The organism is Streptococcus saliviloxodontae (assembly GCF_016908655.1).
Lineage (GTDB): Bacteria > Bacillota > Bacilli > Lactobacillales > Streptococcaceae > Streptococcus > Streptococcus saliviloxodontae.
Map to the genome: position 1 here is coordinate 1 of NZ_JAFBEI010000019.1, position 45,229 is coordinate 45,229.

Annotated in this window: 49 protein-coding genes, 1 tRNA gene, 1 pseudogene and 1 CRISPR repeat array; of the genes and pseudogenes, 7 read left to right on the plus strand and 44 right to left on the minus strand. The window is 39.0% G+C overall.

The features are described from left to right. Positions 1-170 precede the first annotated feature (170 nt). From JOC31_RS05210 to JOC31_RS05265, 14 genes and pseudogenes are all read right to left on the minus strand, one after another. On the minus strand, positions 171-563 hold the full coding sequence (locus JOC31_RS05210) for a type II toxin-antitoxin system PemK/MazF family toxin (protein ID WP_205017109.1): 393 nt from the start codon (positions 561-563) through the stop codon (positions 171-173). Further along, entirely contained in the window at positions 553-1,068 is a 516-nt protein-coding gene (locus tag JOC31_RS05215) for a Panacea domain-containing protein (protein WP_205017110.1), read from the minus strand. Before JOC31_RS05215 ends, JOC31_RS05210 begins: the two co-directional genes overlap by 11 nt. A 461-nt stretch (positions 1,069-1,529) precedes the next feature. Then, a complete protein-coding gene (locus tag JOC31_RS05220; protein WP_205017111.1) occupies positions 1,530-1,877 on the minus strand; it encodes a hypothetical protein in 348 nt (115 codons plus the stop codon). 210 nt (positions 1,878-2,087) lie between these two features. After that, a complete protein-coding gene (locus JOC31_RS09885; RefSeq protein WP_239551661.1) occupies positions 2,088-2,270 on the minus strand; it encodes a hypothetical protein in 183 nt (60 codons plus the stop codon). Beyond that, on the minus strand, positions 2,245-2,628 hold the full coding sequence (locus JOC31_RS05230) for a replication protein (RefSeq protein ID WP_205017112.1): 384 nt from the start codon (positions 2,626-2,628) through the stop codon (positions 2,245-2,247). The genes JOC31_RS09885 and JOC31_RS05230 overlap by 26 nt, the downstream gene beginning before the upstream one ends. Before the next feature lie 39 nt (positions 2,629-2,667). Further along, positions 2,668-2,961, minus strand: coding sequence for a hypothetical protein (locus JOC31_RS09890; RefSeq protein WP_239551663.1), 294 nt, complete (start codon positions 2,959-2,961; stop codon positions 2,668-2,670). A gap of 60 nt (positions 2,962-3,021) precedes the next feature. Next, positions 3,022-3,273 carry a hypothetical protein gene (locus tag JOC31_RS09895; protein ID WP_239551665.1) on the minus strand — a complete coding sequence of 84 codons (252 nt, stop codon included), beginning with the start codon at positions 3,271-3,273 and terminating at the stop codon, positions 3,022-3,024. Between the two features lie 88 nt (positions 3,274-3,361). Then, entirely contained in the window at positions 3,362-3,535 is a 174-nt protein-coding gene (locus JOC31_RS05240; protein WP_205017113.1) for a hypothetical protein, read from the minus strand. Between the two features lie 257 nt (positions 3,536-3,792). Beyond that, positions 3,793-4,428: pseudogene (locus JOC31_RS05245) on the minus strand (ATP-binding protein); the annotation flags it as partial. A 31-nt stretch (positions 4,429-4,459) separates the two neighbouring features. After that, positions 4,460-4,591 carry a hypothetical protein gene (locus tag JOC31_RS09935; protein WP_275586107.1) on the minus strand — a complete coding sequence of 44 codons (132 nt, stop codon included), beginning with the start codon at positions 4,589-4,591 and terminating at the stop codon, positions 4,460-4,462. Between the two features lie 11 nt (positions 4,592-4,602). Next, positions 4,603-5,391, minus strand: coding sequence for a DnaD domain-containing protein (locus JOC31_RS05250; protein ID WP_205017114.1), 789 nt, complete (start codon positions 5,389-5,391; stop codon positions 4,603-4,605). 13 nt (positions 5,392-5,404) lie between these two features. Further along, complete coding sequence (locus tag JOC31_RS05255) at positions 5,405-5,575, minus strand: BOW99_gp33 family protein (protein WP_205017115.1); 171 nt, start codon at positions 5,573-5,575, stop codon at positions 5,405-5,407. A gap of 657 nt (positions 5,576-6,232) precedes the next feature. Then, on the minus strand, positions 6,233-6,481 hold the full coding sequence (locus tag JOC31_RS05260) for a hypothetical protein (RefSeq protein WP_205017116.1): 249 nt from the start codon (positions 6,479-6,481) through the stop codon (positions 6,233-6,235). 184 nt (positions 6,482-6,665) lie between these two features. After that, positions 6,666-6,854: a helix-turn-helix domain-containing protein gene (locus JOC31_RS05265; RefSeq protein ID WP_205017117.1), complete on the minus strand. Its 189-nt coding sequence runs from the start codon at positions 6,852-6,854 to the stop codon at positions 6,666-6,668. Positions 6,855-7,038: 184 nt separating this feature from the next. On the opposite strand from JOC31_RS05265, the gene JOC31_RS05270 reads away from it, so the two are divergent. Next, a complete protein-coding gene (locus JOC31_RS05270; protein WP_205017118.1) occupies positions 7,039-7,536 on the plus strand; it encodes a helix-turn-helix domain-containing protein in 498 nt (165 codons plus the stop codon). Positions 7,537-7,608: 72 nt separating this feature from the next. After that, on the plus strand, positions 7,609-8,772 hold the full coding sequence (locus JOC31_RS05275) for a tyrosine-type recombinase/integrase (RefSeq protein ID WP_205017119.1): 1,164 nt from the start codon (positions 7,609-7,611) through the stop codon (positions 8,770-8,772). A gap of 157 nt (positions 8,773-8,929) precedes the next feature. Here the strand turns inward: JOC31_RS05275 and eno are convergent, their stop codons facing one another. Next, a complete protein-coding gene (eno, locus tag JOC31_RS05280) occupies positions 8,930-10,237 on the minus strand; it encodes a surface-displayed alpha-enolase (protein ID WP_205017120.1) in 1,308 nt (435 codons plus the stop codon). 143 nt (positions 10,238-10,380) lie between these two features. On the opposite strand from eno, the gene JOC31_RS05285 reads away from it, so the two are divergent. After that, positions 10,381-10,836, plus strand: a complete 456-nt coding sequence (locus JOC31_RS05285; protein WP_205017121.1) for a DUF1694 domain-containing protein — start codon at positions 10,381-10,383, stop codon at positions 10,834-10,836. Positions 10,837-10,985: 149 nt separating this feature from the next. On the opposite strand, the gene JOC31_RS05290 is transcribed toward JOC31_RS05285, so the two are convergent. The 17 genes from JOC31_RS05290 to hisC all read right to left on the minus strand — a co-directional run bounded on the left by JOC31_RS05290 (position 10,986) and on the right by hisC (position 28,540). Continuing rightward, entirely contained in the window at positions 10,986-12,095 is a 1,110-nt protein-coding gene (locus JOC31_RS05290) for a glycerate kinase family protein (protein WP_205017150.1), read from the minus strand. A 64-nt stretch (positions 12,096-12,159) separates the two neighbouring features. After that, entirely contained in the window at positions 12,160-12,354 is a 195-nt protein-coding gene (locus JOC31_RS05295; RefSeq protein ID WP_205017122.1) for a hypothetical protein, read from the minus strand. A 66-nt stretch (positions 12,355-12,420) separates the two neighbouring features. Then, positions 12,421-14,040: direct repeats of the CRISPR family, unit length 36 nt; unit sequence GTTTTGGAACCATTCGAAACAGCACAGCTCTAAAAC. Positions 14,041-14,138: 98 nt separating this feature from the next. Further along, positions 14,139-14,807, minus strand: coding sequence for a type II-A CRISPR-associated protein Csn2 (csn2, locus tag JOC31_RS05300; RefSeq protein ID WP_205017123.1), 669 nt, complete (start codon positions 14,805-14,807; stop codon positions 14,139-14,141). Further along, entirely contained in the window at positions 14,794-15,135 is a 342-nt protein-coding gene (cas2, locus tag JOC31_RS05305; RefSeq protein WP_205017124.1) for a CRISPR-associated endonuclease Cas2, read from the minus strand. Before cas2 ends, csn2 begins: the two co-directional genes overlap by 14 nt. Then, complete coding sequence (gene cas1 / locus JOC31_RS05310) at positions 15,132-16,001, minus strand: type II CRISPR-associated endonuclease Cas1 (RefSeq protein ID WP_205017125.1); 870 nt, start codon at positions 15,999-16,001, stop codon at positions 15,132-15,134. The genes cas2 and cas1 overlap by 4 nt, the downstream gene beginning before the upstream one ends. Before the next feature lies 1 nt (position 16,002). Continuing rightward, the gene (cas9, locus tag JOC31_RS05315; RefSeq protein ID WP_205017126.1) at positions 16,003-20,112 is read right to left on the minus strand and encodes a type II CRISPR RNA-guided endonuclease Cas9; all 4,110 of its coding nucleotides are present in this window, start codon (positions 20,110-20,112) and stop codon (positions 16,003-16,005) included. A 356-nt stretch (positions 20,113-20,468) separates the two neighbouring features. Continuing rightward, positions 20,469-20,783, minus strand: a complete 315-nt coding sequence (hisE, locus tag JOC31_RS05320) for a phosphoribosyl-ATP diphosphatase (protein WP_205017127.1) — start codon at positions 20,781-20,783, stop codon at positions 20,469-20,471. A 40-nt stretch (positions 20,784-20,823) separates the two neighbouring features. Next, the gene (hisI, locus tag JOC31_RS05325; protein ID WP_205017128.1) at positions 20,824-21,144 is read right to left on the minus strand and encodes a phosphoribosyl-AMP cyclohydrolase; all 321 of its coding nucleotides are present in this window, start codon (positions 21,142-21,144) and stop codon (positions 20,824-20,826) included. Continuing rightward, positions 21,141-21,899, minus strand: coding sequence for an imidazole glycerol phosphate synthase subunit HisF (gene hisF, locus JOC31_RS05330; RefSeq protein ID WP_205017129.1), 759 nt, complete (start codon positions 21,897-21,899; stop codon positions 21,141-21,143). Before hisF ends, hisI begins: the two co-directional genes overlap by 4 nt. A gap of 3 nt (positions 21,900-21,902) precedes the next feature. After that, positions 21,903-22,622, minus strand: a complete 720-nt coding sequence (gene hisA / locus JOC31_RS05335; protein ID WP_205017130.1) for a 1-(5-phosphoribosyl)-5-[(5-phosphoribosylamino)methylideneamino]imidazole-4-carboxamide isomerase — start codon at positions 22,620-22,622, stop codon at positions 21,903-21,905. 136 nt (positions 22,623-22,758) lie between these two features. After that, positions 22,759-23,364 (minus strand): imidazole glycerol phosphate synthase subunit HisH, encoded by a 606-nt coding sequence (hisH, locus tag JOC31_RS05340; RefSeq protein ID WP_205017131.1) that lies wholly within the window; start codon positions 23,362-23,364, stop codon positions 22,759-22,761. Between the two features lie 11 nt (positions 23,365-23,375). Further along, positions 23,376-23,960 (minus strand): imidazoleglycerol-phosphate dehydratase HisB, encoded by a 585-nt coding sequence (hisB, locus tag JOC31_RS05345; protein ID WP_205017132.1) that lies wholly within the window; start codon positions 23,958-23,960, stop codon positions 23,376-23,378. Continuing rightward, complete coding sequence (gene serB, locus JOC31_RS05350) at positions 23,957-24,604, minus strand: phosphoserine phosphatase SerB (RefSeq protein ID WP_205017133.1); 648 nt, start codon at positions 24,602-24,604, stop codon at positions 23,957-23,959. Before serB ends, hisB begins: the two co-directional genes overlap by 4 nt. After that, complete coding sequence (gene hisD, locus JOC31_RS05355; protein ID WP_205017134.1) at positions 24,591-25,874, minus strand: histidinol dehydrogenase; 1,284 nt, start codon at positions 25,872-25,874, stop codon at positions 24,591-24,593. The genes serB and hisD overlap by 14 nt, the downstream gene beginning before the upstream one ends. Further along, positions 25,871-26,521, minus strand: a complete 651-nt coding sequence (gene hisG / locus JOC31_RS05360) for an ATP phosphoribosyltransferase (protein WP_205017135.1) — start codon at positions 26,519-26,521, stop codon at positions 25,871-25,873. Before hisG ends, hisD begins: the two co-directional genes overlap by 4 nt. After that, positions 26,511-27,494, minus strand: coding sequence for an ATP phosphoribosyltransferase regulatory subunit (locus JOC31_RS05365; RefSeq protein ID WP_205017136.1), 984 nt, complete (start codon positions 27,492-27,494; stop codon positions 26,511-26,513). Before JOC31_RS05365 ends, hisG begins: the two co-directional genes overlap by 11 nt. Then, entirely contained in the window at positions 27,491-28,540 is a 1,050-nt protein-coding gene (gene hisC / locus JOC31_RS05370) for a histidinol-phosphate transaminase (protein WP_205017137.1), read from the minus strand. The genes JOC31_RS05365 and hisC overlap by 4 nt, the downstream gene beginning before the upstream one ends. 439 nt (positions 28,541-28,979) lie before the next feature. Between hisC and JOC31_RS05375 the strand changes: the two genes are divergently transcribed. Together JOC31_RS05375 and JOC31_RS05380 are read left to right on the plus strand one after the other, a co-directional pair. Then, entirely contained in the window at positions 28,980-29,891 is a 912-nt protein-coding gene (locus JOC31_RS05375; RefSeq protein WP_205017138.1) for a phosphodiester glycosidase family protein, read from the plus strand. 106 nt (positions 29,892-29,997) lie between these two features. Beyond that, a complete protein-coding gene (locus tag JOC31_RS05380; RefSeq protein ID WP_239551667.1) occupies positions 29,998-30,252 on the plus strand; it encodes a CrcB family protein in 255 nt (84 codons plus the stop codon). Positions 30,253-30,571: 319 nt separating this feature from the next. Here JOC31_RS05380 and JOC31_RS05385 read toward each other — a convergent pair whose 3' ends face one another. Together JOC31_RS05385 and JOC31_RS05390 are read right to left on the minus strand one after the other, a co-directional pair. Then, complete coding sequence (locus JOC31_RS05385; RefSeq protein ID WP_205017139.1) at positions 30,572-31,258, minus strand: DUF4956 domain-containing protein; 687 nt, start codon at positions 31,256-31,258, stop codon at positions 30,572-30,574. A 5-nt stretch (positions 31,259-31,263) separates the two neighbouring features. Continuing rightward, on the minus strand, positions 31,264-32,007 hold the full coding sequence (locus JOC31_RS05390) for a polyphosphate polymerase domain-containing protein (protein ID WP_205017140.1): 744 nt from the start codon (positions 32,005-32,007) through the stop codon (positions 31,264-31,266). Positions 32,008-32,207: 200 nt separating this feature from the next. Between JOC31_RS05390 and JOC31_RS05395 the strand changes: the two genes are divergently transcribed. After that, entirely contained in the window at positions 32,208-33,683 is a 1,476-nt protein-coding gene (locus JOC31_RS05395; protein WP_205017141.1) for a carbohydrate-binding domain-containing protein, read from the plus strand. Between the two features lie 37 nt (positions 33,684-33,720). Continuing rightward, positions 33,721-34,731, plus strand: a complete 1,011-nt coding sequence (locus JOC31_RS05400; protein ID WP_205017142.1) for a glycosyltransferase — start codon at positions 33,721-33,723, stop codon at positions 34,729-34,731. A gap of 357 nt (positions 34,732-35,088) precedes the next feature. Here the strand turns inward: JOC31_RS05400 and JOC31_RS05405 are convergent, their stop codons facing one another. The 10 genes from JOC31_RS05405 to JOC31_RS05450 form a co-directional block, all read right to left on the minus strand. Next, positions 35,089-35,898: a DUF2785 domain-containing protein gene (locus JOC31_RS05405; protein WP_205017143.1), complete on the minus strand. Its 810-nt coding sequence runs from the start codon at positions 35,896-35,898 to the stop codon at positions 35,089-35,091. Positions 35,899-35,975: 77 nt separating this feature from the next. Continuing rightward, on the minus strand, positions 35,976-37,700 hold the full coding sequence (gene ezrA / locus JOC31_RS05410; protein ID WP_205017144.1) for a septation ring formation regulator EzrA: 1,725 nt from the start codon (positions 37,698-37,700) through the stop codon (positions 35,976-35,978). Between the two features lie 110 nt (positions 37,701-37,810). Then, positions 37,811-39,763 carry a DNA topoisomerase (ATP-hydrolyzing) subunit B gene (gyrB, locus tag JOC31_RS05415; protein WP_205017145.1) on the minus strand — a complete coding sequence of 651 codons (1,953 nt, stop codon included), beginning with the start codon at positions 39,761-39,763 and terminating at the stop codon, positions 37,811-37,813. Next, positions 39,756-40,322: an HAD-IA family hydrolase gene (locus JOC31_RS05420; protein WP_239551669.1), complete on the minus strand. Its 567-nt coding sequence runs from the start codon at positions 40,320-40,322 to the stop codon at positions 39,756-39,758. The genes gyrB and JOC31_RS05420 overlap by 8 nt, the downstream gene beginning before the upstream one ends. A gap of 80 nt (positions 40,323-40,402) precedes the next feature. Further along, positions 40,403-41,620, minus strand: a complete 1,218-nt coding sequence (locus JOC31_RS05425; protein ID WP_205017146.1) for an FtsW/RodA/SpoVE family cell cycle protein — start codon at positions 41,618-41,620, stop codon at positions 40,403-40,405. A 62-nt stretch (positions 41,621-41,682) separates the two neighbouring features. After that, entirely contained in the window at positions 41,683-42,660 is a 978-nt protein-coding gene (locus JOC31_RS05430; protein WP_205017147.1) for a YeiH family protein, read from the minus strand. Between the two features lie 303 nt (positions 42,661-42,963). After that, positions 42,964-43,035: transfer RNA gene (locus JOC31_RS05435), tRNA-Arg, on the minus strand. A gap of 50 nt (positions 43,036-43,085) precedes the next feature. Next, a complete protein-coding gene (rplS, locus tag JOC31_RS05440) occupies positions 43,086-43,433 on the minus strand; it encodes a 50S ribosomal protein L19 (RefSeq protein WP_205009035.1) in 348 nt (115 codons plus the stop codon). A gap of 132 nt (positions 43,434-43,565) precedes the next feature. After that, on the minus strand, positions 43,566-44,783 hold the full coding sequence (locus JOC31_RS05445) for a chloride channel protein (RefSeq protein WP_205017148.1): 1,218 nt from the start codon (positions 44,781-44,783) through the stop codon (positions 43,566-43,568). 15 nt (positions 44,784-44,798) lie between these two features. Next, a complete protein-coding gene (locus JOC31_RS05450) occupies positions 44,799-45,068 on the minus strand; it encodes a chorismate mutase (RefSeq protein WP_205017149.1) in 270 nt (89 codons plus the stop codon). Between the last annotated feature and the right edge of the window lie 161 nt (positions 45,069-45,229).

Below are 45,229 nucleotides of genomic sequence, written 5' to 3' on the forward strand. Positions count from 1 at the left end.
ACCTGTTTTTCTAAGCTCGTATATTGTTAATTTATCTTCATACGTTAATTTCATCAAAAAACACCCCATTCGTTAGATTTTGTGTCTAACTTTTGAGGTGCAGTTCAAACAAGGTGCTTTTTTAAACAAGATATTTCTATAACAAAACTGTTAACTACGAAAATTAATTTTTATTCCACATCAGAAATATACTCTTTAGCGAGACTAATAATGTGTTTCCATAAATCAGGATAGCTGTCTTTCAAATTGGAAATTACCGAGACTGCTAAATCCTTTTGATTAATGGTCATAAACTTACCACAACGAATATAGCATACATCTTTAGTCAAATTCAAAAGTGGATACATCGCTTTTGTAACTTCAACATCAAACTTTTGATTGATATTATTTTTAAAGCTAACTGACGAAATTGGTAAAACGGTAAAATCACTGAATCCTGATTCATTTTCAGCTTTTAAAATAAGGACTGGCCGAGATTTAAACTTTATCGAACTAGTCTTATTATCATAATAGGGCATCCGCGAAGCCTTTATAGTACCAACAAGAGAAGAATTATCCCGCAAGATAAACCTCCTCGTTAAAGTCATCGAATTCATCTAAATACATATCATATTGATGGTCATAAACTCGGACTTTTTCCGCATCTTTTTTGATATCTTCTTTAGAAATGATTTTATTTCCGACTTCGCTATCATTTAAACCATTACGGCTGTTTTTCCATGATAATTCTTCGTGCGATAAATTTCTAAGATACCATGCATCATATTGACCATATTTATTAATAACACTCTCGATAATGTATTTATCTGTTTCACTCAGTGCTGAACTATCGCCATTGTAAGGAATATAGTCTTGTTCAAAAAAATAGCGCAACTCTACAAGAACTGGTCCATGTACCCAGCCCTCGAAATCGCTAGGAAAAAGAGATTTACCAGTTAAAGCAAAACTCTCACGTTGTGCGAAATACATCAACTTCTGTAATTTTAATTCTTGCGTTTCAAATCTTGAGTTAGAAATTTGTTCATAAGCATAAATCAAATATTTTGCGACATCAATTGTCTTGCTCATATCTTCTACCTCCCTAATCATACACATAAAAACACAAGTAGCTCATCTGTCACCTGTGCTCACTGCAATTTTACAATTCTGTATAACAATTATGTTATACAGACAACTTAAATATAGCTTATTTGATAACTTTTGTCAATATTTTAGCAAAAACTTTTATATTATATCTGTAAAATGTTCTTATGTCAATAGAAAAAAATCAACCTCTAAAATCGCCTTCAGTCAACTTATCTGCAATTAAAATATCGACTAGAAACAAATATATCTCTTTAATTTCACATAAAAATTTATTTCATACTAAATAAAAAGCACCTAGTTTCCTAGATGCTAGCACAATAGCCCGGATTCGAACCGGAATTTCCTCCATCAAGGCGTAATCCCTATATACTACTCCTTGTGCTTGAAAATATTATAACACACAATCCAGCTAGATACCTACTATATTATGATATCCCGCCATGTTAGGCATAGGTTTCAAACCACTTATTCAACTTGTAATAAGCTGTTGATTGACTAACAAACATTATTTGCTGACAAGCTCCAATGACATTCATGTAATTATATACATAAACCACTTTTACTGCCTCTAAAATGTCATTCTCACTTGTTTGTACTCTAATATCTGTTATCTGCTTAATAGTAGCGTACTTTTGATAGGATAGCATGTCTTGATTTTTAGCAGCATCAAACATTTTACGCTCAAGTACACTATACTTGGGATTTTCCTTGTCTCGCATGAAATACCACTTGAGCCATAAAATCTTTTCTCGGTGTAGCACGCTGATACGCTCAATTTTCTTCTTGGTCATCTGTACCTCCTATCACTAATTTAACAACTCAATCCATTCAGCTTTTGAGATCGTATTATATGGCTGCTCTTTACTATGGTATAGAGGTTCTACTCCCTTATTTACTCGAATGTAGTCTATGTTATCCTCGTGAGTTGGAAAATAGATTATATCTGAAAAATCCTCACTGATACTACGATTAACATCATCATCAATAATAATCGGTATATCCTAATCACTCCACTTTTTGAGATTTTCCAAAAGCTCTGCATCATTGAAAAGTTCTCCATCAACTTGGAAAAATTCGCCAAGCTCATTATTGCCCTCAATGATGATAAACTCCGATATTTCTTGTTCAAGAAGTCGTTGTTTGAGTTCCCGTAGTTCCTTAATTTCTTTCAGATATTTCTTCAATTTCAAGCCTCATTTCTTCTATCTGTCTAACCACCCCAAAAAGCTCATGGGTCTTGTAAGACTGTTCAAGGATCGCCTTTGCTGCTTGAGTTCTTACAAATGGGTTTACTTTGCCATCCATCATAATATCATTGACATTGGATGATGCTAGGTAAAGCATTTGAGTTGTTTTATCCATTATCTCATCTTGCTTTATCCGTAATGTCTTTTTAACTGCTGCTATTTTCAGATACTTATGACCAGTTGCTCTCGATATCCTTGCTCTTTCGCACGCCTTTTCTATCGTTGGCTCGACAAGCATGGCATCTATGAATTTAATTTGTCTGGCTGTAAGGCTAGTATTTTCAATTTCTGCCATCTGTTACCTCCAAATGAAATAAAAAGGGTGCCATCCCCTCTATTTGTTCAAATACGCATCTAAACGACGATCAATCTCTGGGGCATCAGAATTTACTACCATTTCAGTAGTGACAGCTTGGATTTTATCACCGTTGATAAGTAAGCTGTAATGATAATAAGATAGCTGTTGCTTAAAGAATTGCACTAGACTTTCTAGCTCACGTTCTGCATTGAATAAATCAAGATCAATAGCAATCTCTGGATATTGGTCAGCAATAGTCCAAAGTTTCTTAATGGCAAGCGGTTTGTTTTTGTATTTTTCAAAATAAGTCAATAACTCATCTTTTGTCATCTTCATACTAGCTAACAAGGTCAATTCTGCTACGTCATCAGCAGTTACACTTTGCTCTTTTTATTTCAACGCCTCAAGCTCCACCTCTTGCTGCTTTTCAATATCAGTATGGATTCTGTTATAAGTTGTACTAGAGTAAGTGTCACCCTCTTGTTTATAGGCTACCAGTTGGTCTTTAGCGTATTTCTCACCAATCATACCAGCCTGTAACTGCTTATTTAGTTCATCTTGTTTGGTAATATAACCAGTCATATACTCATGCTTTTTCTTTCCAAAAGCCTTGATGTCATTCTTGATTGTTGTAAGTGTCATGTTATCCTCCTTATGACAATAAAAAGAGGTATGACAAAAGAGTGTTAAACTCGATTATCATACCTCTGGTTTTTCCAGTCAGTATATTTTAGTGATTTTTACTTGTTGATACTTTTTCATTGACTACCTGCCCATTTTGGATATTTAGTACAATCTTTCCATACTCTGGCATATCAACATAGGTTATTATACCATTTTTTGCAAATAAAACAAAGTCTTTGCTAGGCGGTGTGACAACAATATCATTATTCTTTTCAGTCATGGTTTTCTCCTTTATTTGATTTTATTATAATCTGAATATACCTAGTCTGTTTATTTTACTAGGTATATTTGGGATCATATACTAAAATACTACCCTTTTTATGTACCCTACGGCTGTTTTTCAAATTGGTAAGATTGCCACGCTTGATTTATTTGGTCGTGGAAAGCATGGCAACTACTTCTAAATTGGGGCGATTTCTCACCCCATGAAAAGTGTCTATTTTTGTTTAAGTTTGTAAGTTTGCTCGTTATATTGAACTATTGTACTTTACTTTTTAGCTGATTGATTGAGTATCGCTTATCTTTGATACTAAATACCTTGAAATAGTTACCGTCTAGCCCTGTACGAACACGACTTGCAACACGTTCACTATAAAGGTTTGCTATATCACTATTACTTAAATTGGTGGTAATGATAGTATTGTTTCGATGACTAAGCACATCAAAAATGAACTCCTCCTCCCACGCCGACTTAGATTGACCCGATGAATTGCCCAATTTGACCCCTAAATCATCTAAAATCAAATAATCTACCTCTTTTAGCATCCGCGAATAATACCCCTCTTTGCTAGCAAACTTAAAACTCTCTCGGATCTCTCTTAGTATCTCGGTAAGGTTAATAAATAATACACTCTTAGGCTCTCCCTTGGCTCTATACGCCTCATTTAACTCTTTAGCAAGAGAGACAGCTAGATGAGTTTTTCCAACGCCTGTAGCGCCTGTTAACAAAGTATTCCCCTTCATACCATCAAGATATTTTTGAGCTTGCATTTTTACAAATTTCAACATTTGCTTTTCCTCTGTTGTCTCCACGATGAAATTATCAAAGGATGCGGCTTTTAAATCTTCTGGAATTGTACTATCCCGCATGAGTACATTATAAGTTTTTGTGTAAACTGTTGATTTTGCACTCTGTTCTATCAACTCATTTTCCTTTTGTTTTATATTCGGTTGTCCCACTTAATGGGTGTGTTATCAACCAAAGATTGATTTTATGTTTTTCACATATCTTATCGCTGATTTTTCTGTTGCCAAATTGTTCAAATTTGTTATCCATTAACTTACCTCCTAAAATAGATTTTCTTCCGACCAATTCTCCTCCCACTCCTCACGAGTAAGGGAAGATTGTGTTGAATTTTGTTTCTTAGCATCACGCGCTATCTTGCTATTTCTAACAAGTTCAACTGTCACTAAATTATCTGATTTCCATCTGTTAAGAATTGCTCTAATATACGCAAAATTAGCCTTACCTTGGCTAACTGCCTCTTTTAATGCCTCAAATATAAGTTCTGGACTAAAATCCTCCAGCATATACTGCAATTCTTGTATTTGTAATGGTGATAAGGCTTTACCAATTTCAGCCTCAAAAGATTTATAGAGATTTACAAAGTCTTGATTGAGGGGAGGGGGAGTAGGTGATTGATTTTGTTCTTTATCTACTTCTACTGCTCTCCCCTCACCTATACTATCCTTACCTCTCCTATCCTCTCCTATGCACCCATTTGGTATATCAATGGGTGCCGACTGGTTGTCGTTTGGTTGTACATCTGACAACCATTGATATTTACCACCTTCTACTAGTGCTATTTGCTGCATTTCTTTGGTAAATCTAGTATCTTTTTTTCTGTCTTTCCTAATCGAATTATGTTCTGCCCAATCTGTTATGACCACTACACCTGTATTAAAAAGTAATACATATTTTCCTTCAATTAAAAGTTTCATGTCCTCTTTAGTTGCACCAGTTAATCTCATAACAGTTTTAGGATTTCCCACAAAACCATCATCATCCGCCTCTAAAATTAGAAAAAAATATAAAACTTTGGTCGTGGGAGGTAAGTCAATAAAGTCATCAGTCATAACAACCTCCTTGCTAATCATTCTCCTTGTTGCCATTTTCTCGCATCTCCTCCATTCTACGCTCATTCACTTTTCTAAAAAGTTGATATACTGGGTTATCATCTGGTATAACATAACCTTCAATGCTATCTCTTTTTGTACCGTCTGCCATTGTATGAGTTACGGTGTAATGTTCTTTAACCATCTATTTTTACCTCCAAATTGTCCTGTTACTTGATGTTATCACGCACTTTATCAATTCATCATGCGCGTGCTTATCAACTTTATCGCTGATGAATACAACATCTAAGCTAGGGGAATAATAAACTTTACCTCTCCACGCATCTCCATCAATAATAAATACTTTCAAAATAGACCTCCTAGCGTATTGTAAGAAAGTTGATCACATCAGAAACCTTAAAATACAGTTTCTTGCTACTTTCAAAAGGGGATTGATACGAAACTAAGCCAATATCCATCCAGTTTTTCAAAGTTGTTCCGGAAATATCCAGCTCATCCTTAAGTTCCTTAGCTGTAATTAGACCGGTTTTCTTTTGTAACTTCTTCTCTAGTTCTAACTTTTGCTACGCCAGCCTATCAACCCTATCTAATAAGCCCTGTTCAAATTCAACAGAAAATGTCGCCATACTTACCTCCTAGTTAAATCTCTTACCCGAAAGCCATAGGTACGCCCCATAGCGCACTTTTACGTGATCTATGGTATTTTCCTCAATCTTGTCAGTTTTTGGGGTAATATCAAGCTCTATATAGCTCTCATAACGCCATAGTAGGACTAGAATAACCAAACATACGAGAATAAAGATAATACTTTGTGTTGGTGTTAGATTTAATTCATTCATTATTAAACCTCCTCATATAACTTGTCATGTATTTCTTGTAAATTGTTTGATAAGCATCGATCAAGATCATATGCCGCATTTAATGCTTTTAAAGCTGATAAATTCCGAATAGCACTATCCTCAATACTAATAATCGCATCAAATGCAATACATTGTAAATCTAACACTCTCTTTACAACATCTGCCATATCCGCTAAATCAGCAAACTTCTTTTTATTTTCTAGTCCTTGTTTTGATTGCACTCTTTCCATTTTTGATTTTCTCCTTTGTTTTTGGTACAATTAGAGTAATAATATTTGATAAGGGGAGGATTGTTTTTCTCGCCCTTGCTAAATACCTAACAAAACCACGCGCCTTGCCTTTGCTGGAGTTTTGTTATTCTTCCTTAGCCGTGTACTTTGGTTTGGTCGCCTGTACATGGCTTTTTGTTTTGAGCTAAATATCTTCTACTAGCCAAGTCATCACGCTTTCATAGATACGTTTAGGTGCATCATAGTTACCATTCTCAACTTTGGTTAATGTTTGTGGTTGAATACCTAACTGCTCCGATACAACTTTTTTAGTCAGCTGTAGTCTAGCACGTTTAATACGTACCTTTTCAGCAAGAGATACTGTAATAAGCATTTTTTCACCTCCTTTTATAACAGTAAAAAGCAATATTTCGAAATATTTTTACGGCTTTCTACGGCTTTTATAATTACACATTAACGGTTTTTAACGGCTTTGTCAAGCAATAAAAAACATTTTTTGCTTTTCTTGTGGCATAAAAAGCCGTTATCATGTTATAATACTACCTAGGAGGGCTTTCATGAGTGAACTTACAGTAAAAAATGAAACACGAATTAAACAGTTAAGAATTGAACAAAATCATTCTCAAGCAGAGGTTGCAAAAGCCATCGGGGTAAACCTCCGAACATACCAAAGATGGGAAAGTGGAGATGCGAATATAAGACAAAGAAACGCAAACGAGCTAGCTAAATATTTCAAAGTACCACTAGGATACCTACTAGGCTATGATGTAGATTTTTTGAAAAATGATAAAATAGCCGACTTAGATTGGGTATATGATTTTTTTAGTGATTCCCTTTCTGAAAAGCAAATCGAAAAATTAAGATCAAAAATTTCAGATACAGAGTTTTTGAAACATAATGACTATATTCACTCTCTCAATCCAGAAAACGACTTTTTAAGCTTTCTAAACTCCGCCAGAGGTGATTACTTCAATCTAAATCTAAAATTTACACTTTTAGATGATGATGAAAAGGATATTTTTCTTACACTACTTGAAAAGTTAACCAATCAATAATTACCATTTCATGTATAAATACCTAACAAAACCACGCGCCTTGCCTGCTGATGGAAAGAAAGGTACAAATACATGGATATCAAAGATAAAATCAAAAAGAACGGTCAAAAAGTTTACTATGCTAGTGTCTATCTAGGCGTTGACCAACTAACGGGCAAAAAAGCCCGTACAACTGTTACAGCCACCACTAAAAAGGGGGTTAAAGCAAAAGCGCGTGATGCTATCAATGCTTTTGCAGCTAATGGATACACAGTTAAAGACAAGCCGACAATTACAACATACAAAGAGCTTGCAAAAGTTTGGTGGGATAGTTATAAGAATACAGTTAAACCTAATACTCGCCAATCAATGGAGGGATTAGTTAGAGTGCATTTATTACCTGTATTTGGCGATTACAAACTATCTAAACTCACTACGCCTATTATCCAACAACAAGTAAACAAATGGGCTGATAAGGCTAATACAGGACAGAAAGGAGCGTTTGCTAACTACTCCTTACTGCATAACATGAATAAACGTATTTTGAAATACGGTGTTTCTCTACAAGTGATAACATATAACCCAGCTAATGATGTTATTGTGCCACGTAAGCAGCAAAAAGAAAAAGCTAGTGTCAAATACCTAGACAACAAAGAGTTAAAACAGTTTCTAGATTATCTCGATACTCTAGATCAATCAAATTATGAAAATCTGTTCGATATTGTCCTATATAAGACTTTGCTAGCTACTGGTTGCCGTATTGGTGAGGCTCTAGCTCTTGAATGGTCTGATGTTGACCTAGACAATGGTATTATCAGCATCAATAAGACCCTTAATCGATACCAAGAAATAAACTCACCTAAATCAAGCGCTGGTTATCGTGATATACCAATAGACAACGCTACGTTACTTATGATCAAGCAATACAAAAACCGTCAACAAGTGCAATCATGGCAACTAGGCAGGTCTGAAACAGTTGTATTTTCTGTATTTACAGAAAAGTATGCTTATGCTTGTAACTTGAGAAAACGCCTAAATAAGCATTTTAAGACCGCTAGAGTAACTAATGTATCATTTCATGGTTTCCGCCATACACATACAACAATGATGCTTTACGCTCAAGCTAGCCCTAAAGATGTACAATACAGACTAGGTCACTCTAATTTGATGATGACTGAAAATGTTTATTGGCACACTAACCAAGAAAATGCAAAAAAAGCTGTCTCAAATTATGAAACAGCCATCAATAGTTTATAAGGGTTGCCCCATATTAGGGCACCCTCTTACTATACCAAAACACCTTAATTTCAATCTTGGGGTAGTTAAAGGGGTAGTAAAATCAAAAAGCACCCTAGGACGACACCCTAGAATGCTTATAAATCAGGGCTTTACAGCCCCTAACCTCGTAAAGAGATTATTTTTTAAGGTTGTAGAATGATTTGATTCCTTTGTATTGAGCAACTTCACCAAGTTGATCTTCGATACGAAGCAATTGGTTGTATTTAGCAATACGGTCTGTACGTGACAATGAACCAGTTTTGATTTGACCAGCGTTAGTTGCAACTGCGATGTCAGCGATTGTTGAATCTTCAGTTTCACCTGAACGGTGTGATACAACTGCAGTGTAACCAGCTTCTTTAGCCATTTCGATAGCTTCAAAAGTTTCAGTCAAAGTACCGATTTGGTTAACTTTGATAAGGATTGAGTTTGCAGCATTTTCTTGGATACCGCGTGCAAGGTAGTCAGTGTTTGTAACGAAGAAGTCGTCACCAACCAATTGAACACGTCCACCAAGACGTTCAGTAAGAGCTTTCCAACCGTCCCAGTCGTTTTCATCCATACCATCTTCGATAGTGATGATTGGGTATTTGTTAACCAATTCTTCAAGGTAGTCGATTTGTTCTGCAGATGTACGAACAGCAGCGCCTTCACCTTCAAATTTAGTGTAGTCGTAAACTTTACGTTCTTTGTCGTAGAATTCTGATGAAGCACAGTCGAAACCGATCATGATTCCGTTTTCGCCAGCTTCGTAACCAGCAGCTTCGATAGCTTTAAGGATAGTTTCTACACCATCTTCAGTTCCTTCAAATTTAGGAGCGAATCCACCTTCGTCACCAACGGCAGTTTCAAGACCACGTTCTTTAAGGATTTTCTTAAGAGCGTGGAATACTTCAGCACCCCAACGAAGTGCTTCTTTGAATGTTGGTGCACCAACTGGCATGATCATGAACTCTTGGAATGCGATTGGAGCATCTGAGTGAGATCCACCGTTGATGATGTTCATCATAGGAGTTGGAAGAACTTTAGTGTTGAATCCACCAAGGTATGAGTAAAGTGGTACTTCAAGGTAGTCAGCAGCCGCACGTGCAACAGCGATAGAAACACCAAGAATTGCGTTAGCACCAAGTTTACCTTTGTTTGGAGTACCGTCAAGAGCGATCATAGCACGGTCGATAGCTTGTTGGTCACGAACATCGAAACCGATGATTGCTTCAGCAATGATGTTGTTAACGTTATCAACAGCTTTTTGAGTACCAAGACCGCCGTAACGAGATTTGTCACCGTCACGAAGTTCTACTGCTTCGTGTTCACCAGTAGAAGCTCCTGAAGGAACCATACCACGTCCGAATGCACCTGATTCAGTGTAAACTTCTACTTCAAGTGTTGGGTTACCGCGTGAGTCAAGGACTTCGCGAGCGTAAACATCAGTAATAATTGACATTATAAATACTCTCCTTATGAGTTTTAATTTTTTACATGTTAATAATACCACAAAGTCATATTTGACGCAAATTAAAACCGTATTTTTTTCAAAAAAGCGAAAATAGGATATAATATTTATCATCAATACACTGGAGGTGTCTCATGTTAGACCTGAATCAACGTTTGATGGAAAGCGCTAATGGAGGTCGCAAAATCAATCCTGATGAACTACGCTCGTTTCTCGGAACTTACGCAGAGCGTGTTCTCTTAACCATATCTGCCCAGGATGCTCGTTTAGATAGCGTCAAAGGGCATTTTCAAGATATTTTAAACGACTTAACCGAAAACTACTCCCCTGTAAAGGTTAAACTTTCTCCAGCTCTCTCAGATAATCTACAGATGACTTATCTCAAATTGACTAAAGAGATTGGCTTAACTTGTACTATCGTTGACGAAATGGCAGCTCATCCCAGCTTTGGTATTATGATTTTTACCGACCATGCTGTCAATATCCAAGATACTGATATTCGTGAGCATTATTCCGATATATTTCAACCCCAAAACCAAGAAAGCAAAACTGAGAAAAAAGGATTTTGGGCACAATTATTTGGAAGATAAATAGAGGCTAGGACTTTGTCCTAGCCTCTTAATTTTTTCAGTTAGATACACAAGATAGAGCGATTAGAACAGACTGTTTCAAGTCAGAAACGAAACATTAGGATTGGCTAAAAATATCTTCCAGATATTTTTACTAATCTGCTCTCGTTTTATTCTTTCAAACAAAGAAGATTGGCTATATTTTCTGCGGTACGTCTCAGATTGACTGCTGCATCTGCTAGAGTCTCCTCCAATGGTTGAACCTTTGATATGATAGGAAATGCTGCACTGATACCAGCAGTCGGAAAAGAAGGTAAATCTTCTGATAAACTGCCACAGATCGCTATGACAGGTACTTGTTCTGGGGTTCTTCGAGCAACTCCTACAGGGGCTTTGCCTGAGAGCGACTGCGCATCTAGACGCCCTTCGCCTACAATGACTAAATCTGCCTTTTTCACCCTGTCGTCAAACTGTATGGTATCGAGAACAAAATCAATTCCTGACACGATCTGACCAGATGCAAAAGTCACTAACCCTGCAGCCATTCCTCCTCCAGCTCCGGCTCCAGATAAGTGAAGAGCCGAAGGGTTGACCTGACTATAAAAGTGACTCATCGCCCTATCAACACGGTCAAAGTCTGCTTCAGCCAACCCTTTTTGGCGACCAAAAGTTACTGTCGCCCCTTTTGGTCCACATAAGGGATTGGTCACATCCGTCACGACCGTTACCTTTAAGCCTGATAAGGATTTTACATCTTGACTTGAAAATGTGGCAACCTTCCCTAGATTCTCCCCGATGGCCTCTAACTCATGACCTGACTGGTCAAAAAAGCGATAGCCTAAAGCCTTTGCCATACCTATCCCACCGTCATTAGTTGATGAGCCTCCGACACCAATAATCAGGTCTCTAATACCTTTATCATAGAGAATTGTCATCATCTCTCCAATCCCTTGTGTCGAAAGGGTCAAAGGATTTCGTTTATTAAGAGGTACTTTTTCTAGACCGCATACCTCGGCCATCTCAAAAACAGCTTGCTGCCCTTTACTCGCGTAACGAGCTCTGCCATTTTCCGAAAAAGCATGGGGCAAGACAACCTCAGCGTCAGTTAAATCAAGGTTATGCGCCAAGGCTTCTAGCGTCCCTTCGCCACCATCTCCGATAGGAGCCAAATCAAAGGTAGCTCCTGGAAGCTTGGCCTGAAAACCCTCTTTCAGGGCTAGAGCCACTTCTTGTGCAGATAGGCTTTCTTTAAAAGAATCTGGAGCTATGAGAATGTGCATCATATCACCTCTTTCATTTGACTAAAGCATATGGAAATAGGCTGGAAACTCGTCCAACCTAAGCTTATTTTGATTTTTCTTGCAACCAACGATGATAGCTTTCCAATAGATTGACTGCCATTTGACTAGCCAGCTCTAACGTAAAGGCATCTGTCCCCTCAACAGTCGTTTGGGAAATCTCTAGCTTACTCTCATCGTAGATCGCTTTTAAACTTTCTTTTGATAGTGTTTTTTTGAAGGCATCAAATTCTCTAGACATAAGCTTACCTCGTTTCATTCCTTTTCACTATTATTATAGCAAATTTTATTTGAAAACGGTTTAAAAAAGGTGGAACCATTCGAAACAGCACAGCTCTAAAACGAAAAGCCTACGAACTTAAAAAAAGCGGATGTTTTGGAACCATTCGAAACAGCACAGCTCTAAAACTGAGTAATCACGTCCACGAAACCACCATTGGTTTTGGAACCATTCGAAACAGCACAGCTCTAAAACTTTCTGACTTGATTTCTTCTCTCAAACGTTGTTTTGGAACCATTCGAAACAGCACAGCTCTAAAACATGATTTCGGAAACGGAGCGCTATCGAGTCGTTTTGGAACCATTCGAAACAGCACAGCTCTAAAACTAGACCTTAGCATCACCATAGACCTCAGCAGTTTTGGAACCATTCGAAACAGCACAGCTCTAAAACAATTTAAAGTCAAATTATTAATATTAGTTGGTTTTGGAACCATTCGAAACAGCACAGCTCTAAAACAAAAGTCCGCAACAACTCTCCCAATATTTTGTTTTGGAACCATTCGAAACAGCACAGCTCTAAAACATGTTTTTCAAAACCGCCCCAGAAGTTAGAGTTTTGGAACCATTCGAAACAGCACAGCTCTAAAACAAGCTTTGACGCTTAAAGTTGTCGAGTATCGTTTTGGAACCATTCGAAACAGCACAGCTCTAAAACTTGACGGTATTAACTGGCAGATTAATCACAGTTTTGGAACCATTCGAAACAGCACAGCTCTAAAACTACGTTGGCGTTCTTGATGAGTTTGCAGCAGTTTTGGAACCATTCGAAACAGCACAGCTCTAAAACTCACTCACACGGTCGGTGACATTCAGAAAGGTTTTGGAACCATTCGAAACAGCACAGCTCTAAAACAGAAGGTGCGGTTTATTCCGATGGGGAAATGTTTTGGAACCATTCGAAACAGCACAGCTCTAAAACTGAGTAATCACGTCCACGAAACCACCATTGGTTTTGGAACCATTCGAAACAGCACAGCTCTAAAACTTTCTGACTTGATTTCTTCTCTCAAACGTTGTTTTGGAACCATTCGAAACAGCACAGCTCTAAAACGAAGGGTTCGTAAGCATCGAGAGGTGGTAAGTTTTGGAACCATTCGAAACAGCACAGCTCTAAAACAGCCGTTTTCAACCTAACGCAACAAACGCTGTTTTGGAACCATTCGAAACAGCACAGCTCTAAAACTGGTATGACGATAGAAAAGATTTTAACACCGTTTTGGAACCATTCGAAACAGCACAGCTCTAAAACCTCAAATGTAAGTTGTAAAACAGGACACAGGTTTTGGAACCATTCGAAACAGCACAGCTCTAAAACACACCAACCCCAAAAGACCAGTTGCACGTTGTTTTGGAACCATTCGAAACAGCACAGCTCTAAAACGTCAAAGCATAGCATTGTCCATCTCCGTACGTTTTGGAACCATTCGAAACAGCACAGCTCTAAAACCCGTTTCCGTCAGTAGCATAATTTTGGTTGGTTTTGGAACCATTCGAAACAGCACAGCTCTAAAACTCAATTAGCGAAGCAAAATACACTCACTCAGTTTTGGAACCATTCGAAACAGCACAGCTCTAAAACTAAACTTCTTTTAATTTATCATTAGTTATTGTTTTGGAACCATTCGAAACAGCACAGCTCTAAAACCTCGTCAAGAATTTTTCTTTTGAGATTTCGTAATCGCGCTATTTGTCTCAGCAGGACTTCAGTTTCTATGATTCCTTATTATTACTGTACTTTTACCACTATTTTACCATATTTTCACTCATCAAGAAATAGTCTTTGTCTAAAATATATTGAGGTAAGTCATACAATCTTCTTGGTTCAAGAAAAAGTACTTTTTTCTGAATGAGATTGATGTATTCACAAAGTTTTTCGACTTCATCTCTGGTTAAATAAGCTCCGCTATTTACAAAAACCAAAAGATTTTTCTTAGTTAAATAATGATAAACTTGTAATATTTCAAAGCATTTTTCAAAAATTGTGTCGCTCTGTGTCTCAATTTTAACACCTAGCGCTTTGATTAATTCTAAAATTGTAATCTCATCATACTCAAGATCAAGTTCATTCTCCAAACACTCAAAGACGATCAAGTCAGTGATAGTTGATGCTAATTTTTCAACCATTGATTTCACTTCTGGTTTTTCATTAAATTGACTTTCGAGATCTGCGTGAATCAATTTTAGAATTGGTGCTGAATTGACATCATATCCAAAAATATCAGTAACTAACATCAATTCAGTCCCTTTTAAACACTTCTGTTTCTCATCAAATACCTGTAAGGATTCGTCGATATCATAATTATAAAAATGCTTCACCAAAGAGGAATAGACTGTCACATCTTCTACTGCTAAAATCGTAGCAGTATCTAATACTAACGGTTCATCTAAGATGGGAAAATTAATCTTGGTCATAAGACTCTCCTAAGAAAACCAAGCGACTGTCAGAATTAGCAACACTTGTGTTACGCTCTCCATGTAGATAGACCATTCTAGCAAATTGCTTTTCCGTCACAGTCAAAAGAGTAATATTTCCTTTTTTCGGATTATTTGCTCTTAGCCTGCCAACCATAGCAGTACTTGCCGTATTATTTAGCAAGAGTTTACTATAAACGGAAAACTGATGCATAATAAATCCCTCGCTCAGAAGAAATTTTCTAAACTGACGATATGCCTTCCGTTCTTCTGATGTTTCAGTAGGCATATCAAACATTAAAATCATTCGCATATACCGATAACTCATATCCTAAACTCCGGAATCCCATTACCATCACTATTAAGCGCCTTAATAACTTTTTTTGTATAATCACTAATGATATTTGATAGATACATCTCTTTACCATTGTAGTTGTATGTTTCTGAAAAGATAGTGAAAAGTTCTCTTTTCATTTTGATAAAATCACTCTGTCTATTTTCATAAATAATACGATCAATAATTGGACGAAAAGGTTCCATGATATCACTTGCCAAGTTGAACTGATTGAATTGATTGGCATGTTTCAAACCAAATTGTGTCATACAACCACACTTGACGACTTCACGCGCAAACATACTCAAAATCAATGAGTAGCCATAATCTAGACCAGCATTTATTGGATTGTCTTGCTCTCTCGAAAAATTATTTCCAAAAAGTGTATTAAAATAAATCCGTGCTGCATGCCCTTCACGATTTGAGGGATCAAAAGTTTCCAACTCATGATACAGATTCATGATAGACTGTGATTTTTCAAAAAAGGAACACTCTCCTAGATAGAAAGATTGGTTTAAAATCTTTTGGGAGATTATGGTTGTCCAAACCTCTGCTTTTATATCCTCAATCCAAGAAATCTGTCTCGATAATTGTAAACTTGAATCATGTCTAGCATAGTAAGGCATCAACATCGCTGTCGGTAGGCGCTTATCATCACAGAAAATCACCAGAATATTTTCATCAACTAAACGTTTGATCAACATAGTTGATAAAACAATATCTGTCGTCTCCATAATTAACACATCAATCTCTGATAAGTGAATCATCTCCGTCTGATAGGAATCTTTAAAAATTAAGTGATTATTTTTATAAGAAAGCTTCGAATGTGTATTCACAATAACAGTCCGCCAACCCGCCATATTACTCTCCTAATTTACTCAAATCAATACGTGTTTCGTAAAGTCCTGTAATAGATTGGTGGATTAGAGTTGCATCAAGTATCTCTCTAGTCGACGTATAACGCTTCCTATCAATTGATTTATCAAAAAATCTAAATGCTGCCGGTGCCCCTAAACTAGTAAATGTAAACAAAGTAATAATATTTTGGGCTAATTCATCCACTTTCAAACAGTCCTTATTATCTTGATAAAGACCGTTAATTTGTTTTAATTTTGCATCTGCCAAGATAACACGATTTGAAAAATCATTGATTAATTGAAGGATATCATCAAAATAAGATATATGTTGGTCAACATAATTCCTCTTCTGCTCAATTTCCTCAGCTTTACCTTTCAAATTATAATAATGACTAGCAAGATATAAAAACTTCACAAACTGAGTTGGTATCGCTAATTCATTTCCTTTTTGTAGCTCACCAGCACTAGCCAACAATCGACGGCGACCACTTTCTAATTCAAATAAGCTATACTTAGGTAAAATAATCAATTTTTCATCTCTAACATTGAAATATCCTTTTGATTCAAGGAAAGCAGATGGATTTCTTTCAAATCTTTCTCTCTCCATAATAGTTATACCTATAATATCCTTAGTTGTCTTAAGTTTTTGTGTTTTCCCTTTTTTGATATCTGCTACAAATAAAACAGAATAAGCACCTACGGGACTATCAAAACCACCATATTTCTTAGTATCTAAAAAGACATCTTTTGTTTTTCTCGGAATCAACTTATCAGAATTACCGTGTGCCAAAATAGATTCCTTAGAGAATCCACCTGTCTGAATCTCTGTTTTCTTCACAATATTGACCTGAGGGTACGATAGCACTTTTCTCACTATCGCAAAGTGTCTTTCCTTATCCCAGACAATTTCTCCAGTTTCTTTATTGACTTCAATGATATCTCTTTTAACTTCGGTTCCATCTGCTAAAGTCACTTTTGTTTTAAAGAAATTCATGATATTTGAATAGAAAAATAGTTTTTCTGTTGCAGATTTACGAGTTTTGTAACTATTATATTTAGGATAGTCACCATAAACAAATTCAGGCTCTAGTTGTGGGTATTTGGTTAGAATGGCTTTCGCTACTACTGCATTGAGGTAAGCATCATGTGCGTGGTGGTAATCATTGACTTCACGAATCTTGTAAAATCCAAACTCTTTACGGAAAGTTGATACTAAATTTGATTTTAAGGTTATGATTTTGACCTTGCGAACAGGTTTATTATTTTCATCAACTTCATTATTAAACCGCTCATCTAGAAGACGTGCCACATGTTTTGTAATCTGACGCGTTTCAACCAACTGGCGTTGAATGAATCTTGCCTTATCATCAGGAGTTAATCCCCCACGTTCTGCTTTCGTCAAATTATCATACTTGCGTTGACTAATTAGCTTAGCATTCTGTAAGTGCTTCCAGAATACTTTTTGAGATTTGACAATATCAATACTTGGAACATCGTCAGATTTTCCTCTGTTTTTTGCAGAAGAAACCAATACCTTATTATCAATAGAATCATCTTTAATAAATGCTTGAGGGATGATGTGGTCTATGTCATATTGACTTAAATTATCAATATCTAGAGCTTCCCCAGTGTACATATCTCTACCATTTTGTAGGTAATAAAGATAAAGTCTTTCATTTTGTAAGGCTTGATTGTCTGTTGGATAGTCCTTTAAAATATTGCTATTTAAGTCGCTAGCTAAATTTTTAATCCCATCTTCAAGAAGTTTGTAACGTTGTTGAGAGTTACGACGTCCTTTAGCTGTTGTTTGGTTTTCACGCGCCATCTCAACCACAATTTGTTCTGGATTATATCCCATCACCTTAATAAGCTCATCAACAATCTTCAAACTTTGTAAAATTCCCTTTTTAATAGCAGGGCTACCAGCAAGGTCACTCACAGCTTCTTTCAAATAACCTGAGTGATTACCCACCTGTGCTTTACTGATGATAGACTTAAACAATAGACCATTATCATTGATTAGTTGCATAAAATTACGATTTGCTGTTCCATCATCAATAAGATACTCCAATATTGTCTTGCCACTTTGCTTATCACGAATACCATTAATCAACTTAACAGATAATCTCCCCCAGCCTGTATAGTGACGGCGATAGAGTTTCTTTAGCTGAGCCTCTGAAAAAAGAGGACGATACTTCTCTAGACGCTTCTTAATCATTTCTCTATCTTCAAACAATGTTAGCGTCTGAACAATATCTTCTAAAATAGTCTCATTATCTGGATTATCAAGGAATTCCTTATCTAGTATTTTTTTGAGGTCATGATAAGTACTCAACGAAGCATTGAAAGATTTATTTTCCTTATCCAGTCCAGTAATATCGACGATTCTAAATTCATCAAATTCCCTAGATAGGTAATCTAGCAATTTTTCTTTTGTAACCTTACGATGTTCTCTGAATACTCCGTCAAAAATTTCTTGTTTTAAATTAGCATCAAAGTAATCACTTTTACCTTGTTCTGTTATATATCTTACTTTTGTTAATTCATTATAAACCGTAAATTTTTCATAAATAAGACTATGTTTTGGCAACACCTTCTCTTCAGGGAGGTAGAGATCGTTGTTGGTCATACGATAAATAAACGCCTCTGCAGAAGATTCTTTATCGACCAACTCATCAAAATTCCAAGGACGAATGGCTTCATCAGATTTACGATGTATCCATGCAAAATCACTATTTCCTCGTGCCAACGGTCCAACATAGTATGGGATTCTAAAAGTAAAGATTTGCTCAATCTTAGTTTGATTTTCTTTCAAGAACGGATAATATTCAGATTGACGTCGAATAATAGCTCTTAACTCAGTCAAATGAACTTGGTGTGGAATAGATCCATTATCAAAAGTACGTTGTTTTCTCAAAAAGTTCTCGCTCTTAATCTTGTTGAGAAAATACTCACTCCCTTCTTGCTTAGCCAACAATTTCGATAAATAGTTATAAAACTCCTCTTGGCTTGTCTTACCATCGATATAGCCAGCATAACCAGCTTTAGTTTCATCTGAGAAAACCTCTTGATACTTTTCTGGCAAAACTTTTTTGACAAATTGTTTTAGTCTCTCTAAATCAGATCTATGATCATCGTATCTTCCAACCATTGAAGCAGACAAAGGCGCCTTAGTACTGGAATCTGTAACAGTTAAAATCCCAGCTAAAAGAATACTGTCATATAATTGTTTAGCAACAGAAAATAAATCTGAAAACTCATCTCCAATCTGTCCAAGAAGTGTTTCTAAATCCTCATCATAAGTATCTATTCCAAATTGTAACGGAGCTTTTTCATCCAAATTAAAGTGCTTTCTAAAATCCGCTTTATTTCCAACAATCAATTTTAAAAATTCTGCAAAAATTCCAGTTGATTTTTCTAAAGGGTATTTTGCTAGAATCTGCTCTCTTTTCGCAGACTTGCTAATCTTATCTGTTAAAATTTCTTCAACATCAACATTTTGAGATAGTAAGTCACTATTTTCAAATCTTGTGTCAAAAAGCTCTAGAAAATTTTGATATTGTTTTTTTATATCTGTATTTCTAACATCAAAACGATCATCTTCAATCAGAAAGTGTCCTCGATACTTGATTATGTGAGCTAAAGTCAGGTAAACAAGACGAAGATCTGCTTTTTCGTTCTTATCAGCTAATTCTTTTCTCAAATGATAGATTGTAGGGAATTTTTCATGATAATCCTTCTCTTCCTGAAGAGTCGCAAAAATAGGATACTTGCTTCCTCTTTTTTCGTCTTCCACAAGAAAAGAATCTTCTAAACGATGAAAGAAAGCAGAATCTACTTTGTTGATTTCTTGAGAAAAAATCTCTTGTAAATAGAGAAGTCGATTACGACGGCGAGTGTAGCGACGGCGAGCAGTACGCTTCAGTCTTCTATCTGCAGCAGTATTTCCTCCATCAAAAAGTAGAGCTCCAATGAGATTTTTCTTGATATATTTTCTATCGGTATCTCCCAAAACTTTCATTTTCTTGGTAGGTACCTTGTAATCATCTGTAATGATACTCCAACCTACAGAATTAGTTCCAATATCAAGTCCTATTGAGTAAGGTTTCTTCATCATATATCTCCTTTTGTATTAACCATTATAAAACCATCACTTTTAAAAGTTTACTGCTTTTTATATTTCACTTGATTATTACACTAAATTAACATATAATAATCTTGTTGGAACTATTCGAAACAGCACAGCGCGTTAAAATAAGGCAGTGATTTTTAATCCAGTCCGTATTCAACTTGAAAAAGTGAGCACCGATTCGGTGCTTTTTTTCATACCCTTATTCTACTCTCTTCTGCTGGCTCTTTCAAGCGTTTTCAGTTTATTTTTTAGTATTTTTCGAAAATTAAAAAACTATCCTTATTGCTATTTGACAAGTTTTTTGACTTGTTATTTAAGCCTTTTAGGATAGTCTTTTTTTAATATTCTGTCACTTCTGGTCTGTCGTGAACGTTTGATTGTTTGCCTTGGCGAGCTTGGAGGACAGCATTGACATCTTCGATCGTCACGCCTGTCTCAACTAGCATAACAGCCAAGTGATAGAGGACGTCGGCTGTTTCGTTAGCAATTTCGTCCTTGTCAGCATTTTTAGCTCCGATGACAACTTCTGTTGCTTCTTCGCCGACTTTTTTCAAAATTTTATCTAAACCTTTGTCAAAAAGGTAGTTGGTGTATGAGCCTTCTTTAGGATTGTTTTTACGATCCAAGGCTTCTTTATAAAGCGTTTCTAGCATGATTTTCTCCTGATTTATGATACAAAGGGCATAAAGCTTTTTACAAGATCTCCTCGAAGAAACAAGAGTAAGCACCTGTATGGCAGGCAGCTCCTTCTTGTTCTACTGAGATGAGGAGGGTATCTCGGTCACAGTCTGTTTTGATACTTTTGACATGCTGGTAGTGACCTGAGGTCGCTCCCTTGTGCCATAGTTCATTTCGTGAACGGCTCCAGTAGTGCATCTGTTTGGTCTCAAGTGTGAGCTTATAAGATTCTTCATTCATGTAGGCTAGCATGAGGACTTGTCCTGTCTCATGGTCAGTCACGATAACAGGGACTAAGCCGTCCTGCTTCGCAAAATCCAAGGTCGTATCTGTCACAGTCTCACCTCCTGACCAGCGGCAGCCATGGCTTTCTTAGTATCTGCGATAGCAACTTCTCCAAAGTGGAAAATAGAGGCTGCCAAGGCTCCAGTCGCAGGGGTCTTCTCAAAAACCTCCACCATGTGGTCGATATTGCCAGCACCGCCAGAAGCGATGATCGGCACATCAACGACGCTAGCAACAGCGTTTAGCATGTCCAAATCAAAACCAGACTTGGTGCCGTCTTTGTCCATGGAAGTCAGAAGAATCTCCCCTGCGCCTAGGCTGACAACTTCCTTGGCCCAGGCAATCAAGTCCTTGCCGGTATCCTTTCGACCACCAGCCACATAGACATGCCAAGAGCCATCTGCCTCCTTACGAGCATCAATGGCAGCTACTACACACTGGTTACCGAATTTTTCAGAGCAGTCTTTGATGAGTTGAGGATTGGCAACGGCTGAGGAATTAACCGCAACCTTATCGGCACCGGCCTTGAGCATCTTATTCATGTCCTCAACTGAGCGAATACCGCCACCTACGGTGAATGGAATGAAGACTTGGTCTGCGACACGCTTGACCATCTCAACAGTTGTGTCACGTTCTTCGTGAGTCGCTGTAATATCAAGGAAGACTAGCTCATCGCAACCAGCCTCATAGTAAGCACGCGCTGAGTCAACAGGGTCACCCACATCTGTCAAATTGACAAAATTAACCCCTTTGACCACACGCCCATCCTTAACATCCAGACAGGGAATAATGCGTTTTTTAAGCATAGTCTAGCCTCCGAAAGCCTTGAGTTGATCAAGGGAAATATTGCCATTGTAGTAGGCTTTGCCGACAATGGTACCAGCGACGCCGATTTCTTGGAGTTTGGTCAAATCGCTGAGCTCTGCAATACCGCCTGAGGCGATGACTTTAGAAGTGCTCAATTCTGCCACCAAACGTTGGTAGTGCTCAACATTTGGTCCTGTTAGGGTGCCGTCTCGATCAACATCTGTGTAAACGAAGAGTTCCACACCCATTTTTTCCATCTCTTTGGCAAGGCTGATGTAATCAACCGTGCTTGTCTCAAGCCAACCTTCTGTGGCAACAAAGCCTGCCTTGGCATCAATCCCAACCACGATATGCTGGGCACCGAATTTTTCAAGAGCAGCTTTGACAAAAGCAGGGTTCTTGACTGCCATGGAACCGATGATGACACGGTCAATTCCAACAGCGAGGTAATCTTCAATCTGCTCCAGTGTACGGATGCCTCCGCCGACCTCAACCCCCAGACCAGTCGCTACTTTAAGCGCAGCAATCAAGTCACGATTGGTCGCTTTACCATCTAAAGCACCGTCCAAATCCACCACATGAATAAACTCAATGCCAGCATCCGCAAAGAGGCGAGCTTGGGCTAAAACATCAGGATTAACAACCGTTTTTTGGTTGAAATCTCCTTTAAACAAACGAACAGCCTGTCCGTCTTTAATATCAATAGCAGGAAGAATTTGCATAATAAGATACCAAGTGCCTTAAGAAATCCCTATGAAAATAGGAAATCAGCACGGGTTCAGTTCGAAAAATTCCGACTGAACTCCCCTTTCTTTTTTATTCTTTTTGTTTGAAACGTAACTGAGCTCTCTCTTAGAATCAGTCACACAAATCGACAAAGCGTTTCAAAATACCAAGTCCTGTGTCCCCTGATTTTTCAGGGTGGAACTGAGCACCATAGACATTATCTCTGTGAATCATGGCCGGCACTTTGATGGAGTAGTCTGCTGTCACGTCGATGTAGCCTTCTGGGACATCTGTAAAATAGCTGTGCACAAAATAGACGGATTGGTCCTGTAAACCGTCTGTCAGAGCCGTCTCGTTTTGAACATCCAGATTGTTCCAACCCATGTGAGGAACTGGCTTATCTGGCTGGGCTGGGATAGGACGACAAGTGCCTGGGATAAAACCTAGACCTTTTGTCTCTGTGTGCTCGAGTCCTGTCTCTGTCAAGATTTGCATGCCTAGGCAGATGCCTAAAAGTGGTGTTCCTTTGGCAACGGCTTCCTTGATAACTGACACCAAACCACGGTTTTCCAGCTCTGCCATTGCTGCTGGGTAAGCCCCAACACCTGGTAAAATCAAGCCAGAGGCAGCTAAGATTTTATTGCTGTCAGCAGAGAGCTCTGCTTGGACACCAATCTTAGATAGGGCACGCAGGACATTTGCAGTATTACCCGCATCGTAATCAATGACAATAATCATAGAACCTCCTCTTAGAGCATGCCTTTAGTTGAGTTGACACCGTGAATTTCTGGGTTGATGGTAATGGCTTCGCGGAGTGCGCGACCAGTAGCTTTGAAAAGACTTTCTGACTTGTGGTGATTATTTTTACCGTGTAAGATTTTCAAGTGCAGATTCATCTGTACGTTGAAAGCAAGGGCTTGGAAGAATTCCTCGACCAACTCTGTGTCAAAATTGCCTAATTTTGGATTATCAAACTCACAGTCAAAGACTAGGTAAGAGCGGCCTGACAAGTCGAGGCTAGACATACCTAATGTCTCATCCATAGGCACAAAGGCTGTGCCGTAACGGTTGATACCAGCCTTGTCACCCAGTGCCTCGCGGATAGCTTGACCAAGAACGATGCCGACGTCTTCAACCGTGTGGTGGCTATCCACATGAAGGTCACCGTCTGCCTTAACCACAAGAGAAATACGGCTGTGGCGGGCAAACAAGGTCAACATGTGGTCAAAAAAGCCAACGCCAGTATCGATATCAACTGGTTCTTGGGCATCTAAATTCAAAGAGAGTTTAATTTTTGTTTCAAAGGTATTACGTTCAATACTTGCTTGTCTCATTTTATCACCTCATCTAAAATCTTAATCACTTGGTAAAGGTCTGGTTCTGTGATTTGGTAAGGGGCTTGCTCACGCACAATTGGTTTGGCACAGAAGGCGATCCCGATTCCTGCTGTCTGAATCATTGGTAGGTCGTTAGCTCCGTCTCCCATGGCAATGGTATCTGTCAGCTCTAGCTCATTTTCAGCAGCCCATTCTTTCAATTTTTGGACTTTGACATCTTTGGTCACGATGTCGCCATAGACTTTTCCTGTTAGCTTGCCATCTTTGACTTCTAAATGATTGGCTTTAACGTAGTCCACCCCTGCTTCTTTGGCCAGTCGGTCAACGGTTTCATGGAATCCTCCTGATACTAGTCCTACCTTGTAGCCACGCTTGTGGAGTTCTGCGACTAATTCCTTGGCACCCTTGTTAAAATGGATACGTTTGTAAACCTTGTCGAAAATTTCTTCTGATAGTCCTGCTAGGGTTGCGACACGCTCATCCAAGGCTTCTTTGAAGTCTAATTCACCACGCATGGCACGTTCTGTGATTTGAGCGACTTTCTCGCCAACGCCTGCTTCTTCTCCTAGGAGGTCAATCACCTCTTCTTGGACGAGGGTTGAGTCCACATCCATGACCAAAAGTCCTTTAGTTCTTGTCATTTCTCACCTCGATTGCTTTGGCGTGTGCCTGCAGACCTTCTGCGTAGGCTAGGGTTGTGATGTCTTTTTCAGCAGCATTGACGGCTACCTTATCGTATTGCGTGTACTGGATGCGTTTGATAAAATCGTGTACGCCTAGAGCAGATGAAAAACGGCTAGTTGCTGTTGTTGGAAGAACGTGGTTAGCACCTGCGTAGTAGTCTCCGATTGGCTCGGATGTGTAGTGACCGAGGAAGATAGACCCTGCATTCTGCACCTTGTCCAAGTAATCATAGGCATTGTCCATGGCAATTTCCAAATGTTCTGGCGCCACCTTGTTCATGAGGTCAAACATGTCCTCAATATTTTCTGCAATGATGATACGACCGTTGTTTTCCACCGAAGGTCTAGCGATAGTTTCTCGAGGAAGCTCCTTGAGTTGACGTTCGATTTCAATCTCGACAGAGTCAGCTAATTCTTCTGAATCGGTCACCAAAATCGCTCTTGCACGCACATCGTGTTCTGCTTGGGAAAGGAGATCTGCTGCCACATACTTGGCATTGGCTGAAGCATCAGCAATCACCCCAATCTCAGAAGGTCCAGCAATCATGTCAATCCCAACGATACCAAAGACTTGCTTTTTGGCTGTCGCTACAAAGATATTACCAGGTCCAGTGATTTTATCCACCTGTGGAATGGTCTCAGTCCCATAAGCCAAGGCAGCAACCCCTTGAGCACCACCGACTTGGTAGATTTTATCCACACCTGCCAACTTAGCTGCCACCAAAATGGCTGGCACAAAGTGCTCTTGCGGTGGTGTGATCATGATGATTTCTTTGACGCCAGCAATCTTGGCAGGAATGACATTCATGAGAACCGATGACGGATAGGCTGCCGTTCCACCAGGCACATAGACCCCAACCTTATCAATAGGACGAATGAGCTGACCTCGGATAACACCTGCTGACGGTTGGTCTTCAAAGCCTGTTTCAAGCTGCTGACGGTGATAAGACTCAATATTGGCTTTGGCATTTTCAAGGGCTGAAAGAACAGCTGGCTCAACCTCATCAAAGGCTTGATCAATCAAATCCTGACTGACCTCAAGGCTATCTAGTTCAATCTTGTCAAACTGGAGGGAGTAATCTCGCAAAGCCTCGTCGCCACGCTTTTTCACCTCTTCAATAATGTCACGGACTGTTTCTTCGACATTGAGATTTTCTTTTGATAATTCTAGCTGCTCTTGGTACAAGATAGCTGAGATTTCTTCGTTAGTTCCTGTTAAACGTTTCATTTGAAAGGTACCTCCTCATTTCCTACGATAGCTTCAATCTTGCGGATAAAAGGCGAAAGCTCTGCATTATTTTTAAGCGCTGCCTTATTGACAATCATACGGGCTGAGATGCGGCAAATATCCTCGTAAACCTTAAGCCCGTTTGCGACTAGCGTTGAACCTGTTTCGACGATATCGACAATAGCATCCGCCAAACCAATAACAGGAGCGATTTCAACACTTCCTTGAATAGAGATGATTTCCACGTCCTCACCTTTTTGATTAAAATGCTGACGTGCAATGGTTGGGTATTTGGTCGCAATACGCTTACGCTTATGGTCATCTGGATTGTAGTCCTCTGTTGAGGCGACTGAGAATTTGCAGAGCCCAAAGTTCAAGTCCAACATCTCCAAGTAGCCTGTCGGATGCTCCACCAAAACATCCTTACCAACCACACCAATGTCTGCAACGCCATGGCGGACATAGGTTGTGACATCAGGTGCCTTAACTAGAAGAAAACGGAATTTTTTATCTGGACTTTCAAAAATCAAGTTTCTGCCCTTGTCAGCCATAAAGGACATATCAAAGCCAGCTTTTTCAAAAAGAGCAACAGCATCCTTCTCAATACGCCCCTTGGTCAGAGCAATTGTGATTTGATTACTTGTCATAACTTGCACCTCCATAAGCGATGGTATCGTGAACCGCCTGATAAACTGAGTCAATGTCAATCGCCCAGCCCACAGCAGTCAATTCCTTAGCTCCAAAACGTTCAAAGAGCTTGTCATAGCGACCACCAGATACAAAAGCGTCAGGGACATTTTCACCAAAAACCTTGAACATCATGCCGGTATAATAGGGCATGCTTGACAGCTGAGCCAAGTCAAGCGTCGTTTCCTCAAGAATGTCAGCTACTGCTGTTGTCAAGACCTCTAAGCTATCCAAGGCTGTCAAAATACGTTCATTTCGCACTAGCTGACGTGCCTTACTTAAGACTGCTTTTGTTTCTCCAAACAAGAAAGGCAGATTTTGAATAAGGGCATCAAACTCAGATGGGTGCTTTTTGGTAAATTCATTGAGACCTGTTATAGATTTATCACGAATCAGCTCTGCTAGTCTATCAGATTCAGACTTGTCTAGATTAAGTGTCTCAAAAATTTCTTGTAAGATGATGGCGTGCGATAGTTCAAATTGATAGTTTTGTACACCTGCAGCATCTAAGGCTGCCTTAGCGGATTGAATGGCTTCAATCATGGCAGACTGAACAGGATAACCGACGATTTCGACACCCGCTTGAGTGTGTTCATTTGAAAGACCACGGTTCTCTTCATTGTAGTTGAAAACCTTTCCTGAGTAAGAAAATTTGATAGGGGTCTGCACACGCGTCGATGCAATGACACGACCAATCTGACTAGTAATATCAGGTCTGAGGCTCAGCAATTCCCCTTGCTGATCAAACAAATGGTAGTGACTACTGTCAAGCTCATCACCAAAAACTTGAAAATGCTCCAAGGTTGGTGTCTCGATACGGTTAAATCCTGATGCAATCAAGAGGTCGCTAATACGACGCTCAATCTGGTACATGGTATAGGCACGCTTGAACAATTTATCGTGCATGCCTACTGGTAAGGTTGTTTTTTTCATAGGCTAGCTTCCTTAATAACAGTTAATACAGTTTCCATCTCATCTTGGGTTCCAATTGAAATACGCAATTTATTCTTAATTCTGTCGACTTTTGGGAAAAAGCGGACATAAATCTTTCTTTCTTGGAGTTTGTGGAAAAGAGCTTCCGCAGAGACCGTCTCTGGCTCTACTAAGAGAAAATTAGTCTTAGAAGGCAAAACATCAAAGCCTAGCTTTTGCAATTCTCCTGCAAACCAATCCCTTGTCTTACTGATCTTTGCGCAAGTGTCTTCGTAGTAATCCCACGACTGGACGGCTGCTTTTGCCAGTGCTTCAGACAAGAGATTAACGTTGTAAGGGTTGACCGAATTTTTAACAGCATTGATGACTGCCATCAGTTGGGGCGAACCGATACCATAACCGACACGAAGTCCTGCTAAAGAGGCATCTTTCGAAAATGTTCGTGTGATAAAGACATTGTCGTATTTATCGAGCAAAGGCAGGGCTGTCTGTCCACCGAAATTGATGTAGGCCTCGTCAATGACAACCACCACGTCTTGATTAGCCTTGACGATACGATCAATCTCATCCAGAGATTTATAGATGCCTGTCGGAGCATTAGGATTGGTGATGATAATGCCTCCATTATCAGCTATGTAATCCTCCGTTACGATTTCAAATTTGTCATTGAGAGGAATCTCATGATAGTTGACGTGATAGAGATCTGCCCAGACCTTGTAAAAACCATAAGTCAAATCTGGAAAAAGAATCGGATCGTCGCTGTTAAAGAAAGCCAGAAAAGCCATCGAAAGAATATCATCTGACCCATTTCCAACAATAATTTGATCTGCTGAAACACCGAGATTTTCTGCTAAAAGCTGACACAAGGCCGCCTGATCCAAGGTGGAATACTTCCTCAAATCACTAGCATCAAAGTCTTTTAAGACCTGATGGACAAGGGGACTTGGTCCATAAGCATTTTCATTGGTATTTAGCTTGATTATATTTTTTTCAGCTGGTTGACTCCCAGCCACATAGGGATCGATTTGGCGTAGTCCTTTTAACATCTTTGTCTGTCTTCCTTTCTTGCTTTTTCTGATAGAAAAAACGCCCTCACAAAAAGTTCTCACTCTCTGTCAGGACGTTTTCACGTGGTTCCACCTTCATTTAGTCTTCTGGTCACCCAGAAAACCCTCTAGGACTTGATTAAGTCACAGTCTTTAACGGAACCACCCGTCACACACTACTCTCACCAATGATTTTGCATGTGCACTCAAGAATGTGTAATCTAAGGATTGCATGCCTTCTCACCGCTCAGCACTCTCTGTCTGTTGTCTTAGACCGTTTCTATCATCGCTTTCAATTTTAAATCTATTTTACTTGAAAATTCTGAAAATTGCAAGCGGTAATAAACATTTTTCCTCCTATATCTCACAATCCCTAAAATTAAGCTAACTTTTATATAGCTTTGATAAAATCAAACTACTATAAGACAGGAGGATACTTATGAAAGTTATCAAACGGCACCTCTATGCCATGCTAGTGACACTTTGTTTAATAGGAGCAAATACTTATTCACTCTTAAAAGTGTTTGTCCTGCCTCAGGCAGTGTCCAAGGTCACAACCACTACTAGCCAAACCTCAACGGCAAGCACCTCCACAGGTACAGTCACCAAGACTGACTCTAGCTACAAGGATGACAATATCTCAATCAACATCTCAACCAACAAAACATCAGATACAACCTACTATGTTGCTGATATTACCTTGAGTGATGCTAGCTATCTAAAGACAGCCTTGGCTCAAAATACCTACGGAACAAACATCACCGAAACGACATCAAGTATGGCAAGTGCTAATAATGCCATCTTTGCCATCAATGGTGATTACTACGGTGCCAACCAATCAGGATATGTGATTAAAAACGGTACCGTTTACCGTAGTACGACTCGCTCGAGCGACTACGAGGACCTCGCCATTTATTCTGATGGGCATTTTGAAACCTTTAATGAAAGTGACACTAGTACACAAGACTTGATTGATTCTGGAGTCGTCAATACTTTCGCCTTTGGTCCAACTCTTGTAAAAAATGGACAGATTGCGATTTCTGAGTCCGAGGAAGTTGGTCAAGCTATGGCAGAAAACCCTCGAACAGCTATCGGTATTATCCAAACAGATGACGGCAGTCTCCATTATATTGTCATTGTCTCAGATGGACGAACCAGCGAATCCTCTGGTCTAACACTTTATGAAATGGCAGAAATCATGCAATCTTACGGTGTGACAACTGCTTATAATTTGGACGGTGGTGGCTCATCAACAATGTACTTTAACGGACAAATCATCAATAAACCTACCACAAATGGTAATACTATCTCAGAAAGGGCGGTGAGTGACAGTGTTTACATCGGTTACTGAAAAAATAAGTCGCAAAGGAAGTCTCATTTACTTGGGACTCACCATAGTCAGTATCCTCTTTACAATGATCTACGAACAATTTAGTTACGGAGAGTCTTCTCCCTACATGAGATTGATGTTTCTGGTTCCTCTAGCTGGCTGTTTATTTTGCTACCTCACTCAATTTAAGCTCTCTTGGTTAAGGCACCGCTTTTCTCTGTTAACCTTTAATACCAGCTTAGCCATTCTAGCAAGCGCCTGCCTGATCAAGGGAATCGTTGAAGTGTCAGGTCGTACCACCACTATTGATTCTCCCTATTGGTATGTTGCTGCAGTCTTTCTTCTACTCAGTCTCTTGGGAGCTATCAAAAAAGCAAACTAAATCCTAGTAACAATTATCCAACCTTTTTTCTATCACATAAGAGCAATCATGAACTCTTATCAGATAGAAGAAAGGTTTTTTTAGCGCTTTATTTCTCCAAACTATTCTAAAGTAAAAGATAAATCCTACCTCTAATTGTTACTCCCTAGAAGTTGTATAACGAAATTCGGCAAACAATCATGTCCTGTAATCCCCATTGTATCTAACAAGCCTATGCTTTCGTTACGAACTTGAAATAGGTTATGTTTGAAAGTCATTACTCACCTTTCTGACCATAATTAAAAGATACCTTCATCGTAATGAAAGTATCTTAGATAGATTATAGGTTTTTCTTCTTTTTGCCTTGTTTTGTCAACTTGATATCCGTTTGTTCCAAACGGCTAAGCAGGGCTTGGGTCAGTTGCAAGTCAGTCACCTTAGCCTTCATTTCGACTTCATAAATCAATTTGACAGACTGCCCAGTCGCACTGGTTGCTACTGTTAGGAGATCATAATCGACACAGTAGTCTTGTAATTGTTTTTGAATCGTTTCTTCCAACTGCTCCGTCCACTCTGATGTCAGCGTCAGTAAGCGTCTCGTCTGATGCGTTGAATAGCTCTGCCATTTTTCCAAGCAAAACCAAACCGAACAAATACCGAAAATCAAGACAATACTCAAGGTCAGATAACCCATCCCAGATGCCAAACCGACAATCATTGCCAAAAAGATAGCTAGCAGTTCACGAGAACCACTGGTCGCTGAGCGAAAGCGAACAAGTCCAAATGCTCCAGCTACAGCTACGCCTGTTCCTAGGTTACCATTGACCAAAAAGATAATCATTGTCATCAAACTCGGTAAGAGGGTCAAGGTAATGACAAACTCTCTCGTATAAAAGCTACGATACTTGTAGATCCAACTCAAGACAAATCCCAAGGCCAAACTAACTAGTAAGGCTAAAGCGAGCATACCAGCATTGACTTGGCTAGTCGTTGTCTTAAAGACACTGTTAAATAATTGTCCTGACATACTAACTACCTCTCTGAGACTAAGCTAGCAATCCCTCGAGATTTACGGTAGGCAGTGCTGTATTTTGAAAATTTCCCTCTAGTCAAGCCGTAAGTGTTCAGAATATCCTCCAACCACTGCGGTTGCTCACCAGGAGATTTAACTTCCATAATGACATAGTCTTCATCTAAAAGAGGATTGCCATAACGTCCTTCCAGTAAAGAAACATTCTTATCACGATAGACCAAGTCCTGATCGATGGTAACACGAACCTTTCCCTGACCTTTGATATGCTGTTTTTCCTTCATTGAAAAACGATTATAAGAAATAAACATTATAGGTTTGAGACTGCCATAACGCTCATGGAGGCTTGCGATTTCTTCAGCCAAGGCTGGATCAACTTCTTTTAATCTGGACGAGCCAGCGAGTAACCAATCCACACACTCTTTTTGTGTCGCTACCATACGGTACTTATGCCCAACCCCATCTTGATCTTTCTTCTTAATTTCCAAAAAGACTTGACTAGCTTCTGTAGGATTTTCTTCATAAGTTCTCATTCGTAACTTTTCACGACCATTACGATGAGCCATAGCATCCTGAATGACTTCAAAATCATCATTATCAAAATAAACATTACTAATAGTTGACCTTGGGTAGTCATCTTCCACAAGATAGTGACGCAAGTCCTCAAGAAGCTCAGGTAAAAGGTCTTTGGGGACTACGTACTTGCTCTCAATACGTTTAAATCTTGTTTCAAGTGGTTTTGTCATAGATAGACTCCTTTTAAATCATTTTTTAGAAACTAGAGCAACTCTAGCGCTTTTTCAAAGTATAGGTAAGATTTCTTAAGAATTTCTTTATTATTAAAACAGTCTCATTTACTTTCAGAAATATTTTAGATTTCTTTCAGAATTTTTTCAGTCCAAGTCCGTATGATAGGAGTAACTAAAAAATAGACGAGGAAAATCTTATGAAAATAACAAAGAAATCAACCTTAAACCTACTGCTTGTTTGTGCGACATCGCTCACACTAATGACAGCCTGCACACAAACAAGCAACAGTCAAAGCAGTACGACAAGTTCATCAATCACTAGCTCATCATCAAAGAGTTCGTCAAGTTCTTCCAATAGTCAAACGATTAACTCTGACTACTTTAACGATGAGGACACTGATAGTAGCTACGATAAAAATACGAGTAGCACAATCTCATTAAATGGCAGTACTGCTACTGTTTCCGGAGATGGTGTTTCTGTGTCTGGCTCAACGGTAACTATCACCAAAGGCGGTAGTTACCTCATTTCAGGTAGTTCTGAAAATGTTCAGATTGTCGTTCAAGCTGCAGACAGCGATAAAGTACAACTGGTTCTTAATGGTGCTACAATGACTGGAGATAATGCTGCTATCAAAGTTGATTCTGCTAAAAAGACACTGATCACTCTGGCAGAAGGAACTACAAACAGCATTTCTGACAGTAGCAATCATAGCGATACAGACGCATCGGCTGCTATTTATTCAAAAGACGATTTAACCATCAATGGTAGCGGTAGCCTATCTGTCGAAGGCAACTATAACAATGCCATCAAAGGAAATGATGATGTTCGCATCGCTGGTGGAACTCTCACTATAAAGTCTAAAAAACATGGGATCAGTGCCAACGATGCCTTGAATATCACAAAAGCCAAACTAACCATTCAAGCTGACGAAGATGGCTTACATTCTGACAATGACACCGAATCCGATAAAGGCAATATCTTCATCGATGATGCCACGCTATCCATAACTGCAGGAGATGATGGCATTCATGCCTCTAACGCTCTGGTGATTGATAGTGGCAATATTACCGTCAGCGAATCCAACGAAGGACTTGAAGGAACAAGCATCACTATCAATGATGGTAACATTGACATCACCTCTAGCGACGATGGAATCAATGCGTCTAATGATACAAGTAATGATATCAAGATTAGCATCAACGGAGGTACTATTCATGTCAATGCTTCTGGTGATGGCCTTGATTCAAATGGTGATTTAGAAATTACAGGTGGAACTACCTACGTGTCTGGTCCAACAAATGACGGCAATGGTGCCCTAGATTACGATGGAACTGGTACCATTACGGGAGGTAATATCATTGCTGCAGGATCTTCAGGTATGGCACAAGGATTTACGAGTGATTCTTCTCAAGCATCGCTCATAACATCATCCCTTTCAGGTAGTGCTGGTGATACCATCTCTGTAAAAGATTCCTCTGGCAATGAGGTTCTGACCTTCACAGCTGACAAAGACTTCACAAATGTTGTCGCTTCTGTTCAAGGACTCAAAGAAGGTGACAGTTACACAATCTCTGTTGGCAGCCAATCTGAAACCATCACTGCAAGTCTCTCTACTGGAAACAGTGGAATGGGAGGAGGTCCTGGAGCTGGTGATAGACCAGGACAATTTTAACCATCAGACCTAAGAGCCTAGGAGAAAGGAGCTATCTATGTATATCATTATTCCATCCTATGAACCCGATCACAGACTCGTACAAGTCGTAACTGACATCAGGCGTGCACTACCTCAAGCCAATATTATTCTTGTTAATGACGGTAGTGGCGCTAGTTATCATTACTATTTTAAACAGTGTGCCCAACTAGGTGTACACCTTCTCGAACACCCTCAAAATCTAGGAAAAGGGGCTGCTCTAAAAACAGCCTTCGCTTTTATCAAAGACCATAAGAGCCAAAGCACCCCAATCATCACCGTAGATAGTGATGGGCAGCACCTTATCAAAGATATTATAAAAGTTGCTGAAGTAAGCCAAAAACACCCAAGACAGATTATCCTAGGAAGTCGCTCCTTTGTTGGAAAAGTTCCTGCAAGAAGCCGCTTCGGTAACAAAACAACTGCTCTTCTCTTTAAACTGGTTACAGGACAAGGTATCTCTGATACACAGACTGGTTTACGAGCAGTGTCGACAGACCTTCTTGATTGGCTCCTCCAGCTAAAAGGAGACCGGTTTGAGTATGAGTTTAATATGCTTTTAGAAGCCAATAAAGCAGGCTATCCTATCCTTGAAGTCCCCATAGAAACGGTCTATTTGGAAGAAAATAAAAGTTCTCACTTTAGACCGATTGCAGACTCCATTCGAATCTACAGCCCTTTTTTAAAGTTTTCAAGCTCCGCCATCATCGCAGCCATTATTGATGTTACCTTTTTATTCCTACTGATGTCGATTAGTAATAATCTCCTCCTATCTGTCATTATTGCTCGTTTGCTAAGCGCTAGTAGCCAGTGCTTACTCAATGCCAAACTCGTCTTTAACACTAAGCAAACTATTTTTCGCTCCTTCTTAAAATATAGTCTGCTAGCATCTATCCTACTAGCCTGTAACTATGTCATGATTCAATCACTATTAAATATCGGACTTGGCATTGTTATCTCAAAATTTCTGACAGAAAGCATCCTCTTTCTGATCAGTTACCGTGTTCAGCATAAAGTCGTTTTTCGCTGATAGTCACCCCACATCCGAGAATCATATCAACACATTAACAATTTAATTGAAATCTGATCAATCTCTCCAAAAATAGTATCTCAGTTAACCTGTAGAACTTTCTATTCTTTTGTTCTATCCAAAAACCAAAGAGGTTGGACTAAAGTCCAACCTCCTTTCTTCTGTTTAATTTCCAAAGTAATCCCCTCACTTCTTAACCTAAATCTTTTTAAGATTTCATATATTGATGAGGCCTATAAACTAGCTATGAAGTATCTTACTTGAGGTAACCATCAGAGAAAAAGGACCATCTTCTGTAATACAGAGCTAAGACCATAGACTAAATGTCCAACTTTTTAGGGGCACTTCAATTCGTACTTATTCCCAAATAGTAACTAATCGATAGATGACTTCTTTTAAGTCATCATCCAATTGCTGACAATTAGTCATTTCAATATAGACAGCTGATAAAAAATGACTAAAATTTAAAAATGCCATATAATCTGTCGCCTCTAACTTAGAGAATTCCAGATTCCTTAACCAATCAACCAAGACACGATGAGGTAATTGCCCTTTTAAATAAGGTCGATAAATAAGTTGTGCTAAGCGTTCTGATTCTCCCGCTGTGAAAACATGCTTCTCTCTCTTAAAGAAAAGTTCTAATTGATCCAGAAAATTCTCCCATTCTTCTTTTTCTAAACCTTCATAACAAAGGAAAATAGCATAATAGTCTGCAAAATGAGCAGGAGCATGCACCCAACCATAAGACTCAGAAAAAGCTCGTAAATCCTTTTCTAACGAAAGATAAGACTGGCCAACTATTTTAAAATAGTCTAAGTGCCTTTTTTCTAAAATGCCAAAATAAAGACTTTTTTCCTCATAATGATAAGTTAAGAGGAGAAAAACTAAAAGAGACGTAAAAGAGCGTGTCAAAGTCGAATCCCCTACTTGTCCTAAACCAACTCTTAAAAGATCTCTATCAAGAACAGCATTAGCTAAATACAAAAATTGATCCACTCGAAATTCTTCTTGATGCAAACCTTTAGCGAAAGTTGTAAAAATCAAGTCATCCCTCAACTCACAATCTGGATGACCTATACGATCCAACATATCTTTCACTAATTCATCAGAGTAGCTAGTAGTCTTTTCACCAAGTTTTTCAGATAAGACTATTTTTAAATTATCCATTATCCCACCCTATTTCTATACAATAAAGAGAGGTTGAATTAAGTCTTCAACCTCCCCTTTCTATTTACTCTATCGAATTAAAATCGAATTTTTTCACGTGTTTTTTCATAAGATGTAACAAAACGATCTGTTACACCAGGCTCAACTGTCTCAAGCGCATACGAGATAACATCAAACGACGCTTGATAGTCGTAATCTACTTCAAATAGTCGAAGTGACTGCTCAAAACTATTTTGAACACTCTGCTCAAAGCTACGATAACGATTTGAGTACTGCAATAGTTGCTCAGTCAAGGTAGCGTTTTGCACCACACGGTAAGCAGTTTCTTCAAGGTTTGAGATGGCTACCGTCGAAACTTCAGTCATTTTAGCAACAGTTTCAATGTTGATACGCCCCTTGCTAAGCTCATCCATTAAGGTCTCCAATTGATTACTTGTTGTAAAGAAGACACTTAAGAATTCTTGAGGAATACCTGGGAGATGACGTTTCTCCATATAGCGTTTGATAGTATGAAGTTTATTGATGTAGTCATCTAATTTTTGACGTGCATCTGATTCAATTTTCTCAATCCCTTTGATGTGTGAGAAAACTTCCATTTGACCTTCTTCAATACGCTCCAATGATTTCAATGCTTTGCCAAACTCTAGTTCCAAGATAGAAAATGGTTTGGTTTGGTTGTCAAGTTGCTCAATCTGCGGCAAAACATGCTCAACCATACCATCTAACTCTTCTTCAAAGGATACCAAACTCAAATGATCTGTCTCGTTCAAGATGTATCTCTTAGTCAAGCGAGATAATTCTGATGTTAATTTATCATTGTTTTCTCTTGCGTGATCTATGTAAGATGGTAAAACCTTGGCATCTCGAGAGACAGCCTTGTGAGCTGTGATTTCAAACTCGAAAATCTCATAAAGAGAATCAATTTTTTCTTGAATAGCATCATTTTCAGAAATAGCTTTATCTAAGTCTAAGCTTACTAGCTCTTCTGACGTTGTACGAATCCCTTCACGAATTTCCTGGAAACGTTTTTCAATACTTGTTTCTTTAAAATTATAGTGTTGCTCTAACAGTTTTCGATAGCCTGATTCCAAGTCATCAAGTTGATCGGGGAAGTCATCTTCTAATTTAGCTACAATCGCAGGAACACGTTCTGTAATTTGTCCAAGAGCGATTGTATGCTCCTCAGCACGGTCCAAAATTTCTGCTGCTTCTACAGGATCTCCAGATGAGTTCAAAGTAACAAACTGTGAAAATTCAGTCTCGATATTTCTCAATTGCTTTTGAATTTCAGGCATGGTAGTGCCATAATTGTAATCATCATTAGAGATAGCCTCTTGCAAGACATCATAAAGATCTAAAGCATGCTTCACGCGTGCACTATTTTTATCTTCCTGATCTCTGAGGATAGACAGAGCATCACGGATAGCTGAGATATCTTCTTCGACAACATCCAATTGACTCTCAATATTGTCAATCGCATGTTTTGCTTGAATAAACTTAAACCCATCATTCAAACGCTCAGCATCAAAAATGTGATTTTCAATGTCTGTGAATGAATTTAAGGATAAATCTGTCCATTTTTGAGTCCATTCACGAAAAGAGGATTGACTCTGTCCAATCAAATGAAGTTCTTTAACAGCCTCAATTTCATCTGCAACAGGAAGCGCAAATAAAGTTGCTTTTCTTTCTTCCAACTTCTCAATCAATGAGTCGTTTCGTTTTCGTATAATTACGCCAATGAGATAGGCGATGATGACAAGTAGTACTATCGCTACGATGAGCAATACAATTCCGCTAGACATGTCAATCTCCTTGTATTTCTTTAGTATCGTCAGTATTTTTCTATAACGTTACGATTATAACATACTTAAAGCTAGTATGCATCCCTTTTTATTAGTCAGCTCTAATCTCTTTAGATATCCAGAGTACTATAGACAGCATTCTCTTCGATAAACTCACGGCGAGGCTCTACACGATCACCCATCAGCATATCGAAAATCTTATCTGCTTCAGCCGCATCATCCACAGACACACGTGCCATTAAGCGATTTTCAGGGTCCATAGTTGTCTCCCAAAGTTGGTGGTCATCCATCTCACCAAGACCTTTATAACGCTGCACAGTAGGCTTAGAGCGCCCTACGCTGTAGCGTTCCATCGCTTCCTGAAGCTTCTTCTCCTGATCAACACCAGGCTGGATATACTCTTTGATATCACTACCAACCTTAACACCGTAGATAGGTGGTTGAGCGATATAGACGTAGCCTGCTTCCAGGACTGGACGCATAAAGCGATAAATCAAGGTTAACAAGAGTGTACGGATATGAGCACCATCAACATCAGCATCTGTCATGATTACTAGTTTGTGATAGCGGCTCTTTGTCACATCAAAGTCAGCTCCAAACCCAGTCCCCATAGCAGTAAAGAGACTTCTGATTTCTTCATTGGCCAGAATTTTATCCATTGTTGCTTTTTCCACGTTTAGGATTTTACCACGGATTGGCAAAATAGCTTGGAATTCTCGGTTACGACCGGACTTAGCTGAACCTCCCGCTGAGTCTCCTTCGACGATGAAGAGCTCATTTTGGCTGGCATCATTAGATGAACAATCCGCCAATTTTCCAGGTAGGTTTGAAATCTCAAGACCTGACTTCTTACGAGTCACCTCACGTGCACGCTTAGCTGCGATACGAGCCTTAGAAGCCAAAATCCCTTTCTCAACAATTTTACGTGCAATCTGAGGATTTTCCAAAAGGAAGCGACTAAAAGCATCACTAAAGAGGCGATTAGTGATTTTAACAACCTCAGAGTTACCTAGTTTTGTCTTAGTTTGTCCTTCAAACTGTGGATTAGGGTGCTTCACTGAAATAACAGCTGTTAACCCTTCACGGACATCCTCACCTGTCAAATTATCATCTTTTTCTTTTAATATACGATTTTGACGAGCGTAATCATTGACCACACGTGTCAAGGCTGTTCTGAAACCTTGCTCATGTGTTCCTCCCTCGTGAGTATGGATATTATTTGCAAAGCTCATCACATTTTCATGGAAACCTGTTGTGTACTGCATCGCCACTTCAACAGAAATACCATCTAGCTCTCCATCTGTATAGATTGGAGTTTCAAAGATAGCTTCCTTGTTTTCATTGATGAATTCAACATAACTAGCAATCCCACCTTCATAGTGATAATGCTTATCTTGCTCCATATCTGAACGCTTATCCGTGAGTGAGATTTTCAAACCTCTGTTTAAGAAGGCCAACTGTTGAATACGCTTCGCTAGTTTATCAAACTCGAAGATAGTTGTCTCTGTAAAGATTTCTGGATCTGGCGTGAAGTGAACCGTTGTACCATGACGGTCTGTTTCACCGATGACAGCCAAGTCATCAACAACAACACCTCGTTTGTACTCTTGATAGTGAATCTTACCATCTTTATAGACCTTAACATCCAACTGAGTTGATAAGGCATTAACAACAGATGAACCTACCCCGTGGAGTCCCCCAGAGACCTTGTAGCCGCCACCGCCAAATTTACCACCTGCGTGAAGTACCGTGAAGACCGTTTCAACGGCCGGACGACCTGTTTTCTCTTGAATTCCAACAGGAATCCCACGACCATCATCAACAACCGTGATAGAATTATCCTTCTCGATAAAAACTTCAATGTGGCTAGCAAAACCTGCTAAAGCTTCATCTATGGAGTTATCAACAATCTCCCAAACAAGGTGGTGTAATCCCTCTTTAGACGTTGATCCGATATACATCCCTGGACGCATACGGACCGCTTCCAAACCTTCCAAAACTTGGATCTGGCTGGCATCATATTCTTTTGCTAGTTCTTCTAAATTTTTCGTTTCTTCAGTCATTCGTTACAATCTCCATTAAGGATTTTTTTCCAGTGACAAGACAGGTGTCAAAACCAGCTGCTTGACCTGCTTGCACATCTATTTCACGATCTCCAACTACAAGAACCTGAGTTAACTTGTAGCTTTCTTTCAGATAAAGCATACTCTGAGGATTTGGTTTTCTCGCAAAGCCATTATCAGCAGTAACGACTTCTGTGAACAGGTGTATGATTCCTGTTTTTTGAAGCAAGTCCTTAACATGATTATCTCGGTGGGAAATCAAGAAATTTCGCCCACCATTTGCTACTACTGTTTCTAAAGCTAGCTTGGCATCTGGAAATAGCAAAGGATGCTCTAGCTTTTCGGCCTCAATCTGCTTATAGTAAGCTAAAAAAGCTGGCTCTGTCGGAATAAAATAGGCTATCGCCTGATCCGTCGATAATTTTAACTTTTCATAAACATGTTCAGGTGTCGCATCCACCCCAAAATGTCTTAAACTTTCTACAAAAGCTTGTGTTGACATTTGGTAGTTATCTAGCAAAGTGCCACCTAAATCCCAGATATAATCGCGATTTTTCATACCCTCTATTATAGCATAAAATCACGACTTTTAATAGTGTTTACACAAAAAGAGATTGAGCTTTAGCCCAATCTCTTCTACTATTTTTGATATCTCGCAGATCGTCTCATATTCTTCAAAAAACGTTCTTCATCATGGAGATTTTTTTGGTAAGACATTGATAAAATCAAACCAACTCCAATCAAATTAGAAATCAAAGATGAACCACCTTGTGAAATGAAAGGAAGAGGTATCCCGGTAAGAGGAAGAATCCCTAAGGTTGCACCAATATTTTCAAAAATATGGAACATAATCATCATCACAAACCCTGCTGAAATCAAGGTGTAAAACTGGTTATTTGAAGCAATCGTAACACGCAACAAACGATAAATCAAAAGAAGGTATAGCAACAAGACAAGCACCCCACCGATAAAACCGAAATGCTCAGCAATTGCTGTAAAAATCATATCACTTTCTCTGACAGGAACAGATAATTTCAAAGTAGGATTTCCAGTACCAGTCAAACCTCCAATACCAATTGAAATCATACCTTGTGTTTGTTGATAGGCGATTCCTTTAGCATAGCTAAAAGGATCTATCCAAGCTGAAATACGGTTTAATTGATAAGTATCCATACCGAGTTTATACAAGAATTCTCGCCCTGTATCCCATAGAAAAAGACCTAAGAAGATAAGGACTCCAGTCACAGCAGCTAAAACAACTGGCAACAAGATCTTCCAAGAAATCCCAGCGATTAGTACCGTTCCTGCTAAAATAGCCACAAAGACCATCGCAGTACCCAAGTCCTTTTGGGCAGCTAAAAGTATAAAGACTGGCAAGGTTACCAAAGCATAGTACCCCAATAACTTAAAGTCCTGCTTTAAGTCATCTCCTTTAAAGGAGTCATTAAACCACAGTGTCGTTCTAGCTAACATCAGAATATAAGAAATTTTCATAAATTCTGACGGCTGAAACAAGGTCGTATTGGCGATTGTTACCCAGTTTTTAGCCCCAGTTGAAGCAACCAATTCAGGGCTATAAAAGATAATCGGAAGCACCATCAAGCCCAGGCCTAAGCCATATAAAAGAGGCGTTATTCGCCAAAGAAATTGGGTATTGAACAACATAACGATAAAGGCTAGTAAAAGTCCTAAAATCGTCCAAGCACCTTGTTGAATCATAATGGCGACTAGTCTATGAGGGTAATCATTCCTAGCAACTAAATAAATCGCTATAAAACCAATAATTAAAAGAGAAAAGACGGGAAGAATGATGCTGTAATCTACCCGACTTTCGATGTTATTTTTCCGTGACGCCATTAGTAGTTCCTTCTAGATATTGATAAAAAATATTATATCATTTTTGAGAATTGAACGATAGCTTAAAAAATAAAATATTGTAAAATCAAACTTGAAACTGCCACAGCAAACCAGGTAACCAACCCAGTCAAAACAGGCTTCAAACCAGCTGACTTGAATTGCTGATAAGATACTTTGCTACCAATTCCTGCTAATGCCATCGCCATTAAAAATTGGGACAAATACTTAATGCCTAGTGTCATCCAGCTAGGTAAACTCACAAGACTAGAAAAAATAGAGGCTAGCAAGAACCATAAGATAAACCATGGAAATACTTGTTTGAACGAAAAATCTCCTTTTTCACGACGTGATTGGCGATAGACGACGAAAGCCAAAATCAAACATGCTGGAACAATCATCAAAGCACGCGCCAGCTTCACAATCGTAGCAATATCTCCGGCTCCTTGACTGTAGGCATAGCCTGCTGCTACCACAGAAGAAGTATCATTAATAGCCGTCCCGGCCCAAAGACCAAAGTCAAAATCAGACATTCCCATCATGTGCCCTAAGATTGGAAAGAGAAAGACAGCTATAATATTAAACAAAAAAATAGTTGAGATGGATAAAGCAACCTCATCATCGTCCGCATCTAAAATTGGAGACGCTGCTGCAATGGCTGAGCCACCACAGATTGCTGTCCCAAATCCAATCAAGGTCTTAAGATGTCCACCTAGTCCCAACCATTTCCCAATAAAGGAAGAAACCAAAAAAGACACAGCAATCGTTAAGAGGGTAATCTGCAAGGAAGATAGTCCTACTTGAGAAACCTTACCAATCGACATGGTAAAACCAAGGCAGATAATAGCGTACTGCAGCAATTTTTTACCACTGTAAGCCAGTCCTGGCTGCCAGACATCTTTAACCCCTACCGTGTTATTGAGCAGGATTCCCAATAAGATCGCAAAAACACTTGAGCCAATCAGAGGAAAAATTTCCCCCAAAAACATAGCTATAATCGCTAAAATCCCTGCAAGTAAAAGACCAGATTTCTTTTGTGTCATCGATATACTCCTAATCACAACAAAGACAAAATAAAATAGGTTATAAAAAGAAAGCAAAGTGCTGTAATTTACTGCTCTTTGCCATAGTTATACTAATGATACTCTTATTAAGCCATTTTATCAATACGTTTTGCGGTATTTCATCAGAACAAATCACTTCAACAGTTAGAAAGTTTAGCTAATCAAAAAAGCCCCACTCCTATAGTCGCCAAACCTTAGGAAACGAGGTTACTCACAATATAAACTATTCGAGGCGAGTTTGGGGTAAAGTAGCCTAAAATCACTATTTATAAGGTCTAAATATCTCCCCTGCCGGAATCGAACCAGCAACTAATTCTTAGGAGGAACTTGTTATATCCATTTAACTAAGGGGAGTTAGTAAAAAATCCGCCACAAAGGACAGATTTTTTATGTTAATTCTAAGATTAACGGCGGATTTCTTTGATACGTGCAGCTTTACCTTGCAATGCGCGTAGGTAGTACAATTTAGCACGACGAACTTTACCGTAACGAACAACTTCGATTTTATCAACACGTGGTGTGTGGATTGGGAAAGTACGTTCTACACCGATACCGCTTGAGATTTTACGAACTGTGTACATTTCTGAGATCCCTTGACCTTTACGTGAAATAACAACACCTTCAAAGATCTGGATACGTTCGCGGTTACCTTCGACAACTTTAGCGTGAACGCGTACAGTGTCACCAGGACGGAATGATGGGATATCAGAGCGAAGTTGACCTTCTGTCAAACTTTGGATTAATGGATTCATTTATTATTCTCCTATCTTACCAATCTTAGGCGCCTTTAAGCCTAGCGGATTAGCCTAATTTTGTGCGTCCATTACACACAATGACTATTTTATCAGATGAGGCTTTTTCTGTAAAGTAAAAGGTGATATTTTTTACTTTTCGCCGATTACTTGTAAACCATAGATGGAGTGTCGTCTATTCACCGAGTAAGCTACAGCTACTGCTACAAAGAAATAAGCTACATTTCCGAAACCAAAAACTTCACCTCCGATAAATATAGGGGCTAACAAGGTATTGGTAGCACTTGAAAAGACTGCGATATAACCTATCCCTGAAACGAGATCTGATGGCAAACCAACTACTGGTGCCAAAACAACTCCTAAGGAAGCTCCAATAGCAAAAAGCGGGGTCACTTCTCCTCCTTGAAAGCCTAGAGATAAGGTTAATACCGTTAAGACTAATTTGAAGAACCAATCAAACGACAGGACCTCTTTACCTCCAAAGCTTGCTTCGATGAGATTTGTTCCTAGTCCTGAATAACGTCCTTGCCAAAGCACAAGGAATATGAAACTTAAGACAATGCCACCTAAGACAATACGATAATAGGGATTAGGTAACCATTCTGAAAATTTTTTCTTAGTTAATGAAAGACTGAAGGCGAAAAGATTTCCAACCAAACCAAAAATAAGTCCTAATAAGACAAGCTGCACCAATAGCTTCCAATTGAGAGTCAACTGAACCGTTAAGGGAACTGAAAATTTTTCCAAACCTAACCAATGAGATGTTATAGCGGCGACAAAGGCAGCAACAAGACTGGGTACCAAAGCAGACAGATAGAGTTGTTCCAACACTAGTACTTCTAAAGCAAATAAAACTGCTGCTATCGGTGTTTGAAAAAGACCTGCAAATCCCGCTGCCATCCCCATCACTAAAATGAGTTTTCGGTACTTAGCAAAATGTGTATAACGCCCAAAAAGATTTCCAAAGGTTGCTCCTATTTGCACAGCAACTCCCTCACGACCAGCGCTTCCTCCAAAAAGGTGAGTCATCCAGGTTGTCACAATCACCAAAGGAACCAGTCTCAAAGGAATTTTTTCTGAATGGTCTTGACTAACTTCAAAAACCAGCCCCATCCCTTTACTAGCTACACCACCAAATCTCCTATAGAGAAAGGTAATCAAAAGCCCTGCGAACCCTAAAAATGGAATCCAATAAAAAGGATTACTGCTTCGAAGTGAGGACAGAAAGAGCAAGGTTCTACCAAATACGGTATCGATACCACCCACCAAAACACCTAAGATAATCCCTATAAGACAGAGAAAGACTTGATGTAAAAGAGGCACTCCCTTTTCTTCTTTAATCCCTTTCATAAACCGTCCCACTTTCTACAATCCAAGTTTAATCTTTTGAAAGGCACGTGATTGCTTTAAGATATCTTCATAAGTTGCTCGAATTGGTTGTTTAAACTCGTCATCCACCACCAAATCTGTGACTTTTTGCAACAAGTCTTGTTCACGCTCGGCATCAAAAATTGGCTTACCTGTCTGACGCTTAAATTCAGCGACCTGTGTTACCAAATCCATGCGTTTTTCTAACAACGTGACTAACTCTTGATCAATAGTGTCAATATCATTACGAATAAGATTTAAATCCATAGTTTCTCCTTTATTGTTCTTTATTATAGCAAAAACTCCAAGCACCGACTAGGTTTTGGAGTTTTATTTTCTACCATTTGTCAAGCTTATCAAGGCTTTTAGCGAAAAAATAATATCAAGACAGTAGCCGTTACGTGGTTATTGTCTTATTTTTATGACTA

Coding starts and splice junctions, on each gene's coding strand:
- JOC31_RS05215 (WP_205017110.1), bottom strand. CDS start 1,068: ATGAGCAAGACAATTGATGTCGCAAAATATTTGATTTATGCTTATGAA.
- JOC31_RS05220 (WP_205017111.1), bottom strand. CDS start 1,877: ATGACCAAGAAGAAAATTGAGCGTATCAGCGTGCTACACCGAGAAAAG.
- JOC31_RS05230 (WP_205017112.1), bottom strand. CDS start 2,628: ATGGCAGAAATTGAAAATACTAGCCTTACAGCCAGACAAATTAAATTC.
- JOC31_RS09890 (WP_239551663.1), bottom strand. CDS start 2,961: ATGACAAAAGATGAGTTATTGACTTATTTTGAAAAATACAAAAACAAA.
- JOC31_RS09895 (WP_239551665.1), bottom strand. CDS start 3,273: ATGACACTTACAACAATCAAGAATGACATCAAGGCTTTTGGAAAGAAA.
- JOC31_RS05240 (WP_205017113.1), bottom strand. CDS start 3,535: ATGACTGAAAAGAATAATGATATTGTTGTCACACCGCCTAGCAAAGAC.
- JOC31_RS09935 (WP_275586107.1), bottom strand. CDS start 4,591: ATGGATAACAAATTTGAACAATTTGGCAACAGAAAAATCAGCGATAAG.
- JOC31_RS05250 (WP_205017114.1), bottom strand. CDS start 5,391: ATGACTGATGACTTTATTGACTTACCTCCCACGACCAAAGTTTTATAT.
- JOC31_RS05255 (WP_205017115.1), bottom strand. CDS start 5,575: ATGGTTAAAGAACATTACACCGTAACTCATACAATGGCAGACGGTACA.
- JOC31_RS05260 (WP_205017116.1), bottom strand. CDS start 6,481: ATGGAAAGAGTGCAATCAAAACAAGGACTAGAAAATAAAAAGAAGTTT.
- JOC31_RS05265 (WP_205017117.1), bottom strand. CDS start 6,854: ATGCTTATTACAGTATCTCTTGCTGAAAAGGTACGTATTAAACGTGCT.
- JOC31_RS05270 (WP_205017118.1), top strand. CDS start 7,039: ATGAGTGAACTTACAGTAAAAAATGAAACACGAATTAAACAGTTAAGA.
- JOC31_RS05275 (WP_205017119.1), top strand. CDS start 7,609: ATGGATATCAAAGATAAAATCAAAAAGAACGGTCAAAAAGTTTACTAT.
- eno (WP_205017120.1), bottom strand. CDS start 10,237: ATGTCAATTATTACTGATGTTTACGCTCGCGAAGTCCTTGACTCACGC.
- JOC31_RS05285 (WP_205017121.1), top strand. CDS start 10,381: ATGTTAGACCTGAATCAACGTTTGATGGAAAGCGCTAATGGAGGTCGC.
- JOC31_RS05290 (WP_205017150.1), bottom strand. CDS start 12,095: ATGCACATTCTCATAGCTCCAGATTCTTTTAAAGAAAGCCTATCTGCA.
- JOC31_RS05295 (WP_205017122.1), bottom strand. CDS start 12,354: ATGTCTAGAGAATTTGATGCCTTCAAAAAAACACTATCAAAAGAAAGT.
- csn2 (WP_205017123.1), bottom strand. CDS start 14,807: ATGACCAAGATTAATTTTCCCATCTTAGATGAACCGTTAGTATTAGAT.
- cas2 (WP_205017124.1), bottom strand. CDS start 15,135: ATGAGTTATCGGTATATGCGAATGATTTTAATGTTTGATATGCCTACT.
- cas1 (WP_205017125.1), bottom strand. CDS start 16,001: ATGGCGGGTTGGCGGACTGTTATTGTGAATACACATTCGAAGCTTTCT.
- cas9 (WP_205017126.1), bottom strand. CDS start 20,112: ATGAAGAAACCTTACTCAATAGGACTTGATATTGGAACTAATTCTGTA.
- hisE (WP_205017127.1), bottom strand. CDS start 20,783: ATGCTAGAAACGCTTTATAAAGAAGCCTTGGATCGTAAAAACAATCCT.
- hisF (WP_205017129.1), bottom strand. CDS start 21,899: ATGCTTAAAAAACGCATTATTCCCTGTCTGGATGTTAAGGATGGGCGT.
- hisA (WP_205017130.1), bottom strand. CDS start 22,622: ATGCAAATTCTTCCTGCTATTGATATTAAAGACGGACAGGCTGTTCGT.
- hisH (WP_205017131.1), bottom strand. CDS start 23,364: ATGATTATTGTCATTGATTACGATGCGGGTAATACTGCAAATGTCCTG.
- hisB (WP_205017132.1), bottom strand. CDS start 23,960: ATGAGACAAGCAAGTATTGAACGTAATACCTTTGAAACAAAAATTAAA.
- serB (WP_205017133.1), bottom strand. CDS start 24,604: ATGACAAGAACTAAAGGACTTTTGGTCATGGATGTGGACTCAACCCTC.
- hisD (WP_205017134.1), bottom strand. CDS start 25,874: ATGAAACGTTTAACAGGAACTAACGAAGAAATCTCAGCTATCTTGTAC.
- hisG (WP_205017135.1), bottom strand. CDS start 26,521: ATGACAAGTAATCAAATCACAATTGCTCTGACCAAGGGGCGTATTGAG.
- JOC31_RS05365 (WP_205017136.1), bottom strand. CDS start 27,494: ATGAAAAAAACAACCTTACCAGTAGGCATGCACGATAAATTGTTCAAG.
- hisC (WP_205017137.1), bottom strand. CDS start 28,540: ATGTTAAAAGGACTACGCCAAATCGATCCCTATGTGGCTGGGAGTCAA.
- JOC31_RS05375 (WP_205017138.1), top strand. CDS start 28,980: ATGAAAGTTATCAAACGGCACCTCTATGCCATGCTAGTGACACTTTGT.
- JOC31_RS05380 (WP_239551667.1), top strand. CDS start 29,998: ATGAGATTGATGTTTCTGGTTCCTCTAGCTGGCTGTTTATTTTGCTAC.
- JOC31_RS05385 (WP_205017139.1), bottom strand. CDS start 31,258: ATGTCAGGACAATTATTTAACAGTGTCTTTAAGACAACGACTAGCCAA.
- JOC31_RS05390 (WP_205017140.1), bottom strand. CDS start 32,007: ATGACAAAACCACTTGAAACAAGATTTAAACGTATTGAGAGCAAGTAC.
- JOC31_RS05395 (WP_205017141.1), top strand. CDS start 32,208: ATGAAAATAACAAAGAAATCAACCTTAAACCTACTGCTTGTTTGTGCG.
- JOC31_RS05400 (WP_205017142.1), top strand. CDS start 33,721: ATGTATATCATTATTCCATCCTATGAACCCGATCACAGACTCGTACAA.
- JOC31_RS05405 (WP_205017143.1), bottom strand. CDS start 35,898: ATGGATAATTTAAAAATAGTCTTATCTGAAAAACTTGGTGAAAAGACT.
- ezrA (WP_205017144.1), bottom strand. CDS start 37,700: ATGTCTAGCGGAATTGTATTGCTCATCGTAGCGATAGTACTACTTGTC.
- gyrB (WP_205017145.1), bottom strand. CDS start 39,763: ATGACTGAAGAAACGAAAAATTTAGAAGAACTAGCAAAAGAATATGAT.
- JOC31_RS05420 (WP_239551669.1), bottom strand. CDS start 40,322: ATGAAAAATCGCGATTATATCTGGGATTTAGGTGGCACTTTGCTAGAT.
- JOC31_RS05425 (WP_205017146.1), bottom strand. CDS start 41,620: ATGGCGTCACGGAAAAATAACATCGAAAGTCGGGTAGATTACAGCATC.
- JOC31_RS05430 (WP_205017147.1), bottom strand. CDS start 42,660: ATGACACAAAAGAAATCTGGTCTTTTACTTGCAGGGATTTTAGCGATT.
- rplS (WP_205009035.1), bottom strand. CDS start 43,433: ATGAATCCATTAATCCAAAGTTTGACAGAAGGTCAACTTCGCTCTGAT.
- JOC31_RS05445 (WP_205017148.1), bottom strand. CDS start 44,783: ATGAAAGGGATTAAAGAAGAAAAGGGAGTGCCTCTTTTACATCAAGTC.
- JOC31_RS05450 (WP_205017149.1), bottom strand. CDS start 45,068: ATGGATTTAAATCTTATTCGTAATGATATTGACACTATTGATCAAGAG.